We start from the raw sequence: 57124 nt of genomic DNA, 5'->3' as shown, positions 1-57124 counted from the left end.
GTCGGCGCCGTACGCAGCGTGGTGGAGGACGACCTCACCCTCATCGTCACCGATTCCGTGGAGCTGGCCGTCGTCCGCCGCCCCGGCGCCGGCACCGCCTCGGACGGCGCCGTGCTGACCGGCACGTGGAGCGGCCAGCCGGATCCGCTGCCGCTGGCGTACGCCCGCCTGCGCTGAGGGGCCACGGCAGGCCGGCACCACTTCGAGGCGGCGTCGCCGCCCCGCTCAGCCCGCCGGGAACGCCGAGGCGGCGAAGCTATAACCCTACTAACTTGGTAGGTTTTATGGGTAGTCTGTACGCGGATTCGTCCCACCCCTCAGGAGGCGTCCGGCCGCGGTCGGGCATCTCGCCGCCACCGCTCGCCCCCGCGTACTGGAGGAAAGATCCGAGATGGCCCTCACCTTCCACTGGTTCCTGCCCACCTACGGCGACAGCCGGGACATCGTCGGCGGCGGCCACGGCGTTCCGGTCGGCACGGCCGGCGGCGCCCGTCCGGCGAGCGTCGCCTACCTCGGCCAGATCGCGCGGACCGCCGAGCAGCTCGGCTTCGAGGGCGCGCTCACCCCCACCGGCGCCTGGTGCGAGGACGCCTGGCTGAGCACCGCCATGCTCACCGAGGTGACCGAGCGGCTGAAGTTCCTGGTCGCCTTCCGACCCGGCCTGCTCACGCCCGCGCTGGCGGCGCAGATGGCCTCGACGTTCCAGCGGCTCTCCAACGGGCGGCTGATGGTCAACATCGTCACCGGCGGCGAGTCGCGGGAACAGCGCGCCTACGGCGACTTCCTGGACAAGGACGCCCGGTACGCGCGCACCGACGAGTTCCTGCACATCGTGCGGGCGCTGTGGCGCGGCGAGACCGTCGACCACGCCGGCGAGCACCTGCGGATCGAGCAGGGCCGGCTGACCCGGCTGCCCGACCCGGTCCCGCCGATCTACTTCGGTGGCTCCTCCGCCGCCGCGCTGCCCGTGGCGGTGCGGCACAGCGACGTCTACCTGACCTGGGGCGAGCCGCCGGCCCAGGTGGCCGGCAAGCTCGACCGGGTCCGTACGCTGGCCGCTGCGGCCGGCCGTGAGCTGCGCTTCGGCATCCGGCTGCACGTCATCACCCGGGACACCGCCGAGGAGGCCTGGGCGCAGGCCCGCCGCCTGCTCGACGGCATTGCCGAGGACGACCTGCGGGCAGCCCAGGAGGGGCTGCGCGGCAGCGAGTCCGAGGGGCAGCGCCGGATGCTGGACCTGCACGGCGGCTCGCGCGACGGGCTGGAGGTGTCGCCCAACCTCTGGGCCGGCTTCGGGCTGGTCCGGGGCGGCGCGGGCACGGCCCTCGTGGGCAGCCACACGGAGGTCGCCGACCGGATCGCCGAGTACCACGCGCTGGGCCTGGACGAGTTCATCCTCTCCGGGCACCCGCACCTGGAGGAGGCGTACTGGTTCGGCGAGGGCGTACTGCCGATCCTGCGCGCGCGTGGGCTGTGGCGGCACCCGGCCGGCGGCACCCGGCCGGTGGAGCCGAAGAACCTGCCGTTCGTCCCGACACCCGCCGGTGCCCGGTAACGACCCGATGCCCTGGCCGGCCCGGCCCGCTGGTCGTCCGCGGACCACCCGGGCCGGCCGCCCACCGCCTGCTCGCCCGCAGGGGACCGGTCAGGCGCGGGCGCGGCCCGTGGAACGCCGGGACAGGGAACTCGGGGCGTTGACGCCGGCACCGTCGCTGACGCCGACACCGAGCCGCTCGACCAGTTCGCCGCCGAGCCAGGCCGTCATCCCGGACAGGATGACGCCCGCGAAGCTGCAGATCAGGGCCAGGGCGCTCGGCTCCCAGTTCGTCGCGGACGCCCGCAGCAACCAGCTCACCGCGAACAGCAGCACGACGACGACGTTGCCGAGGCCGTGGATCGCCCCCACCCGCTTGGCGCGGGTGCCGGACGGGATGGCCCGCCAGTCGGTGAAGCCGAAGACCGCGGCGATCAGACCGCCGATGACGCCGGCGCCCATGGTGTACGCGGCGGAGATCTGGAATCCGGCGCGGTCCGTGATCAGGTACAGGATGTCGAAGATGACCGCCGTGGCGAGCAGCCCCAGCGGGAAAACGATCATCATGGGATGGATCCCGTGCCCCAACGCCTTGGCTCGACTCTCCACCGTGACCTCCTGGCTGACGGAACCTGGCCGCGCGGGATACCCGCTGAAGGCGCTCGTACACCTGCCGGGGCGGCCTGCCCGCTGGCCGGTCCTCCCTCCTTGAGGACCGGCCGCGGCGCACCGGGATCGCGGATCAGCCCCAGATGGCGCTCGCCCACTCCGGGTGGTCGATGAACGGGTTGCGGTTGCCCTGCCAGCGCTCGTAGATCCGCTGGTTGCGGCGCTTCTCGAAGGCGTCCGGCGGGTCGGCCTGGTTCCACTGGAGCAGCACCGACAGCTTGCCGTGGTACGGGGCGCTGCCGTTGTTGACCGCCTGGTTGATCTCCAGGTTGGGCCAGCCGTCGTTGCCTTCGTACCGGATCGCCATGTACATGATCATGCGTGCCACGTCGCCCTTGACGGCGTTGCGCGGCTCCCACGAGTCGGCGTCGGTGTAGCAGCCCGGCGCCTCGGCGACGGCGCTGCCGCCGAGGTCGAAGTCCTTGTTGCCGCGCGTGGAGTTGACCGAGACGTCGGTCGGCCGCAGGTGGTGCACGTCGGTGCCCGGGCCGGTCGAGGTGCCGAAGTCACCGTGGGACTTGGCCCAGACGTGCTCGCGGTTCCAGTCGTTGACGCCGCCGCCGTTGCTGGTCTTGCTCTGCGACCGCCCGGTGTAGAGCAGGATGACGTTGTTGCTGTTGGCCGGGTCCTGGTCGGTGTCGCGCAGCGCCTCCCACACCTGGTCGTAGGAGATCTTCGTCTGGACCTTGATGATCGAGTGCAGCGCGCCGCGCAGCGCCGTGCCGGACTTGCCGATCGCGTTGGCGTAGTAGGTGGAGTCGTAGTCGCCGCCGGGCACCGGGGTGGTCGTCGGGACCGGCGTCGGCGACGGGGTCGGCGACTGGCTCGGCGAGGGCGTGGTGCCGGCGAGGGTCATCGCCGTCGGGCTCTTCAGGCCGCCGTGGCTGAAGTAGGCGGTGAGCGTGCCGGTGGTGGTGATCCGCTGGCCCCGCAGGCCCGGGTTGGTGAGCAGCCCGAACGTGCTGCGGTAGGCGGTGGTGACCTGGATGTAGAGCATCCTGCTCGCCCCGGTCTCGGCCGCCGTGTCGGCGATCGCGATCGCGGTGTCCGAGTTGAAGCCGGACCTGAGCACCGTCGTGTTGCTGGTTGGCTGGCCGATGACGTAGCCGGTCACGGTGGCCGTCCGACCGTCCTGCGCGGCGAGCGCCTCGGCTACGGTCAATGTCGTGGCGGCCGACGCCGCCGCCGTCACCGCCACGGGCGCCACCAGAACGGCGGCGAGCGCGAACGCCAACGCCAGCTTTCTGGGCCCCGAGCGGGTACTGCTCCTCGTATTCATGAGCAGCGATGCTAGCGGTGCGGGGGTGTACACCGGGAGATCGGGAACGTAACTTTCGATCTTCCGGGCGTACGCACGGCACCGGCGGCGGGCCAGCGGGGCGACGGGCCGGCGCGCAGGCAGGTGAGCGCCGCCAGCACCCGGCGGTTCCCGGGTGGGGCCGGCGCCACCCCGGTGCGCGCCCGCGCGTCGCGGCACCTCGCCGAGGGTAGGGTGACCTGCGTGGATCACGAAGACCGCATCGCCCTCTTCCTCGACTACGAGAACCTCGCGCTGGGTGCCCGCGACCACCTCGACGGCGCGGCCTTCGACTTCCGTCCCATCGCCGACGCCCTCGCCGAGCGTGGCCGGGTGGTGGTCCGCCGGGCGTACGCGGACTGGTCCTACTTCGACGAGGACCGACGGATGCTCACCCGCTCGCACGTCGAGCTCATCGAGATCCCCCAGCGGATGGGCGCCTCGCGGAAGAACGCCGCCGACATCAAGATGGCCGTGGACGCGGTGGAGCTGGCCTTCGAGCGCGGGTACATCTCGACCTTCGTGATCTGCACCGGCGACAGCGACTTCACCCCGCTGGTCCACAAGCTCCGCGAGCTGAACAAGCGCGTCATCGGCGTCGGGGTGGAGAAGTCGACCTCGGCGCTGCTGCCGCCCGCGTGCGACGAGTTCCTCTACTACGACCGGCTGGAGGGCGTCGACATCCCGCCCGCCCGGGGTCGTCGGGGCCGCCCGGCCCGCCTGCCCAGCCCCGACGTGCCACGGGTGGAGCCCGAGCCCGAGGCGCAGCCGGCGGCCGAGGAGGCCGCCCGGGACGTCGACACCCTCGCCGTGCTCGTCGCCCAGACCGTCGCCGGCCTCCAGGGCAGCTCCAGCGGCGAGGTGACCGCCTCGACGTTGAAGCGCACCCTGCTGCGCAAGGACCCGACGTTCAGCGAGTCCGACTACGGGTTCCGCACCTTCGGGGAACTCCTGCGGCACCTCGCCGGGCACAACGTGGTCGAGTTGGCGGAGGGGCCGGCCAAGGGCGATCCCGAGGTCTCCCTGCCCGAGCACGGCGACCGGGAGGTGGCGTTCGGGCTGCTCGGCTCGGTGGTGGCGGACCTCGCCGGCGACGAGGGGGCGGTGGCCCTCTCCGGGTTGAAGAACCAGCTGCGCCGGGCCCGGCCCGACTTCAGCGAGAAGAAGCTGGGTTACCGCAGCTTCCTGCAGTTCTGCAAGGCGGCCGCCACCAGCGGGGTCGTCGAGCTGCGGTGGAATCCGGAGGCCGACGACTACCTGCTCACCCCCCGGAGCGCCTGACCACCCGGGCGTCGTCGCGCGGCCCCTCCCTGGGCACGGTCAGGTCGATCAGGTAGCCGTCGTCGCGCGCCCTCCGGAGCCGGCGGGCACTTCCCGCGGACGTCAATTCCTCCGGTGACGTTTAGCGCCGCCGTGCAGCGGAAAGGTGCCGGGCGAGCGGGCATCGGCGCCCGTCAGTCTCCGGAGGAGAAACCAATGACTCGGATGGTCCGTACCGCCGCGCTCGTGGGGGTGCTCGCCCTGGCGGTGAGCGGATGCGGTGGCGTCGGCGGAGCCGGCGACGGGGGCGGCGGCACCGCCACCGAGGGCACCCTGTCCACCATGGGCTTCGGCCTCTCCGACGAGATCGCCAGCACGCGCGTCGACGCGTTCAAGCGCGACAACCCGGGCGTCGACCTGAAGATCGTCGAGGGAGCCTTCGACGAGCAGCAGTTCCTCTCCGCCGTCGCCTCCGGCAACCCGCCCGACCTGGTCTACATGGACCGCAAGCTGATCGGCACGTACGCCAGGCGGGGTTCCATCCAGCCGCTGAGCGACTGCGTCGACACGCAGGACATCGACATGGGACAGTACCGGCCGGCCGCGAAGGACCAGGTCACCCTCGACGGCACCGTCTACGGCATCCCCGAGTTCTCCTCGGTCCGAGTGGTCTATCTCAACGAGGCGCTGCTGCGCCAGGCGGGCCTGACGCCCGACGACGTCGACCTCTCGGACTGGGCCGGGCTGCCGGCGCTCAACGCCAAGCTGGCCACCGTCTCCGGCGGCCGGCTCTCCCGCATCGGCATCGACCCGAAGATCCCCGAGTTCCTGCCGATGTGGGCCAAGGCCAACGGCGTGGACCTCATCTCCGCCGACGGCACGAAGGCCAACCTCGACGACCCGAAGGCGGTGGAGGCGCTCACCACCGGGGTCAGGCTGATCCAGGACCAGGGCGGCTGGGGCAGGTTCAAGTCCTTCCGGGACACCTTCGACTTCTTCGGCGCGCAGAGCCCGCTCGCGAAGAACCAGATCGTCGCCTGGCCCATGGAGGAGTGGTTCCTCAACCAGGCCGCCAAGAACACCCCGAAGGCCGAACTGGTCGTCAAGCCGTTCGTCGACCGGCAGGGCAAGCCGGTCACCCTCTCCTCGGGGCAGTCCTGGGTGGTCCCCAAGGGCGCGAAGAACCCGGACGCCGCCTGCGCGTTCATGAAGAAGATGACCGCCGCCGACACCTGGGTCGCCGCCGCCAAGGCCCGCGCCGACGCCCGCAGGGCCGCCGGCCAGCCGTTCACCGGCGTCTACACGGGCAACGTCGCCGCCGACCAGAAGATCTTCGACGAGATCTACCAGCCCACCGGCAACAAGCGCTTCGACGACGCGGTGGCCACCATCCGCTCGGTGCAGGACGCCGCCTTCGCGATGCCGGCCTCGCCGGCCGGCGCCGAGTTCGACAAGGCATGGACGGACGCCGTCAACCGCGTCCTCTCGGGCCAGGCGCAACCGGCCGAGGCGCTCGCCCGCGCCCAGCAGGAGGCGACCGCCGCCCTCGACAAGGCCGCGAAGTAGGCCCCGGGGGATGGCCGTCACCACCGTCCCCGCTCCCACGGGCCGGCGGCGTCGTACGCCGCTGGCCCGGCGGGAGGCGCGCTGGGCGTACCTCTTCCTGGCGCCGTGGATCGTCGGGTTCCTGGTCTTCAACGCCGGGCCGATGATCGCCAGCGCCTGGCTCAGCCTCACCGAGTACGACGCGATCAACGAACCCCGGTACATCGGCCTGGACAACTACCGGGAGCTGATGGCCGATCCGACGGTGGCGCGCAGCCTCGGCAACACCGTGTACTACACGCTGCTGCACGTGCCGCTGGTGATGGCCATCTCGCTGGGGCTGGCGCTGCTGCTCAAGCGGGTGGGGCGGTTGCAGGGCTTCTTCCGTACCGTCTTCTACCTGCCGGTCATGACCCCGGCGGTGGCCGTGGGCATCCTGTTCCTGCTCCTGCTCAACACCCAGGACGGCCTGATCAACCGCGGCCTCGCCCTGGTCGGGGTCGAGGGCCCGAGCTGGACCACCGACCCGGACTGGGTGCTGCCCGGCATCGTCCTGATGAGTCTCTGGAGCCTCGGCTCCACGGTGATCATCTACCTGGCCGCGTTGCAGAACGTGCCGCGCGACCTGTACGAGGCGGCGAGCATCGACGGCGCCGGCGGCTGGGCGCGGTTCCGGCACGTGACGCTGCCGATGATCTCGGGCGCGCTGTTCTTCACGCTGATCGTCAACACCATCTCGTCGCTGCAGATGTTCACCGAGGTCTACACCATGTACTTCGGCAACCGCCAGACACAGGGGTCGTTCAACAGCGACGCGGCGTCGTTCTACGTGATCCACCTGTTCCAGGAGGCGTTCCAGTTCCTGCACATGGGCTTCGCCTCGGCGATGGCCTGGCTGCTCTTCGTGATCATCCTGATCGTGACGCTGGTGCAGGTGAAGCTCGGCAACAGGTTCGTCTACTACGAGGGGGACCAGCCGTGACGAGTGACCTGAGCCGGCGCGGCGCGCGGCGGAGCGTGGGAGGCCGGTCGTGACGGCCACGGTCGAGCGGGCCGTCGCCGCCCCCGTACCCGCGACCGCGCCCGGGGACGCCGGCCGTCGGGCGGCGGCTGAGGAGGGCGGGCGCCCGCTGTGGCAGCGGGTGCTGTTCGTGGTCGCGCTCGTCGGCGCCGCAGTGGTGTTCATGCTGCCGTTCGGCTGGCTGATCGGCGCCTCGCTACGGCCCCGCGAGTACGTCTTCTCCGGCGGGTTCCTGCCCACCCCGTTCGCGCCGGAGAACTATGCCGACGCGTGGCAGGCGGTGCCGATGGTCACCTGGCTGCTCAACAGCGTGGTGGTCGGCACGGCGGCGGCCCTCGCGGTGACGCTGTCCAGCGCGTGGGTGGCGTTCGGGTTCGCGTACTTCCGGTTCCCGGGCCGCGATCTGCTGTTCGGGCTGATGCTCGCGACGATGATGCTGCCGTTCGCGGTGACCATGATCCCCACCTACCTGATCTGGTCGGAGCTGCGGCTGACCGGCACCCAGGTGCCGCTGTGGGCGGGGAACCTGTTCGGCTCGGCGTTCTACGTCTTCCTGCTGCGGCAGTTCCTGCTCTCGCTGCCGCGCGAGTACTTCGAGGCGGCCCGGATGGACGGGGCGAGCTATCCGCAGCTGTTCTGGAAGCTGGCCTTCCCGCTGATCCGTCCCGCACTGCTGGTGGCCTTCGTCTTCGAGTTCAAGGCGAGCTGGACGGACCTGATGAAGCCGCTGATCTACCTGCGCGACGAGCAGCTGTACACCCTCCCGCGCGGGCTCAAGGTGGTGCTCGACCGCTTCGGCTACGGCGGCGAGCAGCAGTGGGAGGTCGTGCTGGCGGGCAGCGTCATCGCGACCGTGCCGATGCTGGTGCTGTTCTTCCTCGCCCAGCGGCACTTCGTCGAGGGCATCGCCACCACCGGCCGCAAGGGCTGAGCCGCCGTGCCCGGCCCGCCCCTCGTCCGGGCCGGGCCGGGCACGTGCCGGCTCAGGGGACGGTGACGCCGTACGCGGCCAGGATCTCGATGATCGGCTGGTAGTAGGTGGTGCCCCCGGAGGTGCAGTTGCCGCTGCCCCCGGAGAGGATGCCGAGGACGACGCCGGTGGCGGCGACGTAGAGCGGTCCGCCGCTGTCGCCGGGCTCGGCGCAGATGTTGGTCCGGATCAGCCCGGTGACGCTGCCCTCGGCGTAGTTGACGGTCGCGTTGAGCGCGGTGACCGTGCCGCAGCGTACGCCGGTCGTGGACCCGCTGCGGCAGACCGCCTGGCCGACGTAGGCGTTGCCGGCGCTGTTGATCGTGACCAGGCCGGGGTAGGTGTAGACGGCGCTCGGGTGGGCCACGAGGCTCGTGTAACGGACCAGCCCGTAGTCGTTGCCGGGGAAGCTGCTGCCCGCCCGGCTGCCGAGCACGGTGGTCTGCGCGCTGTTGGCGTACCAGGTCGCGCCGGCGGCGGTGCAGTGCCCGGCGGTGACGAAGTAGTAGGTGCTGCCGCTGCGGACGTTGGCGCCGAGGGAGCACCGCCCGCCGCCGCCGTAGACCGCCTGCCCGCCGGCGATGAGCAGGCGCAGCTCACCGGGCTCGTGCCGGAGCAGCGCGCCGGTCCGGGCGGCGGTGGCCCGCAGCGCGGCCACGTCCCGGGCGGAGACGGTGTCGTCGACGGTCAGGGTCATCCGGCCGGTGGCGGGGTCGAGGCCCCAGGCGGTGCCGGCGGTGCGGACCTCCGCCAACGTGGCCGCGACGGGGGCGGCGTCGGCGTGGGCGGGCGCCGGCAGGCCGAGCAGCAACGCGACGAGGGGGAGCAGGGCGAGCGGGAGACGACGCATCGAACCTCCATGGATTCGTTTCTGTCGATTCCCTACAGGATCCACCCCCGGGTGTGACACGGACAAGCGGCGGTTCGGTCCGGCCCGTGCGGGTGCCACCGACGTCGTCGGGGCGGTCGGGCTACGGCAGCGGGTGGGAGATGCCCCGCGCGTGGTCGGTGAGGGCCGCGCCGACCACGGTCGCCTCCAGCGGCAGCACCTCCAGGCAGCGGCGTACGGCGGCGGCCATCAGGGCGTTCGGCACCCGCATCGACAGCGTGCAGTGCGGCACCCAGCGCCCCGGCCGGTAGTGCTCGACCAGCGGGATCCCCGCCTCGGCCAGCCGGCCGTGCACCCGCGCGTGGTGCGCGAGCAGGTCGGCGGTGGGCGTCGGACCCAGCCACAGCACCCGGCCGACGAACTGCCCGGCGTGCGCGAAGCTCAGCCGCAGCGGCGCCGCCACCACCGTCCCGTGCAGCGCCGCCGCGACCCGCTCCGGGTCGAAGCGGGGCGCGACGGCGAGCGAGACGTGCGGCCGGTGCCGCTGCTCCAGCAGCGATCGCATGCTCTGCACACCCTCGGACTCCAGCGCGTCCCAGAGCACCCGGATCCGGCGGGTGGCGTCGGTGTCGAGGTAGAGCTCCAGCGCCGCGACCACATGATCATTCTAGGGCCGCGGCGGTCACGGCACGATGACGGCTCGGCCCTCGAGCGTGCCGTCGCGCATCTTCTCGTACGCGACGACCGCCTCCTCCAGCGAGAAGGTGCTGGTCTTCGGCTTCACGAGGCCCCGGGCGCCCAGTTCGAGCACCTCGATGAGCTCCGGCCGGCTGCCCCAGTAGGTGGTCTGGATGCTCACCTCGTACGGCACCGTGAAGAAGCCCACCGGCAGGGTGCCGCCGCCGATGCCGACGATGGTGAGGTCCCCGACGGTGCGGGCGGCAGCGGCGCCGAGCGCGAGCGTGGGGCCGGCGCCGACGAAGTCCAGGACCACGTCGGCGCCCCGGCCGCCGGTGGCCTGGCGGATCTCCTGGGCGGTGTCCGCGCCGGAGAGCAGGGTGAGGTCGGCGCCGCACTCCTCGCCGAGCTTCAGCGCGTCCTCGCGGGTGTCCACCGCGATCACCCGGGCCGAGGTGGTGGCCTTGAGGATCTGCACGCCGACGTGCCCGAGCCCGCCCACGCCGATGACCACGGCGGTGCTGGTGGGGCCCAGCTTGGGCCACGAACGGCGGATCGCGTGGTACGGGGTGAGCCCCGCGTCGGTCAGCGGCGCCGCCAGCACGGGGTCGAGCCCGTCGGGCAGCGGCACGACCTGCCGGGCCTGCGGCACCAGCATGTAGTCGGCCATGCCACCGTCCAGGCCGAGGCCGCCGCCCCCGCCGGGCACCGGTGCCTCGGCCACGTTCTCGCAGTACGGGTCGATGCCCACCCGGCAGCGGGCGCAGGTGCCGCAGCCCCACGGCCCGTACACGGCCACCGGCTGGCCCACCGTCAGCCCGCTCACCCCGGCACCGAGAGCGTGCACCCAGCCGGCGTTCTCGTGGCCGAGGGTGAACGGCGGGTTCCAGGGCACCGCGCCGGCCTCGAAGTCGTGCATCAGGTGCAGGTCGGAGTGGCAGGCGCCGGCGCCACCGATCTTCACGACCACCTGACCCGGGCCCGGGGTCGGCTCGTCGACCTCGACCAGCTCGGGCTCCGACTTCCAGCTCGGCAACCGTAGTGCGCGCATGGGACGCCTCCTGTCCTCAGCCGGCCTCGGGGTCCACCTGCCGGCTGCCCGTTCGGCGACCGGCCAAACCACCCGGCTTCACCCCGTCCGGGTGGGTCGCCGGCAGCGTAGCGCCCGGGCGGGAGCCGTCGGTGGTGACGGGCTCACGGTGGGCCGCGCGGTCAACCCGCGTCGACGCCGGGCGGTGTCTCGGTGGGTGGCCTCAGCACCGGCGGGACGTCGGCGGGGCCGGGGCGGGACGGTCGGGTGGGCGTCTCCGACGCGGACGGCGACGCCGACGGCCGCCGGTCGGTGGCTCCGGCACCGGGTCGGCCGGTCGGGTCGGCTCCGGGCCGTCCGGTCGCGCCGGAGCCCGGCGGCTTCTCCGTCGCGCCGGCACCCGGTGGCTGTCCCGTCACGCCGAGGCCCGGTGGCTGCCCGGTGGCGCCGGCACCCGGCCGTCCCGTCGGGTCGACGCCGGCCCGGCCGGCCGGGCTGTCGTGCGGGCCGGGGGTGACCGTCACGTCCGGCCCGACCCGGCCGTCGACGCCGCCCGCCGGGGTGGACGGCCGGTCGGGAGTCGCGGTGCGGAAGGCATCCGCGGTGGGGGCGGGCACGGGAGTGGTGGGCGCGGGAGCCCGCAGCGGGTGGGACGGCGCGCCCACGGTGGCGGCGATGGCCACCCCGCTGGTGAGGGCTAGGGCGGCACCGGCCAACCCGGCGCGGACGCCGAACCCCGCGAGGGCGGGCCGGCCGCGCCCCGGCAGGACGGGCGGGGTCCCGGCCCGGACCAGCCGGTAGGCCCGTACGACGGACTCCTCCCCGGCCAGCTCGCTGGCGCGCGGCGCGGCACGTACCGCCGCCAACAGCCCCGCGACGGGCCGTGCCCCGTCGCTGGAGTCGGCGACGAGACCGGCGAGCAGTCGCTCGGCGGTCTCCTGGTCCATCCGGTGTGCTTTCATCTCGTGTTCTCAGCGCCACCGGCCGCCGGGCCGTCACACGGTCGGCGGTGACCTCCGACGATCCGCAGGCCCGGGGAGGGGTCGGGCTGCCGGCTTTCCGCCACGAGTTGCCGATTCGTCCGGTCCGGGGTGCACTGAATCACATGGGTGTGATCAAGGTGGGCACGTCGTCCTGGGCGGACCGGATGCTGCTGCGCTCGGGCTGGTATCCCCGCACGGCCAACACCCCGGCCGGTCGGCTCGACTTCTACGCCGGGCGCTTCCCGCTGGTCGAGGTGGACACCTCCTACTACGCCGTCCCCGTACCGGAGACGACGCGGGGCTGGGTCGACGCGACCCCCGAAGGCTTCACCTTCGACGTCAAGGCGTTCAGCCTCTTCACCGGCCACCCGACACCGGTGGCGGCGCTGCCGCGCGACCTGCGGCCCGCCGGTGGCCCGGGCCGGATCCGACGTCGGGACCTTCCGGCGGACGCGTACGACGAGCTGTGGAACCGGTTCCGGGCGGCGCTGGAGCCGATCGCGGCGGCCGACCGGCTCGGCGCGGTCCTGCTCCAGTTTCCGCCCTGGCTGGCCCGCGGGGCCGCCGCCGAGCGGCGCATAGCCGAACTGGCGGAGCGGTGCCGGCCGTGGCGGGTCGCCGTCGAGCTGCGCCACGGGTCCTGGTTCGACGGTACGGCGGCGCTGGACACGCTCGCGTTCCTGCGGGACCACGGGCTGTCGTTCGTCTGCGTCGACATGCCGCAGGGGCATCCCTCGTCGGTGCCGCCGATCCTGTACGCCACGGCGGAGCTGGCAGTCGTCCGGTTCCACGGACACAGCACCGCCTGGGAGACGGGAGACAAGCAGGAGAAGTTCCGCTACGCGTACGGCGACGAGGAACTGCGCCGCTGGTCGGAGCTGCTCGTCGAGCTGGCCGGGCAGGCGGGGGAGCTGCACGCGCTGTTCAACAACTGCTGCGACGACCAGGCCCAGCGTGACGCCGCCCGGCTCGCGGAACTGCTGGGCGTACGGCCGGTGGGTCGGGACCGGGCGGGCGCCGGCTCGCCGGCCTGACCACGGATCCCACCCGGGCGGTCGGGGCCGGATCGGCCACGCCGGGAGGGTTATCCCGCCAGCCGCACGGGTACCGCCGGTGCCGTGCGCGACGGAAGGGGGCACGGTGATGGGTGAGCAGCGGCAGGGGCACACCGGGGAGGCGGCGCCGGGCGTACCGCAGGACGCGGCGGCGCGCGAGACCCGGGAGGCGCAGGACGCCCACGGCGGGAGCATGGCGCCCGCCCTGGTGGACGACACCGGTCACCCCGTGGCAGACGACCCCACCGAGGTCGCCGGGGAGGACACCGACGGCGGTTGAGTGGCGATCCGCGCGCGGGCGTGGGGGAAAGCGCGGCCACCGGCCATATCCCGTCGACCGGGCCGCCCGCCTCGGGCATGATCGCCCGCATGGCGGCAACCTCCCGTGCGCTTCTGCGCTGGCAGTTCGACCTGACGTGGTCGCTGTTCGAATACCACCTCGAACGCATCGAGGCGGCGGACTTCCTCTGGGCGCCGACCGCACACTGCTGGACGATGCGTCCCGGCCCCTCCGGCGGGTGGACGCCCGACTGGGCCGACACCGAACCCGACCCCGTGCCGGTGCCGACGATCGGCTGGCTGTCGTGGCACATCGGCTGGTGGTGGACGGTGGCCATGGACCACCTCGGGGGACGGCCACCACGGGGGCGCGCCGACGTCGGATGGCCGGGCGCGGGCGAGCCGACGGTCGCCTGGCTGCGGGCCCTGCGCGCCGAGTGGCTCGGTCACCTCGACCGCCTCACCGACGCCGACCTCGACCGCACCGCCACGTTCCCGTGGCAGGACGACGAGCACACCGTGGCGCACACGCTCGGCTGGGTCAACGCCGAGCTGATGAAGAACGCCGCCGAGATCGGTCAACTCCGCCTGCTGCGCGCCGCCGAACGCGCCTGACCACCAGGGCACGTTGCCGCCGTTCGCGGCCCGGGCGACCCGTGGGCCGGTCAGGAGCGTCGACCCCTGGTCCGCAGCGCGTCCTCCGTCCGGGGTTCGACGTCGGCGGCGTCCGGGAAGGACCGCCGTGCCGGCGCCGGGTCCGGTGGCGCGCCGGGGCCCGCCGGCCGGGTGGGGGTCGGTTCGACCGGGCCGAAGTGGTGCCGCCCGGTGGGGCCGGACGCGCCCGCCGGCTCGCCGGCCCGCCGCTCGCCGCGCCGCCCCTCCGGTACGGCGGTCTCCTCGCTGCCCTCGTCCATGGGGTCGTGCCCGCCGGTGCCCCACGGCGGCTCCGCGTCCAGCCCGTCCCTGGTCACCCAGGCGGTGGTCGCCTCCGGTGGGCGTCGGTCCCCGCCGCGTCCGTCTCCTGCCGTCATGGCCACCTCGCTGGTCGGTCCGTCGGTACCGGCTCCGAATCCCCGTCACCGGGGCCGTCATGCCTCGCCGGTGATTCCGGCGCGGGCGGGGGAACGCGAAGCGGCGCCCCGCCGCCGAGGAGTCGGCGGGACGCCCATCGGCGGTACGCCGGTCAGCAGCGACCGGACCTCGCCATCCGCTTCTGCATGGGATTGCCCATCGCCATGAGCCCGCCCATCCCCCACGGGGCGTTCCGCATGCCGCCGGCGCGCCTGAGCATGCCCCGCAGCACCTCGCCGGGCTTCTGCTGCTCGCCCATGTACGCCGTGACCACGATGAGCGCCCCGGTCATCGCCGGGACCGCCCACTGGAGCATCCGCATCTGCCGCTGGGTTGACGCCACGTTCGACGGCGTGTGCGAGTTCGGTTCGGTGACCCCCTCGACCGGCGGCCCGCCGGCCTTCTCCAACCGCATGCCGAGCAGCCGGCTGTAGCCGGTCACCGCCAGCGCGCCGACCGTCAACGCCGTCTTCAGCGTGCTGGCCCGGCCCACCCCCGACTGGGCGGCCACCCGAGGGCTCTCCGTCACCAGTTCCCCGACGGCCCCCGCGAGGTGGGCGCCGATCGCCGCGGCGTTCACCGGGGTCCACCGCGCCCAGCCGGCCGAGGCCATCGGCAGCCGCTGGGTCGAGTCGTTCATCTGTGCCGCCGCGCCGTTGACGCCGAACGCTCCCATCAGGGAGCCTCCGAACCAGGCCGCCAGGCCCAGATCGTGCATCGAGCGCAGTGCGGTGTGCCGTTCGGACATCTGATCCCCTTCCACCGTGTCGGGCGGTGCGGCATACCCGCCGCCCGGTCCGCTAATCCCACCCGTCACCTGCTGATACGCCCCGGCAGCGCAGATACCGGGCCCGGTACTCGTGCCGGCCGACGACCGGACGGGGCCGGGAGGAGTCGGCGGGCCGGTGGCGGGTAGGTCGTCGGACGACCGACGAGAGGGGTAGCGATGTCGCAGCCGGAGGAGAGCCGGGAGAAGACGGCGTCGACCGACGCGGTGCTGATGCACCCGGACAACGATCCGCGCAAGACCACGGCCCAGGTGCCGCCGCCCGCGGAGCGCGGCGAGACCCGCGTGGAGCGCGACGGCGAGATGGTGCCCGTCGACACCGACGAGTGATCAGCCCGTCAGCGGGCCGGCAGGCCGGCGGCGAAGTCGGCCACCCGCGCCGCCAGCGGCCCGCTGGCGCGTACCCAGGTGAAGTGGTCCATCCGGGTGCCGGACTGCGTCGGCGTGTAGCGCTCGCGGACGACGGGCGCCGCCGACAGCTTCGCGCAGAGGTGGTCGACCGTCGGATGCGGGGTGTACTGGTCGTCGTCGACGCTGACCGCGAGCACCGGTGTGCGCAGCGCGCGTACGGCCGCCTCGGCGTCCACCCCGTCCAGGTCCGGGAAGCGCCCGGTGCGCGCCGTGTACGCCCAGTCCCGGATGACCCCGCGCGCCTGCCGGCCGCCGAAGCCCCAGCCGGGCCAGACACCGAGCAGCCGGGCCGTCGCCGCGATCGTCTGGGTGTACGGCAGGACGCCGTACCCGCGCAGGCCCGGGAAGCTGCGCCACCAGGGCACGCCGACGGCGACCAGGGCCAGCCCGTCGACGTCGGGCTCGCCGTGCACGGCCAGCCGTAGCAGGGCGGCCTGCCCGCCGAGGGAGTGCCCGAGCAGCAGCGTCCGGCGTCCGTCCCGCCGGGTCTTGAGCGCGGCCAGCGCGGCGCCCACGTCGGCGGCCAGTTCCGGGTAGCCGTACCGGCAGGCGCGGCTCGGCGCCGGGGTGCTCTCCCCGGTGCCGCGCAGGTCGGCCACCGCCACGGCCAGCCCGGCGGCGCGCAGCGCGGCGGCGAACGGCCGGTAGTAGCGGGCCCGGACGCCCATGGCGGGCATGATCAGCACCAACGGGGCGTCGGTGACGCCGTCCGGCTCGGGATACACCTGTAGCCCGAGGCGGGCCCCGTCGACCTCGACGAACTCCCGCCGGTATTCCCCCGTCGCGTTCACCGCCCCAGGCTACGGCCCTTCACTACCGGCGGGTAACCGTGGGGTGGTGGGCGTCACGCCACCGCCGGAGCGGGGCGGCCGATGGTGCTGACCGTGGCGTAGACCGTGCTGAGCTGCTCGGCGCAGCGCTTCCACGAGTACCGGTTGCGGATGCGGTCCAGCGCCGCCGTGGCGTACGCGAAGCGCCGGACCTTGTCGGCGAGCAGCCGGCGCACCGCGGTGCCGAGGGCGCGGGTGTCCCGGGGCGGCACGAGGTCGCCGGTCAGCCCGTCGACCACGCTGTCGGCGATCCCGCCGACGTTCGTGCCCACCACCGGCACCCCGCACGCCATGCTCTCCAGCGGGGTGAGCCCGAACGGCTCGTACCAGGGGGCGGCGACCAGCAGGTCGGACGAGCGGTACCAGGCGGCGAGCTCCTCCCGGGGCAGCCTGCCCAGCAGCTTCACCCGGTCGGCGACGCCGCAGGACTCGGCGAGCGCGCGGAGCCGGCGGGCGAAACCGTCGGCGGGGAGCAGCGTGGCCGGCGGGCCGCCCACCACCACGCACTCGGCGTCCGGCACGGCCGGCAGGGCCCGGACGACGTCCTGGAGGCCCTTGCGCTCGACCATCCGGCCCACGGTGATGATGCGCGGGCGGGCCGGACCGCGGGGGGCGACGGGCCCCTCGGGGCGGAACAGTTCCTGGTCCACGCCGCCGGGGACCAGCGTCATCCGGGACCGGGGTACGCCGAGGCGGACCAACTCGCCGACCTCGTCCTGGCACTGCGCGATGACCCGGTCGGCGGCCCGTCCCAGGGCCCGCTCGTAGCCCATCCGGCCCGGTGGACTGGTGTCCCGGGCGCCCTGTGTCCGTCGCTTCACGGAGCCGAGGCCGTGGTAGGTCAGCACCACCGGCACTCCGGTGCGCCGGCCGGCGTGCAGGGTGGCCAGCCCGCTCGTCCAGTGGTGGGCGTGCGCCACGTCCGGCACCCAGTCGCCCTCGCGCCACTGGCCGGCCAGCCAGCGTCCGAACTCGCCCAGGTGCGGCAGCAGTTCGTCCCTCGGTACGCGCAGCGCCGGCCCGGCGGGCACGTGGCACACCTGGTAGCCGTCGGCGGTGAGCACGGAGTCGGGCGGGACGGTGGAGTCCCGACGGGTGTAGACGCGCACGTCGTGGCCCTCGCCGGCCAGGGCGGCGGCCAGCCCCGCCACGTGCGTGTGCTGACCGCCGGTCTCCTCCGCCCCTCCGACGGCGAGCGGACTGGCGTGCTCCGAGATCATCGCGATGCGCATCTACTTCCTCCATCGGCCGGCCCGTCGGCGGGGACCCGGTCGAGCCCCGGGGCGTCTCGTCGCCGCCTGGCGGACCCCGCCGCAGGAGTCCCTACCCCCGCCCTCCCCTCCTAACCGCCACCTGCCCGGTTCGTCCTGGCGGGCCGTCGGTCGGGTGTGCAGACACCGGCGGGCGGCGGGGCGAACCGCCCCACCGCCCGTGATCGGCCGACGACAGCCGGTCAGGGTCGGTCGTCGCGGAGCATGCCCGGCCCGAAGACCTCGTAGGCGATCCGCTCCACCGGCACCCCCCGGCGCAGCAGGCCGCCCCGGACCGTGTTCATGAACGGCAGCGGCCCGCAGAGGTGCACGTGGGCGTCGGGGACGAGCGGGATCAGCGCCGGATCGACCCAGCCGCTGGCCAACTCGGCGGTGACCCCGGCCAGCTCGCCGTCGGTGGGGTCCTCGTACCAGAGCGCGGTGCGCAGGTTGGGCAGCGCGGCGTGCAGGCGCGGCAGTTCGCCGCGGAACGCGTGCGCCGCGCCGGCCCGGTCGGCGTGCACCAGCACCACCGGGCGCTGGGGCTCGGTGGCGGCCAGGTGCTCCAGCGCGGCCATCGCCGGCGTCAGGCCGATGCCCGCGCTGACCAGCAGCAGGGGCCCCTCCCCGGAGACCACGCTGACCTCGCCGAACGCCGGGCTGAGCCGGAGGGTGTCGTCGACGCCCACCTGCTCGTGCAGGAAGGTGGAGACCATGCCGTCGGGACCGTCGCCGGTGGCGCGTACGCGCTTGACGGTGATCCGCCAGTGGTCGGCACCGGGCCGCCCGGAGAGGCTGTACTGGCGGATCTGCTGACCGCGCCCGCCGCCCAGGTCCACGGCGACCGAGGTGTACTGGCCCGGGACGAAGGTGGGCGCCGGCCCGCCGTCGGCCGGGACCAGGGTGAACGACACGACGTCGACCGCCTCGGTGGCCCGGTCGACGACCCGCCAGTCCCGCCAGACGGGCTCGCCCTCCGCCAGCCCGGCCTCGGTGTAGAGGCGGGCCTCCCGGGCGATCAGCTCACAGGCCAGCAGCCAGTAGACCTCGTCCCAGGCAGCCGCGACCTCGCTGGTGACGGCGTCGCCGAGCACCTCGCCGACGGCGGCGAGCAGGTGCCGACCGACGATCGTGTACTGGGTGGCGGTGATGCCCAGTGAGGCGTGCTTGTGCGCGATGCGGTCCAGGATCGGCCCCCACGGCGCATGGCTGCCCCCGGTCAGGTGTTCCGCGTACGCGACCACGGCGGCGGCGAGGGCGGCCTTCTGGGTGCCGGTGGCCTGGTTGCCGCGGTTGAAGATGTCGAGCAGTTCGGGGTGCGCGTCGAACATCCGCTGGTAGAACCGGCCGGTGATCGCCTCGCCGTGCGCCTGCACGGCGGGCAGGGTCGCCGTCACCACTGCTGCTGAGGACTCCGAGAGCACGACTGCCTCCTTCTGGGCTGAACACTCGGGCCCCAACAGCAAAACAGGTAACGGAAATACCTCTTCAGGGTCGAAAGTCCCGGGTCGAAGGTCGTCCGGATCACATCCGGGGGTCGGTCGGCCGTGGTGGACGCTCGACCGCGCTGGCTAGGGTCGGGACGTGAAGCTCAACCGGTCCACCGACATGGCGCTGCGCATCGCCATGCTCGCCGCCGCGAGCCCGCGACGGATGACCGTGGACGAACTGTCCGACCAGCTCGGCCTGCCCCGCAACCACGTCGCCAAGGTGGTGCAGCGGTTGCAGCGGCTCGGGGTGCTGGTCACCATCCGGGGCCGCTCCGGCGGGGTGGCCTTCGCCGAGGGCGGCGGGGACGTCACGGTCGGGCACGTGGTGCGGGCCTTCGAGGGCGACGACGAGGTGGTGTCCTGCGACGAGCCGGTCTGCTCGCTGCGCGCGTCGTGCCGGCTGCGGGGCGAGCTACGGCGCGCCCGCGACGCCTTCCTCGCCGTGCTGGACGGCGTGACCCTCGGCGGGCTCGTCGACGGCCCGACCGGTCCGGCGCTGCTCGCCCTCGGTCTGTCCCACGCCCGGCCGGCATCCGCCGCGCCGCCGTCCCCGGTGGCCCGGCGGGCCGTTCCCGATCTCGTCTGAGGAGGGACGATGTCCGACGGTACGGTCTCCCACCCGGTGTTCGCCCGGGTGTTCGAGCGGGCGAGCGTGGCGATGGACCGCGCCGGGGCGGCCACCCATCGGCGGCGGCTCGTCGCCGGCCTCGCGGGTCGCGTGATCGAGGTCGGCGCCGGCAACGGCCGTACCTTCGCGCACTACCCGGACACCGTCGGGCGGGTGCTGGCGGTCGAGCCGGAACCCCGGCTCCGGGCGGCTGCCCGCCGGGCGGCGGCCGGTGCGCCCGTACCCGTGGAGGTGGTCGACGGCCTCGCCGAGGCGCTGCCGGCGCCGGACGGCGACGCCGACGCGGTGGTGCTGTCCCTGGTGCTCTGCTCGGTAGCCGACCAGGCCGCCGCGCTGCGCGAGGCCCGTCGGGTGCTGCGGCCCGGCGGGCAGTTGCGCTTCTTCGAGCACGTACGCGCGCAGACTCCCGGCCTGCGCCGCGCGCAGCGGCTGGTCGACGCGACCCTCTGGCCGCTGCTCTGCGGCGGCTGCCACACGGGCCGCGACACGGTGGCCGCGATCCGGGCCGCCGGTTTCTCCGTCACCGAGCTGGACCGTTTCCGCTTTCCCGACAGCCGGCTCACCGGCCCGGCCGCCCCGCACGTGCTCGGCGTGGCCACCCGCGACTGACCCCCGTCGGCCAGCCCCGTCGCCGGCCTCCGACCGCGCCGGCCCCCGGCCCGTCTGCTCCCGGCCCTGGCCCGTCTGCTCCCGGCCCTGGCCCGTCTGCCCCTGGCGCTGGCCGGTCTGGCCCCGGACATGGCGGAACCCCGCGCCGGGACGGCACGGGGTTCCGCCGACGCGGTCAGGAGACCGAGATCGAGCCGTTCGCAGCGCGCACGCAGGCCACGGAACGCGCACTGGTGGTGGCCGCGCCCGTCAGGCACTGCCCGAGCACCTGGTGGCCGGCGGCGTTCGGGTGCCACGACTCCTGGCAGGTCTGGAAGTAGCTCACGCAGGTGTTCGCGATCCGCTGGATGGCGATCTTGTCCTTGCCGGAGAGGCTGGTGACGAAGACGCCGTTCGGCGGGTTGTCCTGGAGCCGGATCGGGGTGGCCAGGGCTCCGGTGGGGCTGGTGCCGGACTCGCAGAGCCGGGCGCCGTCGAAGGCCCGCTGCACGTTCAGGTAGACCAGGTCGGCGCCGGGGAACTCGGCGGCCACGGTGTCCCGGGTGGACTTCACCAGGGTGCCGAGGCCCTGCGAGAAGCGGTGCCCCGGCAGCAGGCTGGCCCGGTGGATCGGGCAGCCGGCCGCGTACCGCTCGGCGCCCAGCGCGCGGAACTTGTCCCGGGTGTCGTCGCGGCTGTCCTCCTCGTGGAAGCGCGCCTCGAGGTCGAGCGGCAGCGGGTTGGTGTAGTCCTGGAAGACGATGCGGTGCTGGCCGTCGGCGTCGATCTCGCGCAGCGTGGCGAGGATCTGGCGGACGGCCGAGACGGTCTCCGCGGTCGCGGCGCTCCACTGGGCGGCCGTGGCCAGGTCGGCGTCCGTGCACGGCTCCTGCGGGACCGGCCCGCCGAGGTAGGCCCAGAACTCCCACCAGCCCGTCCAGGCGTCGGCGATGAACCGGTTGGCGCACTTCACCGCGACGTCGCCGAAGGTGAACGAGCTGTTGTTCGAGCCGAGACCGAGCAGCACCAGGTCGATGTCGTGGGTCTGGCCTACCGCGCGGAGCTGGTCGAGCTGGGCGGCCACCTGACGGCCGTTGGTGCGGGCCGAGGAGGCGGCGGCGATGTCGTGCGGCTGGCCGCCGGAGCAGGCGAGGTTGAACCGGGCCTGGATGCCCGGCAGGCTGGCCCGGTGCAGTGAGGCGTTCGCCGAGCGGTGGCAGAAGAACGCGTTGCTGTTCGCGGCGGTCCAGCCCGGGAAGCCCTGGGCGACCCCGTTGGCGTCGGTCACCGGGGTGTACGCCCCGGCGCCCTCGCCGCTGATGAAGCTGTCGCCGAGCGCCACCGCGGCGGTGGGCAGCGCGGCGGTGCGCACCGGGGAGGTGGGTAGGGCTGCCGAGGCCTGGGCGGACAACCCGACGGCGGTCGACAGGGTGGCGGTGGCGACGGCGAGCGCCGCCGCCAGTGCGGTACGACGGAACCTGGACATGACGTCCTCCATCTGTCCATCGAAACGTGAAAGATCCTCTGAGGGCAAGATCACATCACCCCGATGCGACGGACGTCAATGGCCCGTAACAAAATCGCTCCAGGAAGGACACACTCGTCCCCGCCGTGGCCAGGCCCCGCCGGTGGGCCGCTCTCGCTCGACACGGCCGACCTCGGCGCCGAGCGGGGGCACCGCGGAGGGCGGGGCCGACGTCGACCCCGCCGCTCGGGAAGGCCCGCCGCCGCGTCGTTGTTGTCCCGGTCGGAGCCGCCCGCCGCCGGCTCGCCGGCAAACCGGTCACGGGGTTCCGTACGCCGCATCCGGGCCGATCCCGGGCCCGGTCCCGCCCCGGCCCGCGCCCCACGGGCACGTGCCTCGCTGCGGGGCGCCGTCGTCCTGTCGCAACTCCCGGTTAGGCTCGCTGCGGCGCGCCGGCCGACCCGCGACGTCGGACGCGGCACACACATCGCCGAGACCTGGGAGTACGACCAGTTGACCGCAGAGCCTGAGACCCTGTACGGGGCCGACGACCTCACGCACCTCGAGGGGCTGGACGCCGTCCGCAAACGGCCCGGCATGTACATCGGCTCCACCGACAGTCGTGGCGTGGGTCACCTCGTCAACGAGATCCTCGACAACTCCACGGACGAGGGCGTAGCCGGCCACGCCACCAAGGTCGAGGTGACGCTGCACGCCGACGGCTCGGTCCAGGTCGACGACGACGGGCGGGGCATCCCCACCGACGTGCACGCCAAGTCCGGCATCTCCGGCGTCGAGCTGGTGCTCACCCGGCTGCACGCCGGCGGCAAGTTCGGCGGCTCCGGCTACAAGACCTCCGGTGGCCTGCACGGCGTGGGCGCCTCGGCGGTCAACGCGCTGTCCCGCCGGTTCGACGTCACCGTCCGTCGGGGCGGCAAGGTCCACGCGATGTCGTTCCGGCACGGCGTGCCGGGGATCTTCGACGGCGACGGCCCCGACGCGGCGTTCACCCCGGGCCCCGGCCTCCAGATCATCGGCGCGATGAAGCGCGGCCAGCGCACCGGCACCTCGATCCGCTGGTGGCACGACGCGCGCTACTTCGAGACCGGCGCCACGCTCGACGCCGACGCCGTGCGGATGAAGCTGCGCAACACCGCGTTCCTCGTGCCGGGCGTCAGCTACACGCTGCGCGACCACACCGGCGAGGAGCCCACCGAGGAGCGCTTCCACTACCCCAACGGTCTGACCGACATGGTGGAGTTCCTCGCTCCGGCCGGCGACCGGCCCGTCTCCGGCATGCTGATGGTCACCGGCGAGGGCACCTACCGGGAGAACGCGGCCGACGCCAACGGCGTCATGCAGTCCAACGTGCAGCGACGGGCCGAGGTCGAGGTGGCCTTCCGCTGGGGCACGGGCTACGAACGCACCGTCGAGTGCTTCACCAACACCATCCGCAACGCCCACGGCGGCACCCACCGCAAGGGCTTCGAGCGGGGCCTGGCGCGTACCCTCGCCGACGCCATCCGCAACACCCGTGGCCTGCTCAAGGCCAAGGAGGACCCGCCCACCCTCGACGACGTCCTGGAGGGCATGACCGCGGTCGTGCACGTGCGGATCCCGGAGCCGCAGTTCACCTCGCAGACCAAGGACGAGCTCTCCACCGCGGGCATCACCAAGGTGATTCAGACGCTGGTGGAGCAGCACCTGAAGGCATGGCTGGAGGACCGCCGGACCAAGGCCGAGGCGCGTACGGTCCTGCAGAAGATCGTCGACGCGGCGCGCGTACGGCTGACCCAGAAGCAGCAGAAGGACGCCGCCCGGCGCAAGACCGCCCTGGAGGGCGCGTCGATGCCGCCCAAGCTGGTCGACTGCCGCGCGGCGGGCATCGAGCGCAGTGAGCTGTTCATCGTGGAGGGGGACAGCGCACTCGGGACGGGGCGACTTGCCCGATCTGCCGAATATCAGGCGCTTCTTCCGATTCGGGGCAAGATCCTCAACGTGCAGAAGGCCAACCTCCAGCAGGTGCTGGACAACGCCGAGTGCGCCGCGATCGTGCAGGTGCTCGGCGCCGGCTCCGGCCGCACGTTCGACCTGTCCGCCATGCGCTACGGCCGAGTGCTGATCATGGCGGACGCCGACGTGGACGGCGCGCACATCCGCACCCTGCTGATCACGCTCTTCGCCCGCTACATGCGTCCGCTGATTGAGGCCGGCCGCCTCTACGCGGCGATGCCGCCCCTGCACAAGATCACCACCAGGGGGCGCAACCCGCAGACGATCTACACCTACACCCAGGCGGAGATGGAGGCGACGGTCCGCAAGCTGGAGAAGGCCGGCAAGCAGATCGTCACCCCGATCCCGCGGTTCAAGGGTCTCGGCGAGATGGACGCCGACGAGTTGTGGGAGACGACGATGAACCCGGCCACCCGGGCCGTGCGCCGGATCACCATCGACGACGTCGACGCCGCCGAGCGGATCCTCGAACTGCTGATGGGGGAGAAGGTCGAGCCGCGCCGCAACTGGCTCATCGACTCCGCCGACCGGGTCGACCGCGAGGCGATCGACGCATGAGCACCGCCCGCCGAGAGGGAAGCTGAACGATGGCACGCCGTAAGGACGACCGCGCCAAGGTGGACCTGTCCGCCTTCGACCAGGCCGGCGCGCGGGTCTTCGACAACCCGCTGGTCACCGAGGTCTCCGACTCCTACCTGGAGTACGCCTTCTCGGTGATCCACTCCCGGGCCCTGCCCGACGCCCGCGACGGCCTCAAGCCGGTGCACCGGCGCATCCTCTGGTCGATGTACGAGCAGGGCCACCGCCCCGACCGGGGGCACGTGAAGTCCGCCCGCATCGTCGGGGACTGCTTCGTCGCCGGGACCCTGGTCTCGACGCCCGAGGGCCTGCGGCCGATCGAGGATGTCGACGTCGGTGACCTCGTGTTGGACGGCGACGGGGCTGCCATCCCGGTGGCCGCTGCTTATCGGAATCCGGATTCGGAGCTGGTCCGGGTCACGTGGAGCAACGGCCACACCATGGTCGTGACGCCCGGACAGCGTTTCCGTGTGGTGGATGAGGACCTGGCTGTCCGGTGGGTGGAAGCCCGAGACCTGACTGGGCATCTCACTGTCGCGTACGGGACGCGCCGCGGGGCGGCTCCGGCACCCGCATCCGGCGGCGACCCGTACGACTATGTCCGTGGGCTCGTGGTGGCCGAAGGCTTCGCCGTCGATCGGTCTCGCGACGCTGACGGCCGCGTACGGCTGCACATGTGCGACGTAGAACCGCTCGACGTGGCCCACGGGTGGGCCATCGCGAACGGATTGAACGCCTCCCGAGGCAAGCGCGAAGCAAGCGATCCGCGCCATCGTGACCAGCACATCCTCACGTTCGCCAGGCACGAGGGGCTGCTCGAGGCCGGCACGCCACTCAGTCACGCGAAGCGCGTGCCCGACGACGTGCTCGCAAATCGTTCCGCGTGGTCGCCGTTCCTCGCCGGCTTCTTCGACGGTGACGGCTACATCCGCAAGCGTTACCGCGAACTCGTCTTCGTGAGCACCAGCGAGGTGTTGGTGCGTCAGATCTACTCCATGCTCGCCGACCTGGGGGTGCACGGTCACCACTGGAGCAGCGGACGCGACGGACACCGCCCGCTTCTCGGCCTCTCCGTCACCGGCCGGGATGCTGCTGTGGTCGCCGAGTTGCTCCTGCCCTGGGTACGCATCGGTTACAAGAGCGACGGCCTCCGGCGGGTGGTCGAGCTGGGCTATCGATACGGGGGCAAACAGGGCAACGACCGCCTGCCGTGCCGGCCGGTGATGCAGGAGTTCACCAGCGCCCATCAGGGCGGTGGATGGTTCCGCGACGAGGACGGCAACGCCTTCCGGGCGTCCCTGTCAGGCCCTGGGAGCAAGGTGCGGTACGGCAAGGACCGCAACGGTCTGCCCTTGTCGGAGCGGTCGTTTCCGCTTTGGCGCGCGGAGCGGGACGGTTGGGTTCGCAAACTCCGGCGCATCGGTTCGCCCCTCGCCGGCCGACTCGAGTCGTTGGCTGGGCGGTCGTTCCTGCGGGTTGTCTCCGTCGAAGCCGTGGCGTCCGCTACCACCTACGACATCCAGGTCGACTCCGACGAGCACGCTTTCGTAGCTGAGGGCTACGTGGTCCACAACTGCATGGGCAAGTACCACCCGCACGGCGACACCGCGATCTACGACGCGATGGTGCGGCTGGCGCAGAGCTTCTCGTTGAACGTTCCCCTCATCGACGGGCATGGAAATTTTGGTAGTCCGGACGATGGACCGGCGGCTTCGAGATACACCGAGGCGCGGATGTCGCGGGAGGCGATGCTGCTCGTCGGCGAGCTGGGCGAGGACACGGTCGACGTCGAGCCCAACTACGACGGCTCGCTGACCCAGCCCACCGTGCTGCCCGCCGCGTTCCCCAACCTGCTGGTCAACGGCGCGTCGGGCATCGCGGTCGGCATGGCGACCAACATGATCCCGCACAACCTCGGCGAGGTGGTCTCCGCCGCCCGGTGGCTGATCAACCACCCCGACGCCACCCTAGACAAGCTCATGGAGTTCGTCCCCGGTCCGGACCTGCCCACCGGCGGCCTGCTGCTCGGGCTCGACGAGGTGCGCCGGGCCTACGAGACCGGGCGCGGCGTCGTCCGGATGCGGGGCAAGGTCGAGATCGGCCCGCTGGAGGGCAGCCGGGGCCGGCAGGCCATCACCGTCGTGGAGCTGCCGTACGGCGTCGGCGCCGAGAAGGTCATCGCGGCCATCACCAACGAGGTCAACAAGACCAAGCGGCTCACCGGCATCGCCGACGTCAAGGACCTCACCGACCGGGAGAGCGGCACGCGCCTCGTCGTCGAGTGCAAGGTGGGGGTCAACCCGCAGGCGCTGCTCGCCGACCTCTACCGGCTCACCCCGCTGGAGCAGTCGTTCGGCGTCAACAACCTGGTGCTGGTCGACGGGCAGCCGCAGACCCTCGGGCTGAAGGCGCTGCTGGAGGTCTTCCTGGCCCACCGCTACGAGGTGGTGACCCGGCGCAGCTCCTACCGCCGCCGCAAGCGGGAGGAGCGGCTGCACCTGGTCGACGGCCTGCTGATCGCCCTGCTCGACATCGACAAGGTGGTCAAGCTCATCCGGGCCAGCGAGGACGCCCAGGCCGCCAAGGACGGCCTGATGCAGAAGTTCAGGCTCTCCGAGATCCAGGCCACCTACATCCTGGACACCCCGCTGCGCCGGCTGACCAGGTACGACCGCATCGAGCTGGAGGCCGAGCAGGAGAAGCTCCGCAAGGAGATCGCCGAGCTGTCCACGATCCTCGACGACCCGAAGGTGCTGAAGAAGGTCGTCTCCGACGAACTGGCGGCGGTGGTGAAGCAGTTCGGCGCTCCCCGCCGCACCACGCTTGTCGACGGGGACCTCAAGGAGGTGCTGGCGGCGTCCGCGCCCGCCGGTCCGCTGGAGGTCGCCGACGACCCCTGCCAGGTGATCCTCTCCGCGACCGGGCTGGTCGCCAGGACGGCGGCGGAGTCGGAGGAGGCCTCCGAGGGCCGCCGGCGGCACGGCCGGGTCAAGCACGACGCCGTACGCGCCGTCGTGCACTCGACCGCCCGGGGGCGGGTGCTGCTGGTCACCAGTGCCGGCCGCGCGTTCAAGGTCGACGTGTTGCCGCTGCCGGTGCTGCCGGAGCAGGCGGGGACGGTGTCGCTGCGCGGTGGGATGGCCGCCGCCGAGCTGGTGCCGCTGGAACCGGGGGAGACCGTGGTCGGGCTGGCCCCGCTCGGGCCGGCGGCCGAGGGGTCCCCGGGCCTGGCCCTGGGCACCCGGCAGGGCGTGGTCAAGGTCTGCGCCCCGGAGTGGCCCGTCCGCTCGGACGAGTTCGAGGTGATCGGCCTGCGGGAGGGCGACGAGGTGGTCGGGGCGACCTGGCTCACCGACGGCGCGGAGACGCTGACCTTCGTCACCTCGGAGGCGTCGCTGCTGCGGTTCGCCGCCGGGCTGGTCCGGCCGCAGGGAGTCAAGGGCGGCGGCATGGCGGGCATCAACCTGCCGGCCGGCGCGCGGGTGGTGTTCTTCGGCGCGGTCCGCACCGACGACCCGACGCACGGGGAGCCGATGGTGGTCACCTCCACGGGCGCCACGGTGAAGGTCACGCCGTTCCAGGCGTACCCGGCGAAGGGGCGGGCGACCGGCGGGGTGCGCGCTCACCGCTTCCTCAAGGGTGAGACCGACGTGGCCGTCGCCTGGGTCGGGCCGCGCCCGGTCGCCGCCACCGCCACCGGCGAGCCGGTGGAGCTGCCGGCGGCGGACCCGCGCCGTGACGGTTCGGGCTTCGCCGTGATGCTGGGCCCCACGGTCGTCGGCCACCAGATCGAACGCGACTGACCACCCTGTCAGGGGCCGGCTGCCCACGCGGCCGGCCCCTGACGCTGCCCGCCCCCGCCCCACCCTCGCGCCGCCCCCCACCCCAACCCGCCCCGTTGATCATGAAGTTGTTGTCGCGACACGCCGCTGCGACAGGCAACAACTTCATGATCAACGGGGCGAGACGGCCGGGCGGGGGGTGAGACGGGCGGGGCGGGTTCGTCAGGGTTTCGGGGTGGTGGGGGTGGTGCCGCGTAGGTGGGCCACCAGGCGCATGCCGTGGTAGACGGCGAGGGCGGCGGCGGTGCCCAGGGCGATGCCGTTGAACGAGAGGTCCCCGGCGGTGAGGGTGTAGTTGGCGGCGCCGACGATCACCGCGACGGCGGCGGTCATCAGGTTCACCGGGTCGTGGAAGTCCACCCGGCTCTCGATCCAGATCCGCGCGCCGAGGATGGCGATCAGGCCGTACAGGGCGGTGGTGGCGCCGCCGAGCACGCCGGCCGGCACGGTGAGGATCAACGCGCCGAACTTCGGGCTGAGCCCTAGCAGCACCGCCGTCAGGCCGGCGATCCAGTACGCGGCGGTGGAGTAGACCCGCGTCGCCGCCATCACACCGATGTTCTCCGCGTAGGTGGTGGTGCCGGACCCGCCGCCGGACCCGGCGAGCATCGTGGCCAACCCGTCGCCCATGAACGCCCGACCCATGTCCCGGTCCAGGTTCCGGCCGGTCATCGCGGCGACCGCCTTCACGTGCCCGGCGTTCTCGGCGATCAGCACCAGGATCACGGGGATCACCAGTACGACCGCGCGCAGGCTGAAGCTCGGCGCGTGGAACTCGGGCAGGCCGACCCAGGCCGCGTCGCGCAGGCCGTCGACCGCTGCCGGGTCCAGGTCGCCGAGCACGGCGGCGAGGCCCCAACCGACCCCCACCCCCAGCAGGATGGACAGCCGGGCCAGGAAGCCCCGGAACGCCACCGTGGCGAGCAGGATGGCGGCCAGGGTCACCACGGCGATCAGCGGCTGGGCCTTCACGCCGGTGCCGCTGCCGTCGCCGTCCCAGGCGACCGGGGCGAGGTTCAGGCCGATCAGCGCGACGATCGCCCCGGTGACCACGGGTGGCATCAGCGCGTCGATCCAGCGTGACCCGGCGAGCTGGACGACCAGCCCGACGGCGGCCAGCGCCGCGCCGGCGACGACGATGCCGCCGAGCGCCGGGCCGATGTCGCCGCCGGCCTTGGCCGCCAGCACCGGCGCGATGAAGGCGAAGGACGAGCCGAGGTACGAGGGCAGCCGGTTGCCGGTGATCAGCAGGAACAGCAGGGTGCCGAGCCCGGAGAAGAAGAGCGTGGTGGCGGGCGGGAAGCCGGTGATCAGCGGCACCGTGAAGGTGGCGCCGAACATCGCCACGACGTGCTGCACGCCGACGCCGAGGGTGCGGGGCCAGGAGAGGCGCTCGCCGGGGTGGACCACGTCGCCGGGGCGGATGGACCGGCCGTCGCCGTGGACCGCCCACGCGGACCAACGGGAGCGCGGCTCGGTGGAGGACTGGGTCATGAAACGCCCTTCGCGTCGTGACGAGGTGACGGGGGCGCAGGTGAGACCCAGGAGTCGTTTCTAGCAGAGGCCCGGTACGGCCCGGCCGGTGGCCTGGGCGCAAGCGGCCCCGCTCACCGCCGGTCGCGGCCTGGTCGGGCGGGTCAGGCGACGCCGGCCGGGCGGAACTGGACGCTGACCCGGGGCCCGACCGGGCGGGTGGTCTTGGGCACGGCGTGCTCCCAGGTGCGCTGGCAGGAACCGCCCATCACCACGAGGTCGCCGTGACCGAGCGGGAAGCGCAGGCTGTCGCCGCCGCCGCGGGGCCGGAGCAGCAGCGGGCGGGGCGAGCCGAACGAGACGATGGCGACCATGGTGTCGGTGTGCGCGGAGCGGCCCTGGGTGTCGCCGTGCCAGGCGACGCTGTCCCGGCCGGAGCGGTAGAGGCACATGCCGGCGGTGACGAAGGGCTCGCCGAGTTCGGGGGCGTAGTGCCGGGTGAGGGCGGTGCGCGCCTCGGTGAGCAGCGGGTGCGGCAGCGTACGGTCGCCGGCGTACCAGCAGAGCAGCCGGGGCACGTCGACCTCGGCGTCGTACATCGTGCGGCGCTCGGCCCGCCAGGGGACGTCCCGCAACAGGACGTCGAAGATCTCGTCGGAGCCGCTGACCCAGCCGGGGAGGTGGTCGACCCAGGCGCCGCGGGTGAGCGGGTGCCGGCGCAGCCGCCCGGCCAGCGGGCTCAGCGACGGGCCGGCGGCGGCGAGGTCGAGCATCGACGGTTGGTAGGCGGGCCCGGTCATCCGCGCAGCATACCCGCCATGTTGGTACAGGTGTACGACGTGTCGCCCTCGGTGGCCGGTCGACCTCGGCGGTGGCCTTGCCGTCGGCGAAGGTCGTCACCATGACCACGTCTCCGGTCCCGTGACCGGGACCGGGACCGGCGCCGTACCGCCGCGTCAGCGTTTGAGCATCCGGCGCACCTGGCCCCCGAGCACCTGCTTCACCCGGGCCTGCAGGCGCTGCCCGCGCAGCGTCTCCGCCTCCCTGCGCAGTTCGACGTTGCGGTCGTGCAGCCACTGGATCCGCGTCAGCAGCGCCTCGGGGGCGGTCGCGGCGGCCGGGCGTACGGCGGGCGGGAAGGTGGTGGAGCGCACCTGCGCGTCGAACCGGGCCGCGCTGTCGCCGTCGGCGAAGGAGTTGCCGAGGTCGTGCTTGGCGAGGAAGGCCAGCATGGTCTCGTAGCGCGACCGGTGTCCGGCGTTGAGCGCCGTGTAGTTCGCCTCCTCGTAGAGTTCGGCGGCGTCGATGTCGGCCGGCACCTCCTTCATCACCCGGTGCGGGATGTCGAAGTACCGGGCGAGTTCCAGGGTGCGCGAGTCGTGGGCGAACAGGTAGCCGGGCGTGCCGGCGACCAGCGCGGTGATGGTGCCGTGGATGCGGGTGCCGAACGCGAACTCGAACCCGGAGAGGTAGTCCATCCAGGTCCAGGGGTCGACGAACATCCGCACCTTGTCCTCGGTGAACAGCGGGTGCGAGGTGTGGATCGGGATCTTGCTGGACTTGCCCCGGTCCCCGGGGGCGTCGCCGTAGAGCAGGGTGCCGAGCGTCTTGAGGTCCTGCGGCAGGTAGCGCAGGTTCGGGTACCGCTCGTGGTGCCGGGCGATGATCTCCGCCATCGACGAGACGTACGGCGAGACGGTGAGCGCGAGCCTGTCCTCCGGGGCCAGCGCCGCCTTGCGCTTCTGCACCCGCAGGCTGTCGCCGTGCAGGAACATCGACGGGCAGCCGATCACGTCGACGGCCGAGAAGCCCAGGGTGCGCAGGTAGTCGTGGGTGATCTCGCCGCGGACGCCGATGCTGTGCGAGCGGTCGAGGACCGCCCGTACGAACCGGGTGACGACGTCGTCGATCGGGCGCAGGTACTCCCGGTCGCCGTGGATGTCGGTCTGCACGCCGACCCCGAGCACCACCACCGGGATCTTCAGCTGCTCGATCAGCTTCGTCATGGTCTCGATGCGGTGGGCGTAGCTGCGCCGGAAGGCGTTGGCGAGCGGTACGACGTAGACGTCGTACCGCTCGTTGATCATGTCGGCCTCGCGCAGGTTGACCCTGAACTCGGTCGAGGTGATCTCGGCGGTGGCGGTGCGCAGCAGCTTGTGGGCGGCGTGGCTGAAGACGAGGTTGCCGTTGTTCTCGCCGATCCAGTTCCGCTCGAACGTCTCCTCGGGGGAGTAGACGTCGAACGGACCCTTCTTCGCCCGCATCAGGATGCGCCGGTGCATTCGTCCCGCCTCTCGTCACCTTCGGGTCCCGGAATACTAGCCAGGCATCCGGCGCGGACCCGGACGCCCTGCGCTGCCGTCTCGGGACAAAACGCCTCGACCATCGGGAACCGGGGAGGGCGTCCACGCCTGTCGGGGCATAACGGACACTCGCGGACGGTACGGAACAGAGCCTCACGTTCGGCAGGTAGGGTGCCCGACGGGCGGTACCGACCGGTGGGCCGCCAGCAGGCCCCGCGGGGCGCCTGCCCGCGGAGGGCCGAGGAGGAGACGTACGTGCTGGTGAGCCTGCGGAGCGCCGGGATGTCGGCATGACGGACGCCGCGACCGTCGCGCCGGCCGAACGGCCCGCGTCCTCGGCCAACCGCCTGCCGTCGCTGACGGGGCTGCGCTGGGTCGCCGCCCTGCTCGTCTTCGGGTTCCACGCCGCGACGATGGGCATCATCGCCGAGCCCGGCCACAAGGCCGTCGTGGACTGGATCTTCACCCTCGGCCTGTCCGGCGTGCAGTTCTTCTTCATCCTCAGCGGCTTCGTGCTGGTCTGGTCGGCGCGGCCCACCGACACCCGCCGGGCGTTCTGGCGCCGCCGGGTGGCCAAGATCTGGCCGAGCCACGTGGTGCTGTGGGGGGCGGCCCTGGCGGTCGCGGCCTGGTTCGCCGACCCGGTGGACCGGTTCGTCGCCGTGGAGAACCTGTTCCTCCTCCAGGCCTGGGACCCCCGGCCGGGCCACTTCTACAGCATCAACACGGTCAGCTGGTCGCTGTCCTGCGAGTTCTTCTTCTACCTCTGCCTGCCGCTGGCGCTGCCGCTGATCCGCCGGGCCCGGCCGTGGGCGCTGTGGGCCGTCGTGGTCGCGGTGCCGCTGCTGATCCTGGCGCTCTGGCCGGGCCAGGCCCTGGTGCCGGAGGAGAGCCGCTGGTGGTTCACCCAGGTCTTCCCGCCCGTACGGTCGCTGGAGTTCTGGATGGGCGTCGCCGCCGCCGAGCTGATGCGGCGGGGCCGCTGGCGGGGCCCGCGCCTGCCCGTCGCCAGCCTCGTCTTCGTGGCGACCTGGCTGGTCGCCGCGCAGTGGGTCCGCGCCGAACTGTGGGCGGCCCTGCTCTCGGTGGCGTACATCCTGGTCATCACCGCGGCGGCCGACGCGGACGTGCGCGGGCGGCGCTCGCCGTGGCGGTCCCGTCCGATGATCTGGCTCGGCGAGGTCTCCTTCGCCTTCTACCTGGTGCACGTCCTGGTGATGATCACCGTCCTGCGGCTCACCGGCGACTGGGGCGTGGGCTTCCGCGGCTGGTGGGGACTGGCGGTGGTGCTCGGCTTCCTGCTGGTGAACCTGGCCCTGGCCGGCCTGCTGCACCGCTTCGTGGAGAAGCCGATGATGCGGCTGCTCACCCCGCGCCGGCCCGCCCGGCCGACGCCGCCCGGCGGGGACGACGCCGGGAGCACCTCCGGCGGTACCGGGCCGGCGGAGGCGTCGGGGAAGCGGGACAGCGCCGTGCCGCGCCCCCGGTCCGCCGAGCCACGGACCGGGGACCGACCGACGTACGTCGACTCACGCTGACCGTCCCGGCGGGCGGGACGTTCCCGCCGGGGCCGGCCCGCGCACGGACGGTAATCCCACCGTTTCGGTGACGCCGGTCACCACGGCGCCGAATCGGTCAACCAACGTGCGCGGGTCGATTCACGCCGCGAATTCGGGGTGCCGATGTCCGCCTGCTTGACCCCTCGTCCCCCGGAGGGCTCCCAGAAACGGTCGTCCCATTGAGTCACGACAGTGGCTCGATGCCCGCAAAATCGGGCCCAGGATCCAGGTTTAGGCAGGTGGGGTGGGGTTGGCAGGGCGCGAACCGGCCAGTAATGTCGGCGCGTCCGGTGCGGTACCCGATCGCCAGAGGGCGACGCCGCGCCGACCCGCCTAATCGTGAACGACGAACCGGGGACCCACTGCTTCATGGGGTGAATCCGAGGGCCGTAGGCCCTTGGTAGGGCGTTCTTCCCGCCCGAATCCGTCAGCTAACCCGGTCGGCGGTGTCGGAAGGAGTTCCATCCTCGTGCAGCACCCATCCGCCCCTCGGTTGTTCCGCCGTCTCCACGGCGTCGCGGTGCCCGCGCTCCTCGGCCAGCAGGTCGTGAGCTGACCGACCGGTCACCGTCGTTCGTCGCCCGGCTTCCCGGGCGCACCCCCTGAGCAGCCCAGCACCCCGCGCGGACGTCCGTCCGCGCGGTCGGTCCGCCCTGCCCTCGGCACGGATCGCGGGCTGCCCACCCCGAGCCCGTGGAGGAAACCGTGAAGCACCACCTCAAGCGACAGCTGCGTCGCCTCACGTCCGAACGTCCGTACCAGCTGGCCGCCGCGTCCGCCGCCGCGCTCGTGCTGGCGTCGGGCACGGGCGCGCTGCTGGCCAGCACCGACGAGGCCCCCGCCGCCGCGCAGGCCCCGGTCGCCGCGACCGAATCGCGCGACGACGACGCCGCCTCGCGCGGAGCGGCCCGGGTCACGACCGCCCCGTCCAGCGCCGTCCCGTCCAGCGCCGCTCCGGCGGCCTCCAGCGCAGCCCCCTCGGCCAGCGCCTCCAGCGCCGCCGCCAACCCGGATGTGACCCGTGAGCCGGAGCGGCCGAAGCCCCCGGCGGCCAAGAGCCTGAACTACGACTACCAGGCCCAGACCACCTTCTACAACTGCGGCCCGGCGGCCGTCCGGCACGCCCTCAGCGCCGCCGGCATCGCACGCAGCCAGGACACCCTCGGCGCCCAGCTGGGTACCGACCAGATGGGCACCGACTCCGCCGAGGACACCACCCGCGTGCTGAACGCGACGGTGAAGGGTGCGCCGTACCGGACCCGGATGATTCCCGGCGGCGCCGCCACCCCGGCCCAGATGGACCGGCTCCAGGCCGACGTCGTCGCGGCCATCGGCGACGGGCGGGGCGTCGTGGTGAACGTGGCCGGCAGCGCCACGGACACCAACGGCGGCTGGCACTCGTTCCCCGGCGGTCACTACGTCGCCGTCGTCGGCTACCAGGACGAGGGCCGGCTGGTGAAGATCGCCGACTCGGCGAACCCCGCGACCGCCTCGTACTGGATGAGCACCATCGCCCTGGCGAACTGGGCCGCCACCCGCGGCTACTCCGCCTGAGCGACACCGCCGGGCGTCGGCTCCCACCCGGGGGCCGGCGCCCGATGTCGTGTCCGGGTCACGGCCCTCGCCCTCGGCCCGCCCGGGTGACACACTGCGCTGCATGGTCGACGGAACGGGTGACCGGGAGGACGGCCGGCGCGTGCTCCTGCTGCTGCACGGCATGGGCGCCACCGGCGAGGTGTGGCTGCCGTTGGCGCCGCTGCTGGAACGCCGGTGGGCGGGGCGGTGGCTGGCGCCGGACCTCGCCGGCCACGGCTGGTCGCCGCCGCTGCCGGAGTACTCGTTCGCGGGGCTGGCCGCGCGGATCGCCGCCGCTCTGCCGGCGGGGGAACGGCTCGTCGTGCTGGGCCACTCCCTCGGCGGGGTGGTCGGGCTGGCGCTGGCCGCCCGCGGCGCCGGCCTGCCGGTGGACGCCGTGGTCGGGGTCGGCATCAAGGCGGTCTGGTCACCGGCGGAGCTGGCGAAGGCAGGCGAGTTGGCGACCCGGCCGGTGACCTGGTTCGCCAGCCGGGACGAGGCGGCCCGCCGCTACCTGCGGGTGGCCGGGCTGACCGGGCTCGTCGCCCCGGAGCATCCGATCGTGGCGGCCGGGCTGCGCCAGGTCGACGGCCGCTGGCGGCTGGCGATGGACCCCGCCGCGTTCGGCGTGGGCGAGCCGGGCCTACCCGCCCTGCTGGCGGCCACCGACGTGCCGGTGCTGCTGGCCCGCGGCGAGCACGACCCCATGGTCACCGACGCCCAGCTCAAGGAGTTGGGCGTGCCGGTCGCCACCCTGCCCGGCCTCGGGCACAACGCCCACGTCGAGGCCCCCGAGGCGGTCCTGGCCCTCGTCGACCCCTACCGCTGACCGGAGGCGTCAGGTGGTGGGGGAGAGCGTCGCCTCGTCCGGGTCGACCGGCACGCCGGGCCCGCCGGCGGTACGCGGGGCCGGCGGGTTCCAGCCCTCGTCGAGCTGCCGCCGCGCCGCCGCCAGGAACGCCTCGGCGTACGACTCGGCCGGGAAGTCGCCCAGGTAGCGGCTCCGGGTGGTCCACCGCGCCGAGGCCAGCGGATCGGTGTCCAGCAGCGCGGTCAGCACCTCGTCGACGTTGGACATGTCGGGCCGCAGCACGTAGCCCGACCCGGCGAGGGGGAACTGCTCGCCGAACCGGTCGCCGGAGCCCACCATGTCGGTCACCGCGTACGGCTTGCCCGAGTAGAGGTAGTCGGAGATCACCCCGGAGACGTCGGAGACGAGCGCGTCCGAGCGGTTCACGCACTCGGTCAGCGTCAGCTCCCGGCTGGCGGCGGCGCCGAAGACGTGCTGCCGGCCGCTGCGGGCCCGGTCCGCGGCCAGCAGCTCGGTGAGCCGGCCCAGCTGGCGGGCGGAGGCCGGGTTCTGCGAGGTGTACGGGTGGGCCCGCAGGATCACCGTCGCGCCCCGGTCGAGCAGCCGGCGGAGCAGCTTCTCGGCCACCGGCAGGGAGCAGTAGTTGGCGTCGGCGTTGTGCCCCGTCCAGGTCGGCGTGTAGAGCACCGTCGGGTTGGCCCGCCCGGACGCCGGCTCGGGGCGTACCTCGATCGCCTCGACCTGCGGGCGACCGACGACGACGAACTTCTCCGCCGGGATGTCGACCCCGGCGCGGGCGTACCGGTCGATGGCGGCCTGACCGGCGACAAAGATCCGGTCGAAGATCGCCGAGACCGGGTTGGCGCTCGGGGCCTTGTCGCTGTCGCCGTGGTGCAGCTGGACGTGGGTCAGCTGGGTGAAGCGGATGCAGTGGCTGTTCTTCGCGCCGTGGTTGACGTAGAACGCCACCCGCAGGCTCGGCACCAGTGCCTCGTCCATCGCCCTCGTGGTGGGGCAGTAGACCACGGGCGCGCTGGTGGCCGCCGCGATCACGGGCAGGAACTCCGGCTCGCGCACCATCACCAGGAAGGGCCGCCCGATCCGCTCCAGGTACGGCAGCCACATGGTGACCTGGTACTCCGAGCCCGGCGGGGCGGAGAAGTGGAGCAGGAACTCGGGCTGGTGCCGGCGCAGCGCGCGGGACACCGCCGAGCCGCCGGCCCCCGGGCGGAACCGGCGTCGGGCCAGGTCCAGCCCGACCGCCCCGGCACCGGCGGCCACCAGCAGCACGGCCGCCAGCGCGACCCCGGCCGGCAGCGCCGCGACGGCGGCCAGCGCCAGCAGGGCGAGCAGCCCCGACAGCGCGTCGCCGAGACGGGCGGCGACCAGCGGCGTCCAGGTGCGCACCGGCAGGTTCGCGGCGCGTACCTCCAGTCCACCGGCGTCCCGCAGCGGATTGACCAGCAGCACCAGTCCCAGCAGGACCAGGGCGGTCGCGGCCAGCGCCGGATCGAACCCGGCGTCGAGGCGGCGGGCGTAGCCGACCAGGATCGCCGCCGCGACCAGCGCGGTCTCCGCCGCGTTGTCGGCGCCCGGCCGTACCCGCCGCTCCCAGGTGGCGGCCGCGAGGGCGGCCACGGCCAGCCCCAGCCCCCAGCCGGTCGCGCCGGTCAGCGCGACGACGAGGAACGCCAGCACCGCCAGGCCGGTGGCCAGCGCGCGGGCGAGCAGCTTCCGAACCAGGTCACCACGCATGTCGGCTCCGTTTCCCGCCGTGGCCCGAAAATCCGCCGTCAGCCGAGGCCGGCCGGGCTGGCGTCCCGCTCGGCGCGCGGCGGGCCCGGCTGGGCCGGCACCTCGCCCGGCGCGCGGCGCACGTCGATGACCTGGCCGGTCAGGTCCGAGATCAGCACGTCCAGCGACGCCTGGGCGACGGTCTCGGCGGCGAGCAGGGTGTGCTCCGGTTCCTCGCCGAACGCCTTGGTGCGCATCGGGGTCGCGGTCCGCTCGGGGTTGACGCAGTTGACCCGTACGCCGAACTCCGCCCACTCGTCCGACAGCGCCTGGGTGAGGTTGACCAGGGCCGCCTTGGTGGAGGAGTAGAGCGCGTAGTCGGCCCGGCCGCGGGTGTAGGAGCTGGAGGTGTAGAGCAGCAGCTGGCCCTTGGTCTGCTGGAGGTAGGGCAGCGACTGGCGGGCCACGATGACCGGCCCCACGAAGTTGACCTGGAGCACCCGGTCCATGGTCTCCTGGTCCATCTCCGACAGGGGGCCCTTCTCCAGGATGCCGGCGGTGACCACCACGTGGTCGATCCGCCCGGTGGCCTCGAAGGCGGTCTTCAGCGCCGCCTCGACGTCCCCGGCGCGCTCGACGTGGGTGCCGGTGCTGGAGCGGCTGAACGGGAAGACCTGCGCGCCGTAGCGGCGGGCCAGCTCGGCGAGGTCGTGGCCGATGCCGTAGCTGCCGCCGAAGATCACGATGGTCCGGCCGGTCAGCTCCTCGGTGTAGCTGCGCTCGTCGGTCACCCGGGGCGCCTGCGCGGCGGCGAGCTGGAACAGCTTGTCCGCCAGGTGCACGTCGACCGGGTGGGTGACCTTGATGTTCTCGTCGGAACCGTCGATGACCTTGATCGGGGTGCCGGGCAGGTAGCGCAGTACCACCCCGCAGTCGTCGGTCGCGGCGAAGTGCGGGTCGCCCTCGGCGAGCCGGTAGGCCTCGCGGATGGTGCCCGAACGGAACGCCTGCGGGGTCTGGCCCCGGCGCAGCGAGGAGCGCACCGGGATGTCGGTGATGCAGTCGTCCCCGTCGACCTGGATGATCGTGTCGGCCGACGGGATGGCCACGTCGACCGCCGCGTACGTCCAGAGCGCGTTCACGCACTCCCGGACGATCCGGCCGCTGACCAGGGGCCGTACCGCGTCGTGGAAGAGGATGTTGCAGTCGCCCTCGCCGACGGCGTCGAGCGCGATCCGGGTGGTGGCGTTGCGGGTGTCGCCGCCCTCGATGACCCTGGTGACCTTGCGGAAGCCGGCCTTGTCGACGATCTGCTGCGCGTCGGCGACGTGGCCGGTGGCCATCAGCACGATGATCTCGTCGATCTCGGGCGCCGCCTCGAAGACCGCCAGGGTGTGCTCGATGATCGGCTTGCCGGCGATCTTCAGCAGCTGCTTCGGGATGCCGAGGCCCAGCCGGGTGCCCGTGCCGCCGGCCAGCACCACCGCCACCGTCCGCGAGGGCCGCCACGGTACCGGGTTCTCCGGTGCGGCGTCCGGGCCAGCGGTGTGGTCCTGCGTCATTGCCGAAGCCTCACTCTCAGGGTGCGTGAACAGAAGGTTCCGCCCGCGCGGCGACCGGATGAACCTTAACGCGCGAACCGCGCCGCCCTCACGGGGCGACGCGGTCGGCCGGCACCGGGCGGATGCCGTACGTGCGCCGGGGCGGGCTACTTGCCGGTGAACGCCTCGTACTCCCGGACGACCTCGTCGGTCGGGCCGTCCATGCGCAGGACGCCCGATTCCAGCCAGATCGTCCGGTCACAGGTGTCCCGGATGGAGGAGAGCTGGTGGCTGACGAGGAACACCGTGCCGGCGCCCTCCCGCAGCTCCCGTACCCGCCGCTCGCTGCGCTTGCGGAAGATCTTGTCGCCGGTCGCGAGGGCCTCGTCGATGAGCAGCACGTCGTGCTTCTTGGCCGACGAGATGGAGAAGCGGAGCCGGGCCGCCATGCCGGAGGAGTAGGTGCGCATCGGCAGCGAGGCGAAGTCGCCCCGCTGGTTGATGCCGGAGAACTCGATGATCTCGGGCGTCTGCCGCTGCACCTCCTCGGGCGACATGCCCATGGCCAGGCAGCCCAGCACGACGTTGCGCTCGCCGGAGAGGTCGTTGAGCAGGGCCGCGTTGACCCCGAGCAGCGAGGGCTGCCCCTGCGTGTAGACCGCGCCGCGGTTGACCGGGAGCAGGCCGGCGATGGCACGCAGCATGGTCGACTTGCCCGAGCCGTTGCTGCCGATCAGCCCGATCGCCTCGCCCCGGTACGCGGTGAAGCTGACCCCCTTGACCGCGTGCACCTCCCGGATGTTCGGCGCCGAGGTGCGGCTCACGAGCCGCTTGAGCGCGCCGACCGGGCCGCCGCCCCCGCCGGCGCCCTTGTGAACCCGGTAGATGACGTGTGCGTCCTCCACCACCACGGTGGGGATGCGCTCCCGCACCTGGGGCAGCGTCACCGTCACGTCGTTGGACGAATCGAACTGCTGCTCAACCACGGCCGTACTCCTGTTCGCCCCGCCAGAAGTAGATGAAACCCCCGACGCCCATCACGATCGCCCAACCCAGCGCCGTCACCCAGAGTTGGAGCAGGGAGGAACTGAGCAGCGGCGTGCTCTCCAGCAGCGAGACCCGGGCCAGCTCGATGTAGACCAGCGCCGGGTTGAGCTCGACCAGCCCCGAGGCCCAGGACGGCAGGTGCTGCTCGAAGAGCGCGACGCTGTAGAGCACGCCGGAGCCGTACATCCAGGTGCGCATCACGAAGGGCATGACCTGCTTGAGGTCCGCCAGCTTCGAGCCCATCCGGGCCATCGCCATGGTGAGCCCGGCGTTGAAGACCGTCTGGAGCAGGATCGCCGGCGGCAGCATCAGCCAGGCCAGGGTGATCGGCTCGCCGGTCACCAGCACGATGGCGAGGAGCACCACCATCGAGCCGAGGAGCTGCTGGAACTGGGTGATCGTCACGGCCAGCGGCAGGCAGGCCCGGGGGAAGTGCAGCGCCCGGATCAGGCCCAGGTTGCTGGTGATCGACTGCGTGCCGTTCTGCACCGCGGTCTGGGTGAAGTTGAAGATGAACAGGCCGGTGCAGAGGTAGGCGATGAAGTTCGGGGTCCTGTTCTGCGCCAGCACCACGCCGAAGATCAGGTAGTAGACCGCCGCGTTGGTCAGCGGGGTGAGTACCTGCCACAGCTGCCCCAGCCGGGCGTTGCTGAACGACGCCACCAGCTTGGCGTTGGCGTACGCGGCGATGAAGTGCCGGTAGTGCCAGAGCTGCCCCGCGTATTCGCCCAGGGCCGGCCGCTCACCGGCGAACCGGAGACCGTACCGCTGGGCGAGCTGGGCCCCGGTGAGCCCGGAATCCGGGTCGGCCACCGTGGTGTTGGCCATGGTTGGGCACTCCGATCTCATTCGTGCCAACGGGATGCGGGCGACGACGGGAGAACATGGCCGGTGCGGAGCGCCGCCCTCGTCGCCGGGCGAACCGTAGTGGAAAACACGTCGGGACGCAACCGTACCGTCGCTGCGCTACATTGTTGCACGTGAAGACCGATAAGAGGCGGGTGCCGGCCGGTGCGGCGGTGCTCCGTGACGACATCACCACGGCCATCCGCCGCGCGGTCACGCAGGAGCTGGCGGAGGTCGGCTACGGCCGGTTGTCGATCGAGGCGGTGGCCCGGCGGGCCGGGGTCAGCAAGACGGCGATCTACCGCCGGTGGCGCTCCAAGCTCGAGCTGGTGGTGGACATGGTCTCCGCGGTCGCCGGCCGCAAGCTGCCCGTGGTGGACGCCGGGAGCCTGCACGGGGACGTGGAGCTGCTGCTGCTCGTCGCCGCCCGGGCGCTGCGCCACCCGCTGGCCTCGCAGATCATCCCGGACCTGCTCGCCGAGGCGGCGCGCAACCCGCAGATCGCCGAGACCCTCCAGCGGACCCTGACCGGCTACCAGGACCGCGTCGGCGAGCTCGTCGTCGGCCGGGCGGTCGAGCGGGGTGAACTGCCGGCGGGAGCCGACCGGCGCGGCGTGGCAGACCTGATCGTCGGGCCGGTCTACTGGCGACTGGCCATCTCCCGGGCGCCTCTTGACACGCCGGAGATCGCCCGCATGGCCGCCGCGATCGTCGCGGCCCTGCGGGTAGCATGTACCGGTCCGTCCCTCGACGAGTGGAATTCGCGGTCCATGACCACGTCTGAACCCCACCCGGCCGGTGCGTGAACGTTGACCTCGTCGGTCTCGGCCCACTTCGCAACGGGCTAGTATCGCACCCCGAACCCCCACCCGAACACCATCTGACACAGGAGGACGCCCCATGGCTGGGCCCCACCCAGAGTTCATTCCCCCGGCACGGCCGATCATCGGGGAAGCCGAGATCGAGGCGGCTGTTCGGGTGCTCCGGAGCGGCCGGGTGGTGCAGGGTCCCGAGGTCGCGGCCTTCGAGGAGGAGTTCGGCCAGCTGGTCGCCGGGCGGCACTGCGTCGCGGTGAACTCGGGCACCTCCGCCCTGCAACTCACCCTCATGGCCCTCGGCTTCGGCCCGGGTGACGAGGTCATCGTGCCGTCGTTCTCCTTCGCGGCCAGCGCGAACGCCGTCCGGCTGGTCGGCGCCGAGCCGGTCTTCGCGGACATCGAGCCGGGCAGCTTCTGCCTCGACCCGGAGGCGGTCGCCGCCGCGGTCACCCCGCGCACCGTGGCGATCATGCCGGTCCACCTCTACGGCCACCCCGCCGCGATGGACCGGATCATGGCGATCGCGGAGCGGCACGGCCTGGCCGTCGTCGAGGACGCCGCCCAGGCCCACGGCGCCGCGCTGCACGGCACCCCGGTGGGGGCGTTCGGCACCGCCGGCTGCTTCAGCTTCTACCCCACCAAGAACATGCACGCCCTGGAGGGCGGCATGGTCAGCACCGGCGACGCCGGGCTGGCCCGCACGCTGCGGCTGCTGCGCAACCAGGGCATGGAGCAGCGGTACGCCAACGAGATCGTCGGCGCGAACATGCGGATGACCGACGTCGCCGCGGCCATCGGCCGGGTCCAGTTGGGCCAGCTCGACGGATGGACCGAGCAGCGCCGGGCGAACGCCAAGTTCCTCGACTCGAAGATCACCAGCATGGTGACCCCGCCGGTGGCCGACGCCGCCCGGCACGTCTACCACCAGTACACGGTGCGGGTGCAGGGCGACCGGGACGCCGCCCAGCAGCGCCTCACCGAGCTGGGCATCGGCAACGCCGTCTACTACCCGACCCCGATCCACCGGCTCAAGCCCTACCTGACCGAGGACGGCAAGCCCGGCCCCTGGGACCTGCCGGAGACCGAGCGCGCCGCCGCCGAGGTCGTCTCCCTGCCGGTGCACCCCTCGCTGACCGAGGCCGACCTGGAGCGCATCGCCGAGGGCGCGAACCTGGCCGGGGGTGCCCGGTGAGCGAGGGCCGCAAGCTGCGCGCCGGCCTGATCGGCCTCGGCGCGATGGGCCGCAACCACGCCCGCATCCTCGCGGGTCTGGACGGCGTCGAGCTGATCGGCATCGTCGACCCGGCCGGCGACACGACCGGCACGCTGCGGGCGCCGGTCGTGCCCGAGCTCGGTGACCTGCTCGCCCTCGGCGTCGACTACGCGGTGGTGGCCTGCCCGACGGCGCTGCACGAGCAGGTCGGCCTGGAACTGGCCGCCAACGGCGTCAGCGCCCTGATCGAGAAGCCCCTCGCGCAGAGCGTGGACGCGGCGCTGCGGCTGGTGGAGGCCTTCGAGGCCGCCGGCCTGGTGGCCGGCGTCGGGCACATCGAGCGGTACAACCCCGCCCTGCAGAACCTGCGCACCCGGCTGGAGGCGGGCGAGCTGGGCGAGGTCTACCAGGTCGTCACCCGCCGGCAGGGCCCCTTCCCGCACCGCATCGCCGACGTCGGCGTGGTGATGGACCTGGCCACCCACGACATCGACCTGACCAGCTGGGTGACCGGCCAGGAATACACCTCGGTGTCGGCCCGCACGGTCTCCCGCAGCGGGCGGCTGCACGAGGACATGGTCGCCGTGGTGGGGCAGCTCGCCGACGGCACCATGGTCAACCACCTGGTCAACTGGCTGAGCCCGCTCAAGGAGCGGTCCACGGTGATCACCGGTGAGCGGGGCTGCTTCGTCGCCGACACCCTGACCGCCGACCTCACCTTCTACGCCAACGGCGCCATCGGCACCGAGTGGGAGGCGCTGCGCGCGTTCCGGGGCGTCGCCGAGGGCGACATGGTGCGCTACGCGATCCCCAAGCGTGAGCCGCTGCTGGTCGAGCACGAGCGCTTCCGGGACGCCGTCGAGGGCAAGGCGAGCGACATCGTGACCCTGCGCCAGGGTCTGCGTACGGTCGAGGTGGCCGGCGCCGTCCTGCGTTCCGCGACCGACGGCAGCACGATCACCGTGGGGACGAGCACCGCCTCCCCGGCGGGGGACACCGTCCCCACCCGCTGAGCACGGGCGACCGCGGTCCGCGTGCGGCGGACCGCGGTCGGCAGCCTCGACCGCCAGCCCTCCTCCCCACCGAAGGACAGCGAATGTCAACGCCCCGCCGAGCGCCGCGGCTCGTCGTACTGGTCGCCAACGGCATCACCGGCGACTCCCGCGTCCAGAAGACCGCCATCGCCGCGGCCCGCGACGGCTGGGACGTGGTCCTGGTGGGCCGGAGCAGCCGTAAGAAGGGCGAGCCGGAGCGCTCCGCCATGGGGCCGATCCAGGTCATCCGGGTCCCGGTGCCGCAGACCCTGGCCCGCCGGCCCGCCCGGGAGCACAAGATCCGCCGTACGCTGACGCAGTTCGGCATTCCGGACAAGTCCGCGCTGGCCCGCTACCGCGCCTCGCACCAGGCCTGGCTCCGGTCGCAGACGGCGAAGCGCAAGCCTCCGCCGCGCGCCTGGCTGCGGGCGCACGAGGCGGTCCACCAGTTCCGGCTGCGGGCCTGGGGTTGGGAACAGTTCCACAGCACCCAGCCGCTGCCGCCGACCGGCGACTGGCGGACCGACTGGCCGACGCTGCTCGACATCGACCTGGCGTTCGGGCCGGTGCTGGAGGAACTGGCGCCGGACGTCATCCACGCCAACGACATCAACACGATCCCGACCGCGGCGATGAGTGCCGCGCGGCTGCGGGCGCGCGGGCGCGGCTGCGTCTGGCTCTACGACGCCCACGAGTACGTGCAGGGCGTCGCCTGGCCCAAGCCGCAGCAGGCCAGCGGCGTACGGGCCGCCGAGCGGGAGTTCATCGGCCGGGCGGACGCGGTGGTCACCGTCTCCGAACAGATCGCGGAGAAGCTGCAGACCGAGTACGGGCTGCCGAAGACCCCGCTGGTGGTGGGCAACTCGCCGGTGCGCGACGGCATCCGCAGCGGTGCCGTGACCGCCTCGGTACGGGAGCGCGCCGGCGTCGCCGAGGGCGTGCCGCTGATGGTGTACGCGGGCTGGATCGGCAAGGAACGCGGGCTGGACACCGTGATCGCGGCCCTGCCCCAGCTGCCGGAGCACCACCTGGCCCTGGTCAGCGGGCGGATGACCCCGCTGCTGGAGGAACTGCTCGCCCGGGCCGAGGCGACCGGCACGCGGGGCCGGGTGCACGTGGTCCCCTACGTCGCGCCGTACGAGGTCGCCGACTACCTCAGCTCCGCCGATCTCGGCCTGATCCCGTTCCAGCGCACCCCGAACTGCGAGTTGTCCCTGCCGACCAAGGTCTCCGAGTACCTGCACGCCGGCCTTCCCCTGGTGACGAGCGACGTGCAGGTGGTCCGGGCGTTCGTCGAGGGGCACGACATCGGCGAGACGTTCACCTCGGGCGACGTGGCGGGCTTCGTGGAGGCGGTACGCCGGGCCACCGCCCGCCGGGCCGAGTTGGCCGCGCACATCACCGAGCCGATCCTCGACGACCTGTCCTGGGAGCGGCAGAGCAGCAAGCTGCTCCAGCTCTACCGGGACCTCTCGGGCGTCGCACCGGCCGGTCCGCGCGAGGTGCCGTGGACGGTGCAGGAGCGTCCGGTCGCCGCGCCGTCGACGGGCACCGCCGAGCGGCGGCCCCTGGAAGGCTGGCGTGAACTCGGCGACACGCCGATCCGCCTCGGTCTCGGCCCGGCCAACTACGCCGGCCAGGCCGCCGCCTTCGCCAGGGCGATCTGCCGGGACAACGCCGACGTGTCGGTGCAGGTGGTGATGAACAAGCTGCCCGGCTCGTTCGACTACCCGGCGGACATCTACCTCGACTCCCTGCGCCAGCCGGAACTCGACTTCCAGATGGAGCAGCTCAACCGGGTGCTCAGCCAGTACACCCACGTGCTGGTCGACGCGTTCATGCCGCTGTTCGGCCAGCTCAACGGCGACAACATCGAAGGTGACCTGCCGGCGCTGCGCAAGGCCGGGATCAAGGTCGCGCTGCTGGCGCACGGCAGCGAGATCCGGCACCCGGACCGGCACCAGCAGCGGCACGAGTTCTCCCTGTTCCGGGACGCGCCCGACGGGATCGCGGCGAAGCTGCGGAAGAAGGCCGAGCGCAACCGCCGGGTGGCCGAGGAGTGCGGGCTGCCGGCCTTCGTGACCACGCCGGACCTGCTCGAGGACCTGCCGTGGGCGACGTGGGCCCCGCTGGTGGTGGACGTCGACGCCTGGGCCTGCGACCGGCCGGTGATGCAGCGGCCCCGACCGCTGGTGCTGCACGCGCCGTCCAAGCGGTGGACCAAGGGCACCGACCGGATCCTGCCGGCGATGCAGGCCCTGCACGACCGGGGCGTCATCGAGCTGCGGCTGGCCGAGGGGGTCGCCTGGGCGGAGATGCGGGAGTTGGTCCGCGACTGCGACCTGGTGCTCGACCAGTTCACCACGGGCAGCTTCGGCACCTTCGCCGTCGAGGCGATGGCGGCCGGCAAGCCGGTGGTGGCCTACCTCAGCGAGCAGGTCACGAAGACCGTCGGTGGTGACCTGCCGATCGTCAACGCCACCCCGACCAGCCTCACCGGGGTCGTCGAGTCTCTGCTCGACGACCGGGACGCGACCGCCAAGATCGGCCTCGCCTCCGCCCAGTACGCCCGCACCTACCACGACGGCACGTGGACGGCCCGCCAGCTCACCTCGTTCCTCGGCTGAGCCGACGCGGTCCGACGGCCGCCCGCCTCCCGCTTCGGCGGATGGAGGCGGGCGGCCGTCGGCCGTGGTGGCCCTGCCCGACCGACGGCGACGGCCCGGACGATCGGAATCGTCCGGGCCGTCGATGCCGGCCGGGCCGTCGAAGGCGGGGGCCCTCGACGCCGGGCGCCGTCGGTGCCAGCGGTCAGAAGACCGCCCGCACGTACGGGATCCGGGCCGCCACCATCGAGACGGCGAAGGAGATCACCAGCACGGCCGGGTAGGTCAACCCGATGACCTCCAGCGACCGCCCGGCCTTCACCTCCGGAATCAGCTGCCGGAAGACCTCGAAGACGAGCAGGTGGATCAGGAACACCCCGAACGAGGCGTCGGAGAGGCGGGTCACCAGGCGGCCCACCGCGGGGCGCCAGGTGATCCGGGACCCGATGCTCACCGAGGCCATGAAGATCAGCAGGGTGGCGGCGGCGACCAGCGTGCCGGTCGCCATCACCGGGAAGGTGGCCTGGAGCAGGCGGTGCTGGGGCGCCACCCCGAACTGCCAGATCGCCTCGGCCAGCAGCAGGCCGGCGCCGATCAGGGCGAGCACCGTCCAGAGGCGGTTGAGCACCACCCGGCGCAGGGCCCAGCCGGCGATGAAGAAGCCGACGTACGGCCACCAGCGGTTCCAGCTGGTCAGGATGTTCGGCCGGGAGTCGCCGAGCATGAGGGCGATGCCCGGGATCATGTAGGCGACCATGGTCCAGCCCAGCGCGACCCCGGCGGTGATCAGCGCCCGGTGCCGCCCGCCGGCGTGCAGGAACGGCGCGATGACGGGCGCGAGCACGTAGAGCCCGGCGATCAGCCACAGGAAGTACAGCGCGGTGAAGACCTTGCCGTCGATCAGCAGGCGGGTCAGCAGGGTGAGGCTCACCTCCTCGCCCCGCATCGCCATCCGCACCACGACCACGTACACCACGTGCCAGACGATCATGGCAGGGAGGATCCGGGCGAAGCGCTTGCGGTAGAACGCGGCCGGGCCGGCCCGGTGTGCCCGCGGATCGAGCACGAACGCCCCGCTGATCATGATGAACGCGGGCACGGTCCAGATCGCCCCGATGTCGATCGCCGTGGCCACCCACCAGCCGAGGTTGCCGCGCAGGTCGTCCTGGCCGACGATGACGCCGAAGACGTGGATGGCCACCACGCCGCAGATCGCCACGACCCGCAGCGCGTCCAGCCCGTACTCGCGTGGCGGTGGTCCGCCGGCCCGGCTCTCCGGGACCGTGGTGGCGGCGGCGTCCGACCGGTGCGGGGTCGGTGACGATGCGGGGCCGGCCTCGGCGGCCGGCGCGACGTTGACAGGGTGGGAGGCGGTCACCGGGCCATGCTAGTGCCCCGGGCCGCCCCGTCGACCGCCCCGCCGCGGCCGGAGCGAGGCGCCCCTGCGGTGCCGCCGTGGCGGACCGGGCAGCTCCGACGCGGGCGCCGTCCGGGTCCTCGGTGCGGGGCGGTGTTCGGGTCCTCGGTGGGGCGCCGTCGAAGCCGTACACTCGCCGGGGCCCGACGGGCCGTACAGAACGAGGAGGCACCATGACCGACGGCGCCGCCGGACCGGCCGCCCCCGCCACCCGGGGCCGGGTGGTCATGCTCGTGGACAACGGCGTCGAGGGCGACTCCCGGGTGCAGAAGACCGCCGCCTCGGCCGCCGAGGCCGGCTGGGAGGTGGTCCTGCTGGGCCGCTCGGCCACCGGCAAGGCGCAGAAGTGGCAGCTCGGCGGGGCCGAGGTCCGGCTGCTGCCGATGACCACCTCGCTCGCCCGGCCGCCGCACGAGTACCGCCGCCACTGGGTGCGCGGCCCGCTGGCCTACCCGCCCACCGGGATCGCGGCCCGCCGCGAGCAGGAGGTGCGCGCCCGCCGCGCCGACCTGGAGGCGCGCCTCGGCGCGCTGAGCGAGGCCCACGGCGAGCGGCGCTCCTCCGCCGGGCTGGCACTGAGCCGGCAGCTGCTGCGCGGCGAGCTGCTGGCGACGAAGGTGTCGCGTCGCTGGGTGTCGCTGCGGCGCCGCCAGCTCAGCCGGGCCCAGGAGGTACGCAAGGGCCTGGCCACCCCGGTGGACCGGCTCTACACGCGGTTCTGGCAGACGGTCGCCGGCGACCGCGCCTGGCGGCGGCTCGACCCGGCGCTGTGGGACTTCGAGCTGGCCTTCGGGCCGGTGGTCGACAAGCTGCGGCCGGATCTGATCCACGCCAACGACTTCCGGATGCTGGGGGTCGGCGCGCGGGCCAAGCTGCGGGCCGCCGCCAAGGGCCGGCGCGTCGCGTTGGTCTGGGACGCCCACGAGTTCCTGCCCGGCATCCGGCGCTGGAACGACAGCCCCCGGTGGCTGCCGGCCAACACGGCGCACGAGCGGGAGTACGCCCCGTACGCCGACGCGGTCCTCACCGTCTCCGACGGACTGGCCGATCTGCTGCGCGAGCGGCACGGGCTGCCCGAGCAGCCCACCGTCGTGCTGAACACCCCGAGCAGCGCGGACGCGGCGGGCGGCGGCGACGGGGTGCCCGACATCCGCGAGCTGTGCGGGATCGGGCCGGACGTCCCGCTGCTGGTCTACAGCGGAGCCGCCGCCGAACAGCGGGGCCTCGGTATCATGGTCGAGGCGCTCACCGAACTACCCGACGCCCACGTGGCGCTGGTGGTGCCCCGACCGGCCGCCCCGTACGTGCAGGGGCTGGTGGTGCGGGCGGGGGAGTTGGGGGTGGCCGGTCGGGTGCATGTGTTGCCGTATGTGCCGCATCATCAGGTGGTGCCGTTCCTGTCGGGGGCTTCGGTGGGGGTCATTCCGATTCATCACTGGCCGAATCATGAGATCGCGTTGATTACGAAGTTTTTCGAGTATTCGCATGCGCGGTTGCCGTTGGTGGTGAGTGATGTGCGGACGATGGCGGAGACGGTGCGGTCGACGGGTCAGGGTGAGGTGTTCCGGGCGGAGGATGTGGGGGGACTTCGTGCGGGTGGTGCGGGGGGTGTTGGCGGATCCGGGGCGTTATCGGGAGGTGTACGGGCGTCCGGGGTTGTTGGAGTCGTGGACGTGGGAGGCGCAGGCGCGGGTGCTCGACGGCGTCTACTCCCGACTGCTGCCGGACCACCCGCCCGCCCCGACGCGGGGACCGGCGACCGGGCCCGCACCTGATTCCCCGCGGCAGCTTCCGGTCTGACCGACGCGTCGGATTCGCGGCGGCGAACCCGCTGGAGCCGGCGGCGACGGGCCCGGGACCGGCTCGGACCGGGGCGGTGACGAGGCCCGGACCGGGCGGCGACGCGCCCCGGCGCGATGGCGCCGTGGAGCGTGTCGCGATGAGTAGGATCGGGCACCGTGACCGCAGCGCACCCCCCGGCGAACGACCTGTCCACCGACACCGCCGAGGGGGGCGCCCCGGCTGCTCCGCCCCGGGAGACCCGCCGGCGCCGGCCCGACCTCGTCGCCGTGCTCGCCCTGCTCGCCGGCGCGCTCTGGGTGACCGCCCGGGGCTGGCGTGACGTGTACGGCCGGGTGCTGGGCGCGCAGCCGGCGGACCAGGACTTCAACGAGTGGATGCTGGCCCACGCGGCGCACGCCGTGGCCAACCTGGAGAACCCGTTCTTCACGAGGTTGCAGAACGCGCCCGACGGCGTGAACCTGATGACGAACGTGGGCATCCAGCTGCCCGGCGTCCTGCTCGCGCCGGTCACCCTGCTCGGCGGCGCCGCGCTGTCGTATCTGGTGCTGATGACCCTCAACCTGGCCGGCACCGGGCTCGCCTGGTACTGGGTGCTCTCCCGGCACGTGGTCGGCAACCGTGCGGCGGCGCTGGTCGGCGCCGCCTGCTGCGCCTTCGCGCCGGCCCTGGTCTCGCACAGCAACGGTCACCCGCACATCACCGCGCAGTGGCTGATCCCGTTCATCGTGTGGCGGGTGGCCCGGCTGACGCGTGGCGGGCGTCCGCTGCGGGACGGGCTCATCCTCGGCGCGCTGATCTCCGCGCAGTTCTTCGTCAGCGTCGAGATCCTCTTCATTCTCGCCCTGGCCTGCGTGATGGCGCTGCTGGGCCATGTGCTGTTCCGGCCCCGGGCGGCGTGGGCCGCGGCTCCCCGGGCGCTGGCGGTGCTGGCTGTGGCCGGCGTACTGACCCTGCTGGTGACGGCGTACCCGCTCTGGATGCAGTTCCTCGGCCCGCAGCACCGCAGCGGGCACCCCACCGATCCCGACAAGTACGCGCTGCGGCTCGCCTCCTACTTCAGCTACGCGACCGAGTCGCTCGCCGGCGGCCCGCAGGGCGACCGCCGGCTGGCCGCCAACGTGACCGAGGAGGCCAGCTTCTACGGCTGGCCGTTGGTGCTGGTGGCCGTCGCCGCGCTGGTCTGGCTGCGCCGGGAGCACCTGGTGCGGGTGCTGGGGTTCACGGCGGTGCTGGCCGCGCTCTTCTCGCTGGGCAACACGATCAACTGGGCGGTCCGCGGGCCCGGTGTGCCCGGCCCGTTCCGCCTGTTGAACGGCCTGCCGGTGGTCGACGCGATGGTGGTGGCCCGGTTCGCGCTGATCACCACGGCCGCCCTCGGGGTGCTCGTCGCGGTGGTGGTGGACCGGTTGCTCTCCGACCGGATGCCGACCCGGGTGGGCGTGGTCCCCGTCCGGCCGGTGGCCGCGGTGGTGCTCGCCGTGGCCCTGGTGCCGCTGCTGCCGACCCCGCTGCCGGCCGTGGGGCGCCCGGAGGTGCCCCGGTTCGTCACCGCCGGCGGATGGCGGGACCACGTCGCGCCCGGGCGGACGCTGGTGCCGGTGCCCGTGGAGAACATGACCTCGGTGCGCTGGGGCGCCGCCGCGGGCGTCGGCTTCGCCGTGCCGCAGGGCTACTTCCTCGGCCCGACCTCGCCCACCGACGACACCGGCCGGTGGGGGGTGGACCCCCGACCCACCGCCGTCCTGCTGACGGAGGTGGCCACGGGTGACCGCCCGGCGCCGGTCACCCTGACCCCCGCCGAACGCGCGCAGGCGGCGCTGGACGTCCGGCACTGGCGCGCGGACGCCGTGGTGCTGCCGCGGCATCCCCGCGCCGAGGCGCTCCGTTCGGCGCTGGACGCGTGCTTCGGCCCGGGCCGGCGCGTCGAGGACGTCTGGCTCTGGGACGTCCGTCCGTTGACCCGCTGACCGCCCGGGCGGTTCCTACTCCCGGGGCCGGCCCGGCGCGACCGTGGTGTCCGACGCGGGCGCCGGGTCGGGTCGGGCCGGCCTCCCCAGCAGCATGGCGAGGCCCACCACCACCGGCAGCCAGATGACCAGGATCAGCCGGTCGGCCTCGGACGGCTTCGGGTGGGCCACCAGCGTGAGCAGTCCGGTCGCTCCGGCCGTGGCGAAGAGCAGCGCGGCCCGGCCGGGCAGCGCCCGGAACAGGGCGGCGAAGCCGATCAGCAGCAGGGCCAGGAACGGCGAGGCGGCCAGCGGCGCACCCCCGTTCCACCAGGCGTTGAGCTGGGCGGGCCAGAACTCCCGGTTCAGCTCCACCAGGCGCGGCCACGGGTCGGGGACGTCCGGCCGGGTGAAGTGCACGGTGAACTTGTCCTGGAGCGTCTCCGCCGCGCCGGGGATGTCCAGCGCGGCGCTGAGGCCGAGCCAGACCGCCGTGGCCACGCCGCAGGCGGCGGTGAGCACGAGCAGTCCCGGTTCCCGACCGGCGCGGCGGCGCAGCAGGGTCAGCACGCCGAACACCCCCGTCAGCGCCGCCGACAGCAGCAGGCCGGTGGCCGGCCGGGTGACGGTCGAGGCGAGCAGCCCCGCCGCCACCACACCGCCGAGCAGCAGCCGCCCGCGGGTCGATCCGCCCGGCCGGAGCAGGGGCAGCGCGGCGCAGAGCGCGGCCAACGCGAACACCGTCGCGCCGGCCTCGGCCAGCAGCCGGCTCAACCAGAAACCGGTGGGCAGCAGGAAGAGCAGCGCGGTGGCCGCGAGCGAACTGAGCAGACCGCCGCCGAGCAGCCGGACCGCCAGGGCCGCCAACACGCCGGCCAGTACGGCGAGCGCGGCGGTGACCAGCACCATCCCCCGTTCCCCGAAGACCAGCACGAACGGCGCCGCCATCAGCGAGTACCCGGGCCGGGTGGTGAAGATCCGCTGGTAGCGCGGCGGCATGCTGGCCGCCCATTGCCGGGTGGCGGTGACGCAGGAGACGCCCGGCCGAGGGCTCGGCATGCCCTGGCGGCAGACCAGCCGGGCGGCGAACCGGTCCGCCTCGGCGGACGGCGTGCCGGTCACGGTGGCCGCCTGCCGGGCGTACCAGTAGGTGTCCGGGTAGGCGTGCCTCGGCGCGGTCTCCCAGCGGCCCCACCACAGCACGCTGCCGAGCGCGGCGGCGGCGAGCAGGCCGAGCACCAGCCGGACGCGGGCCCGGCGGGCGTCGCGGGTGGCCGGAGCCGTGTCCGACGACGGGGCACCGAATGTTTGGTTACTCGACATCTCGCCCTACTTCCGGCGGAACGTATCCGGCTGACAGTTTCCTCGTGCACAGCGCGCAACGACGCGGCGGGCGCCGGGACGGACAGCGGGGAGGGTACGCTCCGGGGCGCGCGGAGGCGATGCCGACCCGCGCTTTCCCACAATCCATGGTGCGGGGGCGCCGGTCGGCGGTCTCGTACAATCGCTCGGGATCCGGGCCGGATGGACCCGGCCGGACGGCACCGGGCAGAGGCGGAGAAGCAGACGATGGGGCTGAACGGCGGCGCCGGCGCCCGGGGGCGTGTTGTCATGCTGGTCGACAACGGGGTCATCGGCGACTCCCGGGTACAGAAGGCCGCCCGCTCGGCCGCCGACGCCGGCTGGGAGGTCGTCCTGCTCGGCCGGACAGCCGCCGGGAAGTCCCAGAGCTGGCAGCTCGGCGACGCCGAGGTGCGCCTGCTGCCGATGCCCGAGCCGCTCGCCAAGCGCCGGCACGAGTTCCGCCGTTCCTGGCTGCGCTGGCCGCTGGCGTACCCGCCCACCGGAATCGCCGCGCACCGCAGCCAGGCGATGAAGGCCTGGCGGGCGGACCTGACCTTCCGCCGGGCGGAGCTGACGGTGGCCGCCCGCGACGGTGGGGCCGGCCGCCCGTCACCGCTGCGGTGGCACGCGCTGCGCGCGGAGGAGTTGGCCGCCGGAGTGACCCGTCGCTGGGTCTCGTTCCGCCACCGGCAGCTCACCCGGTCCCGGCGCGGCCGCAAGCGGCTGGACGGGCCGCTGGACCGGGCGTACACGAAGTTCTGGCAGGCGGTGCAGGGCGACGGCGCCTGGCGCCGGCTGGAGCCGGGGCTGTGGGACTACGAGCTGGCCTACGGCGCGACGATCGACGAACTCCGGCCGGACCTGATCCACGCCAACGACTTCCGGATGCTGGGGGTGGCCGCGCGGGCCAAGCTGCGGGCCGCCGCCAAGGGCCGCCGGATCGCGGTCGTCTGGGACGCCCACGAGTACCTGCCCGGCGTGCAGGCGTGGCGCGACAACGTCCGGTGGCTGCCCGGCAACATGGCCCACGAGCGGGAGTTCGTGCCGTACGCCGACGCGGCGACGACCGTCTCCGGCGGGCTGGCCGACCTGTTGCAGCAGGAGCACGGCCTGGCCGAGAGGCCCGAGGTGGTGCTCAACGCCCCCGCGCTGGCCGAGCTGCCCGGCCCCGACGACGAGCCGGCCCCGGACATCCGCCAGCTGTGCGGGATCGGGCCGGACGTCCCGCTGCTCGTCTACAGCGGCGTGGCCGCCGCACGGCGTGGCCTCGACGTCATGGTCGAGGCGCTGCCGCAGTTGCCCGACGCGCACGTCGCCTTCGTGGTCAACAAGCCCGACGCGGCGTACGTGCAGGGCCTGGTGGTGCGGGCGGGGGAGTTGGGGGTGGCCGGGCGGGTGCATGTGTTGCCGTATGTGCCGCATCATCAGGTGGTGCCGTTCCTGTCGGGGGCTTCGGTGGGGGTCATTCCGATTCATCACTGGCCGAATCATGAGATCGCGTTGATTACGAAGTTCTTCGAGTATTCGCATGCGCGGTTGCCGTTGGTGGTGAGTGATGTGCGGACGATGGCGGAGACGGTGCGGTCGACGGGTCAGGGTGAGGTGTTCCGGGCGGAGGATGTGGGGGACTTCGTGCGGGTGGTGCGGGGGGTGTTGGCGGATCCGGGGCGTTATCGGGAGGTGTACGGGCGTCCGGGGTTGTTGGAGTCGTGGACGTGGGAGGCGCAGGCGCGGGTGCTCGACGGCGTCTACTCCCGACTGCTGCCCGCCGGTTCCGGTGCCGGCGGTGACGACACCACGCCGGGCGCGGAACCACCGGCCCTGCGGGTCGGCGCGTGAGCACGCCCGACGTGACGGTGGTGACCGCCGTCTACAACACGATGCCGGACCTGACCCGGTGCCTGACCTCCCTCGTGGAGCAGACCATCGGGCTGGACCGGCTGGAGGTCGTCGCGGTCGACGACGGCTCCACCGACGGCAGCGGCGCGGAGCTCGACCGCTTCGCGGCGGCGTACCCGGGCACCGTGAAGGTGCTGCACCAGGCGAACTCGGGCGGCCCCGCGGCCCCCAGCAACCGCGCGCTCGACCACGCCACCGGCCGCTACGTCCTGTTCATCGGCGCCGACGACCACCTCGGGCCGGAGGCGCTGGCCCGGATGGTGGCCGCGGCCGACGAGTGGGGCTCCGACGTGCTGCTGGGCCGGATGGTCGGGGTCAACGAGCGCTACGTCCACCAGGCGATCTTCGAGAGCACCCGGGCCGAGGTGGACCTCTTCGCCTCCGCGCTGCCGTTCGCACTGTCGAACACCAAGCTGTTCCGGCGCGACCTGATCGAGAAGCACGCGCTGCGCTTCCCGGAGGACATGCCGGTCGGCAGCGACCAGCCGTTCACCCTGGAGGCCTGCCTACGGGCCGGGCGGATCTCGGTGCTCGCCGACTACGACTACTACTACGCGGTCAAGCGGCTGAACGCCGGCAACATCACCTACCGCAGCAACCACCTCGCGCGGCTGCGGGGCGTCGAGCGCATCGTCGACGTGGTGGCGGAGCTGATCGAGCCCGGCGAGCGCCGCGACGCGATCCTGTACCGGCACTTCACCTGGGAGATCGCCAAGCTGCTCCAGGACGACTTCCTCACGCTGGAGCCCGACGTCCAGGAGCAGGTCCGCGCGGGGGTGGCGAACCTGGCCCGCAAGCACCTCACCGACCGGATCCGGGACCAGCTGGGCGTCACCGCCCGGGTCCGCATCGGCGCCGCCTGGCTCGGGTCGCTCGCCGACCTGCGCGCGGTGATCAGGCAGGACGCCGAGGAGGGTCTGCCGCCCACGGTGGTGCAGGACGAGCGCTGGTACGCCCTGTACCCTGGCTTCGGTGACCCCCGTTCCGCCCTGTCGGAGGAGTGGTTCGAGGTCAGCCGGTCCGAGGCCAGGTGGCTCGCCCGGCTGGAGGCGGTCTCCGCGACCTGGTCTCCCGACCGGGGCGGGGAGAGGACGTTGACGGTCGCCGCGCGCAGCCCGTGGCCGGAGCTGGCCGAGCTCGCCGACGGCGGCCTCACCTTCAAGGTGGGTTCGGCCGACGGCACGGTCACCGGCCTGACGGAAGATCCGCTGGGCACGACCGTCCGGGTCTCGTTCCGGGCCGCGGACCTGCTCGCGGGCCTGCCGTCGGGCGGGCGGACCCGGACCGTCCGGGTCACCGCCGTGGTGGCCGGGAACAGCGGTTCCACCCCGCTGCGCGGGCCACGTCCGCCGGTGCGGCAGCGGGTGCTCCACCGACAGGGCGGACAGCTGTACGTCTTCACCACGACCACGAACCACAAGGGCCACCTGGTGATCGCCGTCTCGCCGGTGACGCTGCGCCGGGTGGTGGCCCGCCTGCGGCGCAGGCTTCCACTAGGAGGAAAGTAGTTTCCATGAACATCTGCGTCGTCGCGCTCGGGAAGATCGGACTGCCGCTCGCCGTGCAGTTCGCCACGAAGGGCCACCGGGTGATCGGTGCCGACGTCTCCGAGCGGGTCGTCGGGCTGGTCAACGACGGGGCGGTGCCCTTCCCGGGGGAGACCGACCTGGACGTCAAGCTCAAGGAGACCGTCGCCGCCGGGCTGCTGAGCGCCACCACCGACACCGCCGCCGCGGTCGCCGAGTCGGAGGCGGTCGTGGTGGTCGTGCCGCTCTTCGTGGACGCCGAGGGCGTGCCGGACTTCGGCTGGATGGACGACGCGACCCGCGCCATCGCCGCCGGGCTCAAGCCGGGCACCCTGGTCAGCTACGAGACCACGCTGCCGGTCGGCACCACCCGCAACCGCTGGGCGCCGATGCTCGAGCAGGGCTCGGGGCTGACCGCGGGCAAGGACTTCCACCTGGTGTTCAGCCCCGAGCGGGTGCTCACCGGCCGGGTCTTCGCCGACCTGCGCCGCTACCCGAAGCTCGTCGGCGGCATCGACGAGGCGT

The 57124-nt window shown here is 73.1% G+C and carries 46 protein-coding genes, 3 pseudogenes and 1 riboswitch (2 of these 50 cut by a window edge); of the genes and pseudogenes, 28 read left to right on the top strand and 21 right to left on the bottom strand.

Annotated elements, in window-relative coordinates; translation table 11 throughout:
• Together ACGFIG_RS23745 and ACGFIG_RS23740 are read left to right on the top strand one after the other, a co-directional pair.
• Positions 1-177, top strand: partial view of a hypothetical protein gene (locus tag ACGFIG_RS23745; protein ID WP_393006238.1) — the final stretch only. The gene continues 456 nt to the left of window position 1, outside the view; the window shows 177 of its 633 coding nt (coding positions 457-633); its start codon lies off the left edge, out of view; it ends in the stop codon at positions 175-177.
• A gap of 214 nt (positions 178-391) precedes the next feature.
• Entirely contained in the window at positions 392-1555 is a 1164-nt protein-coding gene (locus tag ACGFIG_RS23740) for an LLM class flavin-dependent oxidoreductase (protein WP_393006236.1), read from the top strand.
• A 90-nt stretch (positions 1556-1645) separates the two neighbouring features.
• On the opposite strand, the gene ACGFIG_RS23735 is transcribed toward ACGFIG_RS23740, so the two are convergent.
• Positions 1646-2143: a DUF2231 domain-containing protein gene (locus tag ACGFIG_RS23735; RefSeq protein ID WP_393006234.1), complete on the bottom strand. Its 498-nt coding sequence runs from the start codon at positions 2141-2143 to the stop codon at positions 1646-1648.
• Between the two features lie 133 nt (positions 2144-2276).
• On the bottom strand, positions 2277-3482 hold the full coding sequence (locus tag ACGFIG_RS23730; RefSeq protein ID WP_393006232.1) for an endonuclease: 1206 nt from the start codon (positions 3480-3482) through the stop codon (positions 2277-2279).
• 222 nt (positions 3483-3704) lie between these two features.
• On the opposite strand from ACGFIG_RS23730, the gene ACGFIG_RS23725 reads away from it, so the two are divergent.
• The 4 genes from ACGFIG_RS23725 (at position 3705) to ACGFIG_RS23710 (ending at position 8257) form a co-directional block, all read left to right on the top strand.
• Positions 3705-4781, top strand: coding sequence for an NYN domain-containing protein (locus tag ACGFIG_RS23725; protein WP_393006230.1), 1077 nt, complete (start codon positions 3705-3707; stop codon positions 4779-4781).
• Positions 4782-4976: 195 nt separating this feature from the next.
• Positions 4977-6326, top strand: coding sequence for an extracellular solute-binding protein (locus ACGFIG_RS23720; RefSeq protein ID WP_393006228.1), 1350 nt, complete (start codon positions 4977-4979; stop codon positions 6324-6326).
• Positions 6327-6336: 10 nt separating this feature from the next.
• Positions 6337-7287, top strand: coding sequence for a carbohydrate ABC transporter permease (locus ACGFIG_RS23715; RefSeq protein ID WP_393006226.1), 951 nt, complete (start codon positions 6337-6339; stop codon positions 7285-7287).
• A 49-nt stretch (positions 7288-7336) separates the two neighbouring features.
• Positions 7337-8257, top strand: coding sequence for a carbohydrate ABC transporter permease (locus ACGFIG_RS23710; RefSeq protein WP_393006224.1), 921 nt, complete (start codon positions 7337-7339; stop codon positions 8255-8257).
• Positions 8258-8309: 52 nt separating this feature from the next.
• Here the strand turns inward: ACGFIG_RS23710 and ACGFIG_RS23705 are convergent, their stop codons facing one another.
• The 4 genes from ACGFIG_RS23705 to ACGFIG_RS23690 all read right to left on the bottom strand — a co-directional run bounded on the left by ACGFIG_RS23705 (position 8310) and on the right by ACGFIG_RS23690 (position 11780).
• Positions 8310-9146 (bottom strand): S1 family peptidase, encoded by an 837-nt coding sequence (locus ACGFIG_RS23705; RefSeq protein WP_393006222.1) that lies wholly within the window; start codon positions 9144-9146, stop codon positions 8310-8312.
• A gap of 121 nt (positions 9147-9267) precedes the next feature.
• Positions 9268-9783 carry a 2'-5' RNA ligase family protein gene (locus ACGFIG_RS23700; RefSeq protein ID WP_393006220.1) on the bottom strand — a complete coding sequence of 172 codons (516 nt, stop codon included), beginning with the start codon at positions 9781-9783 and terminating at the stop codon, positions 9268-9270.
• 24 nt (positions 9784-9807) lie between these two features.
• The gene (locus ACGFIG_RS23695; protein ID WP_393006218.1) at positions 9808-10854 is read right to left on the bottom strand and encodes an NAD(P)-dependent alcohol dehydrogenase; all 1047 of its coding nucleotides are present in this window, start codon (positions 10852-10854) and stop codon (positions 9808-9810) included.
• Between the two features lie 161 nt (positions 10855-11015).
• Complete coding sequence (locus ACGFIG_RS23690; RefSeq protein ID WP_393006216.1) at positions 11016-11780, bottom strand: hypothetical protein; 765 nt, start codon at positions 11778-11780, stop codon at positions 11016-11018.
• Positions 11781-11938: 158 nt separating this feature from the next.
• Between ACGFIG_RS23690 and ACGFIG_RS23685 the strand changes: the two genes are divergently transcribed.
• The 3 genes from ACGFIG_RS23685 to ACGFIG_RS23675 all read left to right on the top strand — a co-directional run bounded on the left by ACGFIG_RS23685 (position 11939) and on the right by ACGFIG_RS23675 (position 13765).
• Positions 11939-12850 (top strand): DUF72 domain-containing protein, encoded by a 912-nt coding sequence (locus ACGFIG_RS23685; RefSeq protein WP_393006214.1) that lies wholly within the window; start codon positions 11939-11941, stop codon positions 12848-12850.
• A gap of 109 nt (positions 12851-12959) precedes the next feature.
• Positions 12960-13151: a hypothetical protein gene (locus ACGFIG_RS23680; protein WP_393006212.1), complete on the top strand. Its 192-nt coding sequence runs from the start codon at positions 12960-12962 to the stop codon at positions 13149-13151.
• An 89-nt stretch (positions 13152-13240) separates the two neighbouring features.
• A complete protein-coding gene (locus ACGFIG_RS23675) occupies positions 13241-13765 on the top strand; it encodes a DinB family protein (protein ID WP_393006210.1) in 525 nt (174 codons plus the stop codon).
• Positions 13766-13815: 50 nt separating this feature from the next.
• On the opposite strand, the gene ACGFIG_RS23670 is transcribed toward ACGFIG_RS23675, so the two are convergent.
• Together ACGFIG_RS23670 and ACGFIG_RS23665 are read right to left on the bottom strand one after the other, a co-directional pair.
• Positions 13816-14181, bottom strand: a complete 366-nt coding sequence (locus ACGFIG_RS23670) for a hypothetical protein (protein ID WP_393006208.1) — start codon at positions 14179-14181, stop codon at positions 13816-13818.
• Between the two features lie 152 nt (positions 14182-14333).
• Positions 14334-14969 carry a hypothetical protein gene (locus ACGFIG_RS23665; protein WP_393006206.1) on the bottom strand — a complete coding sequence of 212 codons (636 nt, stop codon included), beginning with the start codon at positions 14967-14969 and terminating at the stop codon, positions 14334-14336.
• A 198-nt stretch (positions 14970-15167) separates the two neighbouring features.
• Here ACGFIG_RS23665 and ACGFIG_RS23660 point away from each other — a divergent pair, with 198 nt between their 5' ends.
• A complete protein-coding gene (locus ACGFIG_RS23660; protein WP_172896549.1) occupies positions 15168-15338 on the top strand; it encodes a hypothetical protein in 171 nt (56 codons plus the stop codon).
• 8 nt (positions 15339-15346) lie between these two features.
• Here ACGFIG_RS23660 and ACGFIG_RS23655 read toward each other — a convergent pair whose 3' ends face one another.
• From ACGFIG_RS23655 to ACGFIG_RS23645, 3 genes are all read right to left on the bottom strand, one after another.
• The gene (locus tag ACGFIG_RS23655) at positions 15347-16210 is read right to left on the bottom strand and encodes an alpha/beta fold hydrolase (RefSeq protein ID WP_393006204.1); all 864 of its coding nucleotides are present in this window, start codon (positions 16208-16210) and stop codon (positions 15347-15349) included.
• 53 nt (positions 16211-16263) lie between these two features.
• Positions 16264-17481 (bottom strand): glycosyltransferase, encoded by a 1218-nt coding sequence (locus ACGFIG_RS23650; RefSeq protein ID WP_393006202.1) that lies wholly within the window; start codon positions 17479-17481, stop codon positions 16264-16266.
• Between the two features lie 221 nt (positions 17482-17702).
• On the bottom strand, positions 17703-18959 hold the full coding sequence (locus tag ACGFIG_RS23645; RefSeq protein ID WP_393006332.1) for a globin domain-containing protein: 1257 nt from the start codon (positions 18957-18959) through the stop codon (positions 17703-17705).
• A gap of 124 nt (positions 18960-19083) precedes the next feature.
• Between ACGFIG_RS23645 and ACGFIG_RS23640 the strand changes: the two genes are divergently transcribed.
• Positions 19084-19575 (top strand): RrF2 family transcriptional regulator, encoded by a 492-nt coding sequence (locus tag ACGFIG_RS23640; RefSeq protein ID WP_393006200.1) that lies wholly within the window; start codon positions 19084-19086, stop codon positions 19573-19575.
• Between the two features lie 9 nt (positions 19576-19584).
• Positions 19585-20226, top strand: a complete 642-nt coding sequence (locus ACGFIG_RS23635; protein ID WP_393006198.1) for a class I SAM-dependent methyltransferase — start codon at positions 19585-19587, stop codon at positions 20224-20226.
• Between the two features lie 175 nt (positions 20227-20401).
• Here ACGFIG_RS23635 and ACGFIG_RS23630 read toward each other — a convergent pair whose 3' ends face one another.
• A complete protein-coding gene (locus ACGFIG_RS23630) occupies positions 20402-21691 on the bottom strand; it encodes a hypothetical protein (RefSeq protein WP_393006196.1) in 1290 nt (429 codons plus the stop codon).
• Between the two features lie 492 nt (positions 21692-22183).
• Between ACGFIG_RS23630 and ACGFIG_RS23625 the strand changes: the two genes are divergently transcribed.
• The 4 genes and pseudogenes from ACGFIG_RS23625 (at position 22184) to ACGFIG_RS23610 (ending at position 28065) form a co-directional block, all read left to right on the top strand.
• Complete coding sequence (locus ACGFIG_RS23625) at positions 22184-24241, top strand: type IIA DNA topoisomerase subunit B (protein ID WP_393006194.1); 2058 nt, start codon at positions 22184-22186, stop codon at positions 24239-24241.
• Positions 24242-24270: 29 nt separating this feature from the next.
• A pseudogene (locus tag ACGFIG_RS23620) lies at positions 24271-24531 on the top strand (DNA gyrase subunit A); the annotation flags it as partial.
• Positions 24505-25335: pseudogene (locus ACGFIG_RS23615) on the top strand (LAGLIDADG family homing endonuclease); the annotation flags it as partial. The pseudogenes ACGFIG_RS23620 and ACGFIG_RS23615, both read left to right, overlap by 27 nt.
• Positions 25336-25485: 150 nt before the next feature.
• Positions 25486-28065, top strand: coding sequence for a DNA topoisomerase (ATP-hydrolyzing) (locus tag ACGFIG_RS23610; RefSeq protein WP_393006330.1), 2580 nt, complete (start codon positions 25486-25488; stop codon positions 28063-28065).
• Positions 28066-28266: 201 nt separating this feature from the next.
• Here ACGFIG_RS23610 and ACGFIG_RS23605 read toward each other — a convergent pair whose 3' ends face one another.
• The 3 genes from ACGFIG_RS23605 to ACGFIG_RS23595 all read right to left on the bottom strand — a co-directional run bounded on the left by ACGFIG_RS23605 (position 28267) and on the right by ACGFIG_RS23595 (position 31859).
• Complete coding sequence (locus ACGFIG_RS23605; protein ID WP_393006193.1) at positions 28267-29598, bottom strand: uracil-xanthine permease family protein; 1332 nt, start codon at positions 29596-29598, stop codon at positions 28267-28269.
• 143 nt (positions 29599-29741) lie between these two features.
• Positions 29742-30377 carry an alpha-ketoglutarate-dependent dioxygenase AlkB gene (locus ACGFIG_RS23600; protein ID WP_393006191.1) on the bottom strand — a complete coding sequence of 212 codons (636 nt, stop codon included), beginning with the start codon at positions 30375-30377 and terminating at the stop codon, positions 29742-29744.
• A 156-nt stretch (positions 30378-30533) separates the two neighbouring features.
• Entirely contained in the window at positions 30534-31859 is a 1326-nt protein-coding gene (locus ACGFIG_RS23595) for a polysaccharide pyruvyl transferase family protein (RefSeq protein ID WP_393006189.1), read from the bottom strand.
• 311 nt (positions 31860-32170) lie between these two features.
• On the opposite strand from ACGFIG_RS23595, the gene ACGFIG_RS23590 reads away from it, so the two are divergent.
• From ACGFIG_RS23590 to ACGFIG_RS23580, 3 genes are all read left to right on the top strand, one after another.
• Positions 32171-33418, top strand: coding sequence for an acyltransferase family protein (locus tag ACGFIG_RS23590; RefSeq protein ID WP_393006187.1), 1248 nt, complete (start codon positions 32171-32173; stop codon positions 33416-33418).
• Between the two features lie 341 nt (positions 33419-33759).
• Positions 33760-33900, top strand: a riboswitch (cyclic di-AMP (ydaO/yuaA leader).
• A gap of 232 nt (positions 33901-34132) precedes the next feature.
• On the top strand, positions 34133-34993 hold the full coding sequence (locus ACGFIG_RS23585) for a C39 family peptidase (protein WP_393006185.1): 861 nt from the start codon (positions 34133-34135) through the stop codon (positions 34991-34993).
• Between the two features lie 103 nt (positions 34994-35096).
• Positions 35097-35843, top strand: coding sequence for an alpha/beta fold hydrolase (locus ACGFIG_RS23580; protein ID WP_393006183.1), 747 nt, complete (start codon positions 35097-35099; stop codon positions 35841-35843).
• Between the two features lie 9 nt (positions 35844-35852).
• On the opposite strand, the gene ACGFIG_RS23575 is transcribed toward ACGFIG_RS23580, so the two are convergent.
• The 4 genes from ACGFIG_RS23575 to ACGFIG_RS23560 all read right to left on the bottom strand — a co-directional run bounded on the left by ACGFIG_RS23575 (position 35853) and on the right by ACGFIG_RS23560 (position 40975).
• The gene (locus ACGFIG_RS23575; protein ID WP_393006181.1) at positions 35853-37580 is read right to left on the bottom strand and encodes a CDP-glycerol glycerophosphotransferase family protein; all 1728 of its coding nucleotides are present in this window, start codon (positions 37578-37580) and stop codon (positions 35853-35855) included.
• Positions 37581-37618: 38 nt separating this feature from the next.
• The gene (locus tag ACGFIG_RS23570; RefSeq protein ID WP_393006179.1) at positions 37619-39121 is read right to left on the bottom strand and encodes an SDR family NAD(P)-dependent oxidoreductase; all 1503 of its coding nucleotides are present in this window, start codon (positions 39119-39121) and stop codon (positions 37619-37621) included.
• Positions 39122-39267: 146 nt separating this feature from the next.
• Positions 39268-40053, bottom strand: a complete 786-nt coding sequence (locus ACGFIG_RS23565; protein WP_393006328.1) for an ABC transporter ATP-binding protein — start codon at positions 40051-40053, stop codon at positions 39268-39270.
• 25 nt (positions 40054-40078) lie between these two features.
• Positions 40079-40975, bottom strand: coding sequence for an ABC transporter permease (locus ACGFIG_RS23560; RefSeq protein WP_393006177.1), 897 nt, complete (start codon positions 40973-40975; stop codon positions 40079-40081).
• A 152-nt stretch (positions 40976-41127) separates the two neighbouring features.
• On the opposite strand from ACGFIG_RS23560, the gene ACGFIG_RS23555 reads away from it, so the two are divergent.
• From ACGFIG_RS23555 to ACGFIG_RS23540, 4 genes are all read left to right on the top strand, one after another.
• A complete protein-coding gene (locus ACGFIG_RS23555; protein WP_393006175.1) occupies positions 41128-41799 on the top strand; it encodes a TetR/AcrR family transcriptional regulator in 672 nt (223 codons plus the stop codon).
• A gap of 94 nt (positions 41800-41893) precedes the next feature.
• Positions 41894-43003, top strand: a complete 1110-nt coding sequence (locus tag ACGFIG_RS23550; protein ID WP_393006173.1) for a DegT/DnrJ/EryC1/StrS family aminotransferase — start codon at positions 41894-41896, stop codon at positions 43001-43003.
• Positions 43000-44037 (top strand): Gfo/Idh/MocA family protein, encoded by a 1038-nt coding sequence (locus tag ACGFIG_RS23545; RefSeq protein WP_393006171.1) that lies wholly within the window; start codon positions 43000-43002, stop codon positions 44035-44037. The genes ACGFIG_RS23550 and ACGFIG_RS23545 overlap by 4 nt, the downstream gene beginning before the upstream one ends.
• Before the next feature lie 83 nt (positions 44038-44120).
• Positions 44121-46685, top strand: coding sequence for a glycosyltransferase (locus ACGFIG_RS23540; RefSeq protein WP_393006169.1), 2565 nt, complete (start codon positions 44121-44123; stop codon positions 46683-46685).
• A 184-nt stretch (positions 46686-46869) separates the two neighbouring features.
• On the opposite strand, the gene ACGFIG_RS23535 is transcribed toward ACGFIG_RS23540, so the two are convergent.
• A complete protein-coding gene (locus tag ACGFIG_RS23535; protein WP_393006167.1) occupies positions 46870-48042 on the bottom strand; it encodes an acyltransferase in 1173 nt (390 codons plus the stop codon).
• Positions 48043-48308: 266 nt separating this feature from the next.
• Between ACGFIG_RS23535 and ACGFIG_RS23530 the strand changes: the two are divergent.
• Positions 48309-49881 (top strand): annotated as a pseudogene (locus tag ACGFIG_RS23530) (glycosyltransferase family 4 protein).
• Positions 49882-50039: 158 nt separating this feature from the next.
• Positions 50040-51851, top strand: coding sequence for a hypothetical protein (locus ACGFIG_RS23525; RefSeq protein WP_393006165.1), 1812 nt, complete (start codon positions 50040-50042; stop codon positions 51849-51851).
• 15 nt (positions 51852-51866) lie between these two features.
• On the opposite strand, the gene ACGFIG_RS23520 is transcribed toward ACGFIG_RS23525, so the two are convergent.
• Complete coding sequence (locus ACGFIG_RS23520) at positions 51867-53153, bottom strand: hypothetical protein (RefSeq protein ID WP_393006163.1); 1287 nt, start codon at positions 53151-53153, stop codon at positions 51867-51869.
• 288 nt (positions 53154-53441) lie between these two features.
• Between ACGFIG_RS23520 and ACGFIG_RS23515 the strand changes: the two genes are divergently transcribed.
• The 3 genes in view from ACGFIG_RS23515 to ACGFIG_RS23505 are tightly spaced (at most 5 nt apart) and all read left to right on the top strand, a layout consistent with a single transcriptional unit that may run on beyond the window.
• Entirely contained in the window at positions 53442-55013 is a 1572-nt protein-coding gene (locus tag ACGFIG_RS23515) for a glycosyltransferase family 4 protein (RefSeq protein WP_393006326.1), read from the top strand.
• A complete protein-coding gene (locus tag ACGFIG_RS23510) occupies positions 55010-56581 on the top strand; it encodes a glycosyltransferase family 2 protein (protein ID WP_393006161.1) in 1572 nt (523 codons plus the stop codon). The genes ACGFIG_RS23515 and ACGFIG_RS23510 overlap by 4 nt, the downstream gene beginning before the upstream one ends.
• 5 nt (positions 56582-56586) lie before the next feature.
• Positions 56587-57124, top strand: partial view of a nucleotide sugar dehydrogenase gene (locus ACGFIG_RS23505; protein WP_393006159.1) — the 5' portion only. It continues 746 nt past the right edge of the window; 538 of the gene's 1284 nt are visible here — the first part of the coding sequence; it begins with the start codon at positions 56587-56589; its stop codon lies off the right edge, out of view.

It is taken from the genome of Micromonospora sp. NPDC049048 (assembly GCF_043197615.1).
In the GTDB taxonomy this organism is placed as follows: domain Bacteria; phylum Actinomycetota; class Actinomycetes; order Mycobacteriales; family Micromonosporaceae; genus Micromonospora.
This window is presented reverse-complemented; position numbering and strand designations above follow the sequence as displayed.

Bases quoted from the DNA above. Each gene is read 5' to 3' on its own strand.
- ACGFIG_RS23740 (WP_393006236.1), top strand. From the start codon at position 392: ATGGCCCTCACCTTCCACTGGTTCCTGCCCACCTACGGCGACAGCCGG.
- ACGFIG_RS23730 (WP_393006232.1), bottom strand. From the start codon at position 3,482: ATGAATACGAGGAGCAGTACCCGCTCGGGGCCCAGAAAGCTGGCGTTG.
- ACGFIG_RS23720 (WP_393006228.1), top strand. From the start codon at position 4,977: ATGACTCGGATGGTCCGTACCGCCGCGCTCGTGGGGGTGCTCGCCCTG.
- ACGFIG_RS23715 (WP_393006226.1), top strand. From the start codon at position 6,337: ATGGCCGTCACCACCGTCCCCGCTCCCACGGGCCGGCGGCGTCGTACG.
- ACGFIG_RS23705 (WP_393006222.1), bottom strand. From the start codon at position 9,146: ATGCGTCGTCTCCCGCTCGCCCTGCTCCCCCTCGTCGCGTTGCTGCTC.
- ACGFIG_RS23695 (WP_393006218.1), bottom strand. From the start codon at position 10,854: ATGCGCGCACTACGGTTGCCGAGCTGGAAGTCGGAGCCCGAGCTGGTC.
- ACGFIG_RS23690 (WP_393006216.1), bottom strand. From the start codon at position 11,780: ATGGACCAGGAGACCGCCGAGCGACTGCTCGCCGGTCTCGTCGCCGAC.
- ACGFIG_RS23685 (WP_393006214.1), top strand. From the start codon at position 11,939: ATGGGTGTGATCAAGGTGGGCACGTCGTCCTGGGCGGACCGGATGCTG.
- ACGFIG_RS23680 (WP_393006212.1), top strand. From the start codon at position 12,960: ATGGGTGAGCAGCGGCAGGGGCACACCGGGGAGGCGGCGCCGGGCGTA.
- ACGFIG_RS23675 (WP_393006210.1), top strand. From the start codon at position 13,241: ATGGCGGCAACCTCCCGTGCGCTTCTGCGCTGGCAGTTCGACCTGACG.
- ACGFIG_RS23670 (WP_393006208.1), bottom strand. From the start codon at position 14,181: ATGACGGCAGGAGACGGACGCGGCGGGGACCGACGCCCACCGGAGGCG.
- ACGFIG_RS23665 (WP_393006206.1), bottom strand. From the start codon at position 14,969: ATGTCCGAACGGCACACCGCACTGCGCTCGATGCACGATCTGGGCCTG.
- ACGFIG_RS23660 (WP_172896549.1), top strand. From the start codon at position 15,168: ATGTCGCAGCCGGAGGAGAGCCGGGAGAAGACGGCGTCGACCGACGCG.
- ACGFIG_RS23650 (WP_393006202.1), bottom strand. From the start codon at position 17,481: ATGCGCATCGCGATGATCTCGGAGCACGCCAGTCCGCTCGCCGTCGGA.
- ACGFIG_RS23635 (WP_393006198.1), top strand. From the start codon at position 19,585: ATGTCCGACGGTACGGTCTCCCACCCGGTGTTCGCCCGGGTGTTCGAG.
- ACGFIG_RS23630 (WP_393006196.1), bottom strand. From the start codon at position 21,691: ATGTCCAGGTTCCGTCGTACCGCACTGGCGGCGGCGCTCGCCGTCGCC.
- ACGFIG_RS23610 (WP_393006330.1), top strand. From the start codon at position 25,486: ATGCAGGAGTTCACCAGCGCCCATCAGGGCGGTGGATGGTTCCGCGAC.
- ACGFIG_RS23605 (WP_393006193.1), bottom strand. From the start codon at position 29,598: ATGACCCAGTCCTCCACCGAGCCGCGCTCCCGTTGGTCCGCGTGGGCG.
- ACGFIG_RS23600 (WP_393006191.1), bottom strand. From the start codon at position 30,377: ATGACCGGGCCCGCCTACCAACCGTCGATGCTCGACCTCGCCGCCGCC.
- ACGFIG_RS23595 (WP_393006189.1), bottom strand. From the start codon at position 31,859: ATGCACCGGCGCATCCTGATGCGGGCGAAGAAGGGTCCGTTCGACGTC.
- ACGFIG_RS23590 (WP_393006187.1), top strand. From the start codon at position 32,171: ATGACGGACGCCGCGACCGTCGCGCCGGCCGAACGGCCCGCGTCCTCG.
- ACGFIG_RS23580 (WP_393006183.1), top strand. From the start codon at position 35,097: ATGGTCGACGGAACGGGTGACCGGGAGGACGGCCGGCGCGTGCTCCTG.
- ACGFIG_RS23575 (WP_393006181.1), bottom strand. From the start codon at position 37,580: ATGCGTGGTGACCTGGTTCGGAAGCTGCTCGCCCGCGCGCTGGCCACC.
- ACGFIG_RS23570 (WP_393006179.1), bottom strand. From the start codon at position 39,121: ATGACGCAGGACCACACCGCTGGCCCGGACGCCGCACCGGAGAACCCG.
- ACGFIG_RS23560 (WP_393006177.1), bottom strand. From the start codon at position 40,975: ATGGCCAACACCACGGTGGCCGACCCGGATTCCGGGCTCACCGGGGCC.
- ACGFIG_RS23550 (WP_393006173.1), top strand. From the start codon at position 41,894: ATGGCTGGGCCCCACCCAGAGTTCATTCCCCCGGCACGGCCGATCATC.
- ACGFIG_RS23540 (WP_393006169.1), top strand. From the start codon at position 44,121: ATGTCAACGCCCCGCCGAGCGCCGCGGCTCGTCGTACTGGTCGCCAAC.
- ACGFIG_RS23520 (WP_393006163.1), bottom strand. From the start codon at position 53,153: ATGTCGAGTAACCAAACATTCGGTGCCCCGTCGTCGGACACGGCTCCG.
- ACGFIG_RS23515 (WP_393006326.1), top strand. From the start codon at position 53,442: ATGCTGGTCGACAACGGGGTCATCGGCGACTCCCGGGTACAGAAGGCC.